At 70.3% G+C, this 56,378-nt stretch carries 54 protein-coding genes and 4 pseudogenes; 32 read left to right on the forward strand and 26 right to left on the reverse strand.

Features of this window, described 5'->3' with window-relative positions:
- Positions 1-110 precede the first annotated feature (110 nt).
- The 7 genes from RB628_RS11385 to amaP all read left to right on the forward strand — a co-directional run bounded on the left by RB628_RS11385 (position 111) and on the right by amaP (position 5,724).
- Complete coding sequence (locus tag RB628_RS11385; RefSeq protein ID WP_318320225.1) at positions 111-2,180, forward strand: multicopper oxidase family protein; 2,070 nt, start codon at positions 111-113, stop codon at positions 2,178-2,180.
- A gap of 28 nt (positions 2,181-2,208) precedes the next feature.
- The gene (locus RB628_RS11390; protein WP_318320226.1) at positions 2,209-3,195 is read left to right on the forward strand and encodes a methyltransferase; all 987 of its coding nucleotides are present in this window, start codon (positions 2,209-2,211) and stop codon (positions 3,193-3,195) included.
- Positions 3,196-3,300: 105 nt separating this feature from the next.
- On the forward strand, positions 3,301-3,801 hold the full coding sequence (locus RB628_RS11395) for an Asp23/Gls24 family envelope stress response protein (protein ID WP_318320227.1): 501 nt from the start codon (positions 3,301-3,303) through the stop codon (positions 3,799-3,801).
- Between the two features lie 42 nt (positions 3,802-3,843).
- The gene (locus tag RB628_RS11400) at positions 3,844-4,029 is read left to right on the forward strand and encodes a hypothetical protein (protein WP_318320228.1); all 186 of its coding nucleotides are present in this window, start codon (positions 3,844-3,846) and stop codon (positions 4,027-4,029) included.
- Between the two features lie 4 nt (positions 4,030-4,033).
- On the forward strand, positions 4,034-4,444 hold the full coding sequence (locus RB628_RS11405; RefSeq protein WP_412180635.1) for a hypothetical protein: 411 nt from the start codon (positions 4,034-4,036) through the stop codon (positions 4,442-4,444).
- Positions 4,441-5,139, forward strand: a complete 699-nt coding sequence (locus tag RB628_RS11410; protein WP_318320229.1) for a DUF6286 domain-containing protein — start codon at positions 4,441-4,443, stop codon at positions 5,137-5,139. The genes RB628_RS11405 and RB628_RS11410 overlap by 4 nt, the downstream gene beginning before the upstream one ends.
- Positions 5,140-5,145: 6 nt before the next feature.
- Complete coding sequence (gene amaP / locus RB628_RS11415; protein ID WP_318320230.1) at positions 5,146-5,724, forward strand: alkaline shock response membrane anchor protein AmaP; 579 nt, start codon at positions 5,146-5,148, stop codon at positions 5,722-5,724.
- A gap of 86 nt (positions 5,725-5,810) precedes the next feature.
- Here the strand turns inward: amaP and RB628_RS11420 are convergent.
- Positions 5,811-6,011 (reverse strand): annotated as a pseudogene (locus RB628_RS11420) (hypothetical protein); the annotation flags it as partial.
- A gap of 275 nt (positions 6,012-6,286) precedes the next feature.
- Between RB628_RS11420 and RB628_RS11430 the strand changes: the two are divergent.
- Entirely contained in the window at positions 6,287-6,784 is a 498-nt protein-coding gene (locus RB628_RS11430; protein WP_318320231.1) for a hypothetical protein, read from the forward strand.
- A gap of 14 nt (positions 6,785-6,798) precedes the next feature.
- On the opposite strand, the gene RB628_RS11435 is transcribed toward RB628_RS11430, so the two are convergent.
- From RB628_RS11435 to RB628_RS11460, 6 genes are all read right to left on the reverse strand, one after another.
- Positions 6,799-7,893, reverse strand: a complete 1,095-nt coding sequence (locus RB628_RS11435) for a helix-turn-helix domain-containing protein (RefSeq protein WP_318320232.1) — start codon at positions 7,891-7,893, stop codon at positions 6,799-6,801.
- Between the two features lie 137 nt (positions 7,894-8,030).
- Positions 8,031-8,786, reverse strand: a complete 756-nt coding sequence (locus RB628_RS11440) for an SDR family oxidoreductase (protein WP_318320233.1) — start codon at positions 8,784-8,786, stop codon at positions 8,031-8,033.
- Between the two features lie 5 nt (positions 8,787-8,791).
- Positions 8,792-10,600 carry a glycoside hydrolase family 15 protein gene (locus tag RB628_RS11445; protein ID WP_318320234.1) on the reverse strand — a complete coding sequence of 603 codons (1,809 nt, stop codon included), beginning with the start codon at positions 10,598-10,600 and terminating at the stop codon, positions 8,792-8,794.
- Positions 10,601-10,693: 93 nt separating this feature from the next.
- Complete coding sequence (locus RB628_RS11450) at positions 10,694-11,500, reverse strand: SURF1 family protein (RefSeq protein ID WP_318320235.1); 807 nt, start codon at positions 11,498-11,500, stop codon at positions 10,694-10,696.
- A 75-nt stretch (positions 11,501-11,575) separates the two neighbouring features.
- Positions 11,576-11,809, reverse strand: coding sequence for a hypothetical protein (locus tag RB628_RS11455; protein WP_318320236.1), 234 nt, complete (start codon positions 11,807-11,809; stop codon positions 11,576-11,578).
- A 79-nt stretch (positions 11,810-11,888) separates the two neighbouring features.
- A complete protein-coding gene (locus RB628_RS11460; protein ID WP_318320237.1) occupies positions 11,889-12,899 on the reverse strand; it encodes a DEDDh family exonuclease in 1,011 nt (336 codons plus the stop codon).
- 142 nt (positions 12,900-13,041) lie between these two features.
- Between RB628_RS11460 and RB628_RS11465 the strand changes: the two genes are divergently transcribed.
- The gene (locus RB628_RS11465; RefSeq protein ID WP_318320238.1) at positions 13,042-13,911 is read left to right on the forward strand and encodes a sterol desaturase family protein; all 870 of its coding nucleotides are present in this window, start codon (positions 13,042-13,044) and stop codon (positions 13,909-13,911) included.
- Positions 13,908-14,606 carry a lysoplasmalogenase gene (locus RB628_RS11470; RefSeq protein WP_318320239.1) on the forward strand — a complete coding sequence of 233 codons (699 nt, stop codon included), beginning with the start codon at positions 13,908-13,910 and terminating at the stop codon, positions 14,604-14,606. Before RB628_RS11465 ends, RB628_RS11470 begins: the two co-directional genes overlap by 4 nt.
- On the opposite strand, the gene RB628_RS11475 is transcribed toward RB628_RS11470, so the two are convergent.
- The 4 genes from RB628_RS11475 to RB628_RS11490 all read right to left on the reverse strand — a co-directional run bounded on the left by RB628_RS11475 (position 14,572) and on the right by RB628_RS11490 (position 20,299).
- Complete coding sequence (locus RB628_RS11475) at positions 14,572-15,600, reverse strand: CopD family protein (protein ID WP_318320240.1); 1,029 nt, start codon at positions 15,598-15,600, stop codon at positions 14,572-14,574. The genes RB628_RS11470 and RB628_RS11475 overlap by 35 nt on opposite strands.
- An 85-nt stretch (positions 15,601-15,685) precedes the next feature.
- Entirely contained in the window at positions 15,686-17,065 is a 1,380-nt protein-coding gene (locus tag RB628_RS11480) for a CoA transferase (protein WP_318320241.1), read from the reverse strand.
- Between the two features lie 103 nt (positions 17,066-17,168).
- Positions 17,169-18,698 carry a S8 family peptidase gene (locus RB628_RS11485; protein ID WP_318320242.1) on the reverse strand — a complete coding sequence of 510 codons (1,530 nt, stop codon included), beginning with the start codon at positions 18,696-18,698 and terminating at the stop codon, positions 17,169-17,171.
- 68 nt (positions 18,699-18,766) lie between these two features.
- Positions 18,767-20,299 (reverse strand): S8 family peptidase, encoded by a 1,533-nt coding sequence (locus tag RB628_RS11490; protein ID WP_318320243.1) that lies wholly within the window; start codon positions 20,297-20,299, stop codon positions 18,767-18,769.
- A 461-nt stretch (positions 20,300-20,760) separates the two neighbouring features.
- Between RB628_RS11490 and RB628_RS11495 the strand changes: the two genes are divergently transcribed.
- The 3 genes from RB628_RS11495 to moaA all read left to right on the forward strand — a co-directional run bounded on the left by RB628_RS11495 (position 20,761) and on the right by moaA (position 23,900).
- Positions 20,761-21,117 carry a DUF485 domain-containing protein gene (locus RB628_RS11495; RefSeq protein ID WP_318320244.1) on the forward strand — a complete coding sequence of 119 codons (357 nt, stop codon included), beginning with the start codon at positions 20,761-20,763 and terminating at the stop codon, positions 21,115-21,117.
- Complete coding sequence (locus RB628_RS11500) at positions 21,114-22,739, forward strand: cation acetate symporter (RefSeq protein WP_318320245.1); 1,626 nt, start codon at positions 21,114-21,116, stop codon at positions 22,737-22,739. The genes RB628_RS11495 and RB628_RS11500 overlap by 4 nt, the downstream gene beginning before the upstream one ends.
- A gap of 171 nt (positions 22,740-22,910) precedes the next feature.
- Positions 22,911-23,900 carry a GTP 3',8-cyclase MoaA gene (moaA, locus tag RB628_RS11505; protein ID WP_318320246.1) on the forward strand — a complete coding sequence of 330 codons (990 nt, stop codon included), beginning with the start codon at positions 22,911-22,913 and terminating at the stop codon, positions 23,898-23,900.
- A 7-nt stretch (positions 23,901-23,907) separates the two neighbouring features.
- Here the strand turns inward: moaA and RB628_RS11510 are convergent, their stop codons facing one another.
- Positions 23,908-24,132, reverse strand: coding sequence for a hypothetical protein (locus RB628_RS11510; RefSeq protein ID WP_318320247.1), 225 nt, complete (start codon positions 24,130-24,132; stop codon positions 23,908-23,910).
- Between the two features lie 208 nt (positions 24,133-24,340).
- Positions 24,341-24,739 (reverse strand): DUF3099 domain-containing protein, encoded by a 399-nt coding sequence (locus RB628_RS11515; RefSeq protein WP_318320248.1) that lies wholly within the window; start codon positions 24,737-24,739, stop codon positions 24,341-24,343.
- A gap of 244 nt (positions 24,740-24,983) precedes the next feature.
- Here RB628_RS11515 and RB628_RS11520 point away from each other — a divergent pair, with 244 nt between their 5' ends.
- Positions 24,984-25,262, forward strand: a complete 279-nt coding sequence (locus RB628_RS11520; RefSeq protein ID WP_318320249.1) for a GlsB/YeaQ/YmgE family stress response membrane protein — start codon at positions 24,984-24,986, stop codon at positions 25,260-25,262.
- A gap of 74 nt (positions 25,263-25,336) precedes the next feature.
- Here the strand turns inward: RB628_RS11520 and tyrS are convergent, their stop codons facing one another.
- The 3 genes from tyrS to RB628_RS11535 all read right to left on the reverse strand — a co-directional run bounded on the left by tyrS (position 25,337) and on the right by RB628_RS11535 (position 29,671).
- A complete protein-coding gene (gene tyrS / locus RB628_RS11525; RefSeq protein ID WP_318320250.1) occupies positions 25,337-26,602 on the reverse strand; it encodes a tyrosine--tRNA ligase in 1,266 nt (421 codons plus the stop codon).
- Between the two features lie 68 nt (positions 26,603-26,670).
- Positions 26,671-28,065: a metallopeptidase TldD-related protein gene (locus tag RB628_RS11530; protein WP_318320251.1), complete on the reverse strand. Its 1,395-nt coding sequence runs from the start codon at positions 28,063-28,065 to the stop codon at positions 26,671-26,673.
- Between the two features lie 82 nt (positions 28,066-28,147).
- Positions 28,148-29,671, reverse strand: coding sequence for a TldD/PmbA family protein (locus RB628_RS11535; protein ID WP_318320252.1), 1,524 nt, complete (start codon positions 29,669-29,671; stop codon positions 28,148-28,150).
- 462 nt (positions 29,672-30,133) lie between these two features.
- Between RB628_RS11535 and RB628_RS11540 the strand changes: the two are divergent.
- The 6 genes and pseudogenes from RB628_RS11540 (at position 30,134) to RB628_RS11565 (ending at position 34,798) form a co-directional block, all read left to right on the forward strand.
- A pseudogene (locus RB628_RS11540) lies at positions 30,134-31,046 on the forward strand (McrC family protein).
- A gap of 77 nt (positions 31,047-31,123) precedes the next feature.
- Positions 31,124-32,287, forward strand: coding sequence for an SEC-C domain-containing protein (locus RB628_RS11545; RefSeq protein WP_318320255.1), 1,164 nt, complete (start codon positions 31,124-31,126; stop codon positions 32,285-32,287).
- 25 nt (positions 32,288-32,312) lie between these two features.
- Entirely contained in the window at positions 32,313-32,609 is a 297-nt protein-coding gene (locus tag RB628_RS11550) for a PIN domain-containing protein (RefSeq protein WP_318320256.1), read from the forward strand.
- Between the two features lie 159 nt (positions 32,610-32,768).
- Complete coding sequence (gene fabG / locus RB628_RS11555; RefSeq protein ID WP_318320257.1) at positions 32,769-33,488, forward strand: 3-oxoacyl-[acyl-carrier-protein] reductase; 720 nt, start codon at positions 32,769-32,771, stop codon at positions 33,486-33,488.
- A 5-nt stretch (positions 33,489-33,493) separates the two neighbouring features.
- A complete protein-coding gene (fabI, locus tag RB628_RS11560) occupies positions 33,494-34,261 on the forward strand; it encodes an enoyl-ACP reductase FabI (protein ID WP_318320258.1) in 768 nt (255 codons plus the stop codon).
- Positions 34,262-34,444: 183 nt separating this feature from the next.
- The gene (locus RB628_RS11565) at positions 34,445-34,798 is read left to right on the forward strand and encodes a hypothetical protein (protein WP_318320259.1); all 354 of its coding nucleotides are present in this window, start codon (positions 34,445-34,447) and stop codon (positions 34,796-34,798) included.
- Here RB628_RS11565 and RB628_RS11570 read toward each other — a convergent pair.
- Positions 34,773-35,462 (reverse strand): FadR/GntR family transcriptional regulator, encoded by a 690-nt coding sequence (locus tag RB628_RS11570; RefSeq protein WP_318320260.1) that lies wholly within the window; start codon positions 35,460-35,462, stop codon positions 34,773-34,775. The two genes, RB628_RS11565 and RB628_RS11570, sit on opposite strands and share 26 nt — an antisense overlap.
- A gap of 46 nt (positions 35,463-35,508) precedes the next feature.
- Between RB628_RS11570 and RB628_RS11575 the strand changes: the two genes are divergently transcribed.
- The 4 genes from RB628_RS11575 (at position 35,509) to RB628_RS11590 (ending at position 37,985) form a co-directional block, all read left to right on the forward strand.
- On the forward strand, positions 35,509-36,834 hold the full coding sequence (locus RB628_RS11575; protein ID WP_412180636.1) for a CynX/NimT family MFS transporter: 1,326 nt from the start codon (positions 35,509-35,511) through the stop codon (positions 36,832-36,834).
- 66 nt (positions 36,835-36,900) lie between these two features.
- The gene (locus tag RB628_RS11580; protein ID WP_318320262.1) at positions 36,901-37,017 is read left to right on the forward strand and encodes an SGM_5486 family transporter-associated protein; all 117 of its coding nucleotides are present in this window, start codon (positions 36,901-36,903) and stop codon (positions 37,015-37,017) included.
- 157 nt (positions 37,018-37,174) lie between these two features.
- Entirely contained in the window at positions 37,175-37,381 is a 207-nt protein-coding gene (locus RB628_RS11585) for a hypothetical protein (protein WP_318320263.1), read from the forward strand.
- Between the two features lie 85 nt (positions 37,382-37,466).
- Positions 37,467-37,985: a histidine phosphatase family protein gene (locus RB628_RS11590; RefSeq protein ID WP_318320264.1), complete on the forward strand. Its 519-nt coding sequence runs from the start codon at positions 37,467-37,469 to the stop codon at positions 37,983-37,985.
- A 148-nt stretch (positions 37,986-38,133) separates the two neighbouring features.
- On the opposite strand, the gene serB is transcribed toward RB628_RS11590, so the two are convergent.
- Together serB and RB628_RS11600 are read right to left on the reverse strand one after the other, a co-directional pair.
- Entirely contained in the window at positions 38,134-39,336 is a 1,203-nt protein-coding gene (gene serB, locus RB628_RS11595; protein WP_318320265.1) for a phosphoserine phosphatase SerB, read from the reverse strand.
- Between the two features lie 105 nt (positions 39,337-39,441).
- The gene (locus RB628_RS11600; RefSeq protein WP_318320266.1) at positions 39,442-41,676 is read right to left on the reverse strand and encodes a streptophobe family protein; all 2,235 of its coding nucleotides are present in this window, start codon (positions 41,674-41,676) and stop codon (positions 39,442-39,444) included.
- Positions 41,677-41,917: 241 nt separating this feature from the next.
- Here RB628_RS11600 and RB628_RS11605 point away from each other — a divergent pair, with 241 nt between their 5' ends.
- The gene (locus RB628_RS11605) at positions 41,918-44,440 is read left to right on the forward strand and encodes an FHA domain-containing protein (RefSeq protein ID WP_318320267.1); all 2,523 of its coding nucleotides are present in this window, start codon (positions 41,918-41,920) and stop codon (positions 44,438-44,440) included.
- Between the two features lie 76 nt (positions 44,441-44,516).
- On the opposite strand, the gene RB628_RS11610 is transcribed toward RB628_RS11605, so the two are convergent.
- From RB628_RS11610 to RB628_RS11620, 3 genes are all read right to left on the reverse strand, one after another.
- Complete coding sequence (locus RB628_RS11610) at positions 44,517-45,299, reverse strand: transglycosylase SLT domain-containing protein (protein WP_318320268.1); 783 nt, start codon at positions 45,297-45,299, stop codon at positions 44,517-44,519.
- Positions 45,300-45,638: 339 nt separating this feature from the next.
- Positions 45,639-46,688 (reverse strand): S-adenosylmethionine:tRNA ribosyltransferase-isomerase, encoded by a 1,050-nt coding sequence (locus RB628_RS11615; RefSeq protein WP_318320269.1) that lies wholly within the window; start codon positions 46,686-46,688, stop codon positions 45,639-45,641.
- Positions 46,685-47,380, reverse strand: coding sequence for an SDR family NAD(P)-dependent oxidoreductase (locus RB628_RS11620; protein WP_318320270.1), 696 nt, complete (start codon positions 47,378-47,380; stop codon positions 46,685-46,687). The genes RB628_RS11615 and RB628_RS11620 overlap by 4 nt, the downstream gene beginning before the upstream one ends.
- Positions 47,381-47,566: 186 nt before the next feature.
- On the opposite strand from RB628_RS11620, the gene RB628_RS11625 reads away from it, so the two are divergent.
- The 3 genes from RB628_RS11625 to chpE all read left to right on the forward strand — a co-directional run bounded on the left by RB628_RS11625 (position 47,567) and on the right by chpE (position 49,739).
- A complete protein-coding gene (locus RB628_RS11625; protein ID WP_318320271.1) occupies positions 47,567-48,712 on the forward strand; it encodes a GAF domain-containing sensor histidine kinase in 1,146 nt (381 codons plus the stop codon).
- Positions 48,705-49,346, forward strand: a complete 642-nt coding sequence (locus tag RB628_RS11630; protein WP_318320272.1) for a response regulator transcription factor — start codon at positions 48,705-48,707, stop codon at positions 49,344-49,346. The genes RB628_RS11625 and RB628_RS11630 overlap by 8 nt, the downstream gene beginning before the upstream one ends.
- A gap of 147 nt (positions 49,347-49,493) precedes the next feature.
- The gene (gene chpE, locus RB628_RS11635; protein ID WP_189150107.1) at positions 49,494-49,739 is read left to right on the forward strand and encodes a chaplin ChpE; all 246 of its coding nucleotides are present in this window, start codon (positions 49,494-49,496) and stop codon (positions 49,737-49,739) included.
- Positions 49,740-49,945: 206 nt separating this feature from the next.
- On the opposite strand, the gene RB628_RS11640 is transcribed toward chpE, so the two are convergent.
- On the reverse strand, positions 49,946-50,728 hold the full coding sequence (locus RB628_RS11640; protein WP_318320273.1) for a hypothetical protein: 783 nt from the start codon (positions 50,726-50,728) through the stop codon (positions 49,946-49,948).
- A gap of 129 nt (positions 50,729-50,857) precedes the next feature.
- On the opposite strand from RB628_RS11640, the pseudogene RB628_RS11645 reads away from it, so the two are divergent.
- From RB628_RS11645 to RB628_RS11655, 3 genes and pseudogenes are all read left to right on the forward strand, one after another.
- Positions 50,858-51,382, forward strand: a pseudogene (locus RB628_RS11645) (ABC transporter ATP-binding protein); the annotation flags it as partial.
- 364 nt (positions 51,383-51,746) lie between these two features.
- Entirely contained in the window at positions 51,747-52,178 is a 432-nt protein-coding gene (locus RB628_RS11650; protein WP_318320275.1) for an NfeD family protein, read from the forward strand.
- 146 nt (positions 52,179-52,324) lie between these two features.
- On the forward strand, positions 52,325-53,275 hold the full coding sequence (locus RB628_RS11655) for an SPFH domain-containing protein (RefSeq protein WP_318320276.1): 951 nt from the start codon (positions 52,325-52,327) through the stop codon (positions 53,273-53,275).
- Between the two features lie 133 nt (positions 53,276-53,408).
- On the opposite strand, the gene RB628_RS11660 is transcribed toward RB628_RS11655, so the two are convergent.
- From RB628_RS11660 to RB628_RS11670, 3 genes and pseudogenes are all read right to left on the reverse strand, one after another.
- On the reverse strand, positions 53,409-53,915 hold the full coding sequence (locus tag RB628_RS11660; protein ID WP_318320277.1) for an HNH endonuclease: 507 nt from the start codon (positions 53,913-53,915) through the stop codon (positions 53,409-53,411).
- A gap of 143 nt (positions 53,916-54,058) precedes the next feature.
- Positions 54,059-54,160 (reverse strand): annotated as a pseudogene (locus RB628_RS11665) (YbhB/YbcL family Raf kinase inhibitor-like protein); the annotation flags it as partial.
- Positions 54,161-54,484: 324 nt separating this feature from the next.
- Positions 54,485-55,267: a sporulation protein gene (locus RB628_RS11670; RefSeq protein WP_318320278.1), complete on the reverse strand. Its 783-nt coding sequence runs from the start codon at positions 55,265-55,267 to the stop codon at positions 54,485-54,487.
- A gap of 146 nt (positions 55,268-55,413) precedes the next feature.
- On the opposite strand from RB628_RS11670, the gene RB628_RS11675 reads away from it, so the two are divergent.
- Complete coding sequence (locus RB628_RS11675) at positions 55,414-56,055, forward strand: DNA-3-methyladenine glycosylase (protein ID WP_318320279.1); 642 nt, start codon at positions 55,414-55,416, stop codon at positions 56,053-56,055.
- Positions 56,056-56,378 lie beyond the last annotated feature (323 nt).

A 56,378-nucleotide genomic window follows, 5' to 3' on the forward strand; every position in this document is an offset into this window, starting at 1 on the left:
CTGGCTGGAGGGCCACACGGTGGCACCGCCGGTGACCTCCGCGGGCCGCCCCTGATCCTCAAGTCGCCCCGGCCTCCGCCCTGTTGCCCCCCTTCACGGAAGGTCCACCCGTGTTCGAGACGCTCCTCAACGCCGATCTCCAGGCCGCCCTGCTCACCTTCATGGTGTGGACGACGGGCGCGGTGCTCATGAGCAGGCGGCCCGTGGAACGGTCCCGGCGGCGCGGCAAGGCCCGGGCCGTGACCCTGCTCGTGCTGGCCGGACTCGGCACCTTGCTCGTCCTCGGCCGGATTCTCACGGTGACGCTCATGGGACGGGTGAGCTGGCTGTTCGCCGTGGACCGGGTAGCCGTCGCACTGCCATTGCTGGCCGTACCGGCCGCCGCCGTACTCGCCGGCTCGGTGCCGAGGCTCGTCGCGTGGGCCCGTACGCCGTCCCTGGACACCCGTACCGCGGCCTTCTCACCCACCGCCGTCGTCCCCTTCCAGACGGCGGCCGCCGGCGCGTTCGTCGGTCTGTGGACGGCGCTCGTCACAGTCCTCGCACCACCCCTCCTCACCCTCGCGCTGCTGATCCACTCGACGGTGGTGCTGCTGGCCGCGTTCTCCTGGCTCGGTCAGACCAGACGCTGGCTGTCGGCCGTACGCACCGGCCCGCGGCCCCGCCGCTCCCGCCCCGTACGGGCCCTGCGCGCCCTGGCGGTCGTGACCACGCTGGCCGTCACCGCGACCGGGCTGGTGAACCTCGCCGCGACGAGCAGCCGGCTCCCGGCCAGCATGAGCATGGCGCCGGGCGACGCGGCACAGGCGCACCAGCACGGCGGAGGCCGCGAATCCGCGGTGATCCCCTCCGGCACCACCTCCGTCACCTCGCTCACCGGCCCCCGCGACGACCGCCCCGACCGCCGCTTCACCCTGGTCGCCAAAGAGAGGACGGTCCGCCTCGCCTCCGGCAAGGCCGTCCGGGCGTGGGCGTTCAACGGACAGGTGCCGGGGCCGGTGCTCCGCGTCCGCCAGGGCGAACTGGTGGAGATCACCGTACGGAACGAGCTGCGCTCGGCGAACGTGGCCGTGCACTGGCACGGCGTCGACGTCCCGAACGCCGAGGACGGTGTCCCCGGCGTCACCCAGAACGCGACCCGCCCCGGCGCCACCCATGTCTACCGGTTCCGCCCGGACGAGTCCGGCACCCACTGGTACCACTCCCACCAGCAGACCTCCGTCCAGGTCGTGAAGGGCCTGTTCGGCGCCCTGATCATCGACCCGCCGAAGCCCGAGCCGGTGGACCACGACTGGTTCCTCGCCATGCACTCCTGGGACGCTGTAGGCGCGGACGACCCGGTACCCGCCCTCGGCCTCGCCGACCGGCTGGAACACCGCCGCGCCGCCCCCGGCAGCCGCATCCGCCTGCGCCTCCTCAACTCCGACCGCCTCACCCACGTCTTCTCGCTCACCGGTACCCCGTTCCGCGTCACCGCCCTGGACGGCAATCCCGTGCGAGATCCGGGGCTCGTCAGCGGCAAGGGGCTGGCCATCGGTGCGGGCGCCCGCTACGACGTCGAGTTCGTCATGCCCGACCGGCCCGTACGGCTGACCGAGACGCAGGACTTCGTCGGCGCCCTCGACCGAGGCCTGATGATCAGCGCGGACGGACGCGGCGAGATCACCCCGGACCGCCCCTCCAAGGACTTCGACCCGACCGCGTACGGCACTCCGGCGCCCACCCCGTTCGGACCGGACAGTCGCTTCAGCCGGACGTACTCGATGGTCTTCGACAACGAACTCGGCTTCTACGACGGCAAGTTCACCTTCGCCTGGACCATCAACGGCAAGGTGTTCCCCGACGGCCCCCACCTCACCGTCCGCGAGGGCGACCTCGTACGGCTGAGGTTCGCCAACCGCAGCCACTTCGACCACCCCATGCATCTGCACGGCCACCACGTCCTCGTGCTCAGCCGCAACGGCCGCAAGGTCAGCGGCAGTCCCGTCTGGCTCGACACCGTGAACGTGCGCGTCGGCGAGGTCTGGGAGGTCGCCTTCCGCGCCGACAACCCCGGCATCTGGATGGACCACTGCCACATCGGCGACCACGCCGTGCTCGGGATGATGACCCATCTGTCGTACGAGAACGTCACCAGCCCGTACCGGATGGGCCGCGACACCGACAACCAGGCCGAATGACGAGCCGCACACGACAGGAGAGCCGACCGTGACGCACACCCCCGCCCCGAGCACCGGCGGTGGGCGGACCTTCTCGCCCGCCGTCCTCCCCGCCATGACCCCCGGCCACCAGCTGATGTTCTTCTCCGTGGCCGGCTCCGTGAGCCGCGCGATCTGGGCGCTGGCCCGGCTCGGCGTCGCCGACCACCTGACCGACGGCCCCCGGACGGCGGCCGAGCTGGCCGAGGCCGTCGGCGCCGACCCGGACGCGCTCGCCCGGGTCCTGCGGGCGGCCGCCGCACTCGGCGTCTTCGCCTGCCTCCCCGACGGCTGCTTCGCCCTCACCCCGTCCGCCGACCTGTTGCGCACCGACGCTCCCGAGTCCCGGCGCGACCTGGTGCTCCTCCACGGCGACGAGCTGACCCGGCTGCCGTACGGAGACATCCTCGACACCCTGCGCACCGGCGAACCGGCCTTCGAGCAGAGTTTCGTCCGCCCGTACCACGAGCACCTGGCCACCGACCCCGACGCGGCCGGCCTGATCGCCCGGTCCGTCGCCGCCGGCCACCGGGGCGACCTCGGCTACCTCACTTCGCTGATCGACCTGACCCCGTTCCCGAGCGTGGCCGAACTCGGCGGCGACGGCCTGTTTCTCAAGGCCCTCCTGGACCGCCACCCGCACTGTGCGGGCAGCACCGTGGACCCGTCCGGCGGCCCCCTCCCCGACGATCCGCACGCCTGGCTGCTCAAACAGGTGCTGCGTGAACTCCCCGACGCGGAGGCAGTCGAAGTCCTGCACGCCGTACGGACAGCCCTCGGCAGGGACCCCGAGCGGCGGCTGTTCGTCGTGGAGCGGGTCGTCGGGGCCGTCATGCCCGACCTGGCGGCCGTGACGGACCTGGACATGCTGCTGATCACCGGCGGCCGTGAACGCACCGCCGACGAGTGGTGCACCCTCTTCGCGGCCGGCGGCTTCACGACGGTCGCCGCCCGGGCCTGCGGCGCCTGGACCGCCTTCGAGTGCCGGCCGGTCTGACCCTGCGCCCCAGACCCCTTCGCCTGCCTGCCACGTCCCCGGCGCGCGTCCGCCCGACCCCGCCTACTGTGGGTGGTGGAGGACGACCGAAAGGGATGTACGGCGATGACCGACATGACCCAGCGGAACCGGCCGGAGCAGCCCGAGAACGAGGGCGACGACCAGCGGGCCGCCCAGCTCAGGAAGACGAACGTCACCAAGCGCGGTGGTGGTGACCCGGCCGACCGGGGGCGCACCACGATCGCCGACGGAGTCGTAGAGAAGATCGCCGGGCTCGCCGCCCGTGACGTCCTCGGTGTGCACGCCATGGGCAGCGGGCTCTCGCGGACCTTCGGAGTGGTACGCGACCGGGTGCCGGGCGGCGCCTCGAAATCCGTCTCACGTGGGGTGAAGGCCGAGGTCGGCGAGGTACAGACCGCCCTCGATCTGGAGATCGTCGTCGAGTACGGCGTCTCGATCGCCGACGTCGCACGGGCCGTGCGCGAGAACGTCGTCGCGGCCGTCGAGCGCATGACCGGCCTGGAGGTCGTCGAGGTCAACATCGCGGTGACGGACGTGAAACTGCCCGAGGAAGAGGAAGACGAGCCCGAACCGCGCCTGCAGTGACGGATTCGGGGCATGGGCTAAGGACCGGGAAGGCAGGGCAGCATGAGCATCGCCGTGATCGGCATGATCGCCGGAATGGCACTGGGATTCGCCGGATACTTCGGCGGCTTCGGCGCGTTTCTGCTGGTGGCGGCTCTGGGCGCCCTCGGCTTTGTCGTCGGCCGCTTCCTGGAGAGCGACCTCGACCTGGGCGACTTCTTCCGCACCCGCGACGACAGACGGCGGTGACGCCGTGACCGAGGAACAGTCCGGCGACGGGCGGCCCGGGGAGATCCGTACGCCCGTGGCGACGACGGCCGTGGCGCCGGGGGAGCGCGGCGCCACCCGGATCGCCGACCGCGTCGTCGCGAAGATCGCCGCGCAGGCGGCCCGCGAGGCGCTGGCCGAGCTGCCCCCGGACGCGGTGCCCCCGCATGCGACGGTCGCCGTGCGCAAGGACCGGGCCCGCGTCCGCGTCAGCCTCGAACTCCCGTACCCCTCCGATATCGGTGGCCAGTGCGCGACGGTGCGTCGTCGGGTCACTTCGCGGGTACAGGCACTGGCGGGGATGCAGGTCCCGGAGGTCGCCGTCGAGATCGAGCGGCTGCACCCGGCACGGACGCACGGCCCGGCACCAGGGAAGGCACAGGGGAGGACGCGATGAGCGAGCCCCAGGGCTCCGACGGCTCCAAGAACACCCAGCGACTGCCAGTACTGGAGAAACCAGGCGACGCGACGGCCGACACCACCGGCACGGGGCGGTCTTCGTCCGCCGCCGCCTACGACCCCCTGCCCACCCTCGGCGATGCCGACGCCGGCAACGGCCGCTTCTGGTCGGCGCGCCGGGTCCCCGCGGCCGTCCTGGCGCTGCTCCTGCTCATCGGCGCGGGCGCGTTCCTCTACGACATCGCCGCCGTACGGGCCGACCGCCCCGCCATGAGCTGGCGCAAGTCGCTGGCAAGACAACTCGCGGAACGCTCCCTCGACGACCTCTGGGTGCTGGCCGGCGCCGGGCTCGCCGTCGCCCTCGGCGTCTGGCTGCTCGTCCTCGCCGCCACGCCCGGCCTGCGTGGCGTCCTGCCGATGCGGCGCACCCACGCGGACGTCCGGGCGGGCCTGCACAGGGCCGCCGCGGCCATGGTGCTGCGCGACCGGGCCGTGGAGGTGTCCGGCGTCCAGTCGGTCCGGGTCCGGATGACCCGTAGGAGGGCCGAGATCCGCGCGGTCTCCCACTTCCGCGAACTCGACGACGTACGGGCCGACCTGGACGGCGTGCTCGCCGACGCGATCAGGAGTCTTGGCCTCTCCCGGACGCCGACCCTGTCGGTGCGTGTCGCCCGCCCCGGCCGGAAGGAGTGACGACGGATGCAGCGGATGGTCAACCGCGTACTGCTGGGCCTCGCGGGCCTGGTGCTGATCGTGGTCGGCGGCTCGGTACTGGGCGTGGGCCTCGGCGCCAGCCCGCCGACGTGGTGGATCCACGACGACAGCAACGACGTACTCCTGAGCAACGCCGAACGCACCCACTGGCGGGACGCCGGCTGGTGGTGGCCGACGGTACTCGCGGTCCTGGCCCTCCTGGTCCTGCTGTCCCTGTGGTGGCTGGCCGCGGCGCTCCGCCGACGCCGTCTCACCGAGGTCCTGGTGGACACGGGCGACGGCGAGGGCGCACTCCTGCGGGGCCGCGCCATGGAAAGCGCGGTCGCAGGAGAGGCGTCCCGCCTGGAGGGCGTGGAGCGGGCCCACGTAACCCTGACGGGCCGGCGCACGGCCCCCGAGGCCCGAGTCGAACTCCTCCTGCAGCCCCATGCGGCCCCGGAGGAGGCGCTACTCCGCCTGACCACGGAGGCTCTGGCAAACGCCCGCGACTCGGCAGGCCTCACGTCCCTCCCGGCAGAGGTGAGTCTGAGAGGCGTCAAGCACTCGGCAGAAAGGGTGAGCTGAGACACTCAGAGGCGCGGGGAACCGCGCGACCAGATCACCACTACCCGCAGACGCACTCCTGGTGGCAGGCGCCTTCAGCCTGTTGGTCAACATCGGATCGCGCAGAGCGACGAGCGTCTCGGGTTGTTTGATTGACGGTCTTGCCCAAAGTCGCAGCGGGTGGCAGGGCGCCGGTTCTTCGATCCGGGTGGCCGTCCTGGACCCGGCCAAGTGGGATTGGGTGCACGGGCTGGACTGCCGAGGTAGGGGCGGACGGATGTTCCCTGAACCCGCGCCGGACGCACTCGGGGGAGATCACCCGTGACTACGTCGGCGCCTTCTGCGACCTCCACCCGCGGCCCCTCCTCGACGGACCGGCAACGGCCAATTCCGAAATGGTCTTCCAGCAGCCCTGGCAATGGGCCGGCACCGGGACACACCGTCCTCGACCGCCTCGTATCCGCCGCCTTGATTGCGTATCCGTCGAATGTTTCGTCCGCCCGGCGCGAACCGCCCCACCATGGGGCGCGAGCGGATGACCGTTCGCTTCGCAGAGCGGAACCAGGACACGGAGGGCAGCGCAATGCAGTTACCCCGGACACATCTGAAACCTCGAAAGCTGGCGGGACTCGTCGCGGGGGCGGGTCTGGTGCTCACCACGCTGTTGGGCGCGGCGCCGGCGCAGGCGGCCGACTCGGCTCCCCAGGCAGTCAGTTCCACTGAGCAGCAGGTGGGCACGCACGCGGATGCGGGTGTGCTGGCGAACTCGCCGGGCATCTCGCCGGCCGCCGAGCGTATTCGGTACGTATCCGGCGACACCTACAGCTGCCCGACCGGACGGCTGTGCGCACGCGTGTGGGATCCGACCCGCAGCACGTACAAGGTGTTCGACCTGTACTACTGCAATACCTACTCGCTGTCCTACTGGGGCGGCCTCGGTGGCTTCTACAACTACCAGACCGAGGGCACGGTGGCCAGGTTCTACAACTCGGGCGGCACAACCGTCCACACCTCGACCGCGCGCAGCACTGCCCCCTCGGGGTGGAACTGGGACCCGATCTGGAAGATCAAGAACTGCTGACCGCACGCCGCATCTCACAGCGCCCGCCTCACGGCCGCACGTCGGCCCGAGGCGGGCGCCCCCGCATGCCCCACCGCACCGTCCCCCAGTTCGTCACACCCCCATGTCCCGTTCAGCAACGCATCCCCCAACCCCGTCCGCCGATGCAGCACCCAGTGCCCGTCCCGGAACGAACCGACCAGCCCCGCCTCCCGCAGCACCGCGGCATGGCGGCTGGCGTTGGCTGGGGAGAGGTGGAGGGCGGCGGCTATGCCGCTGGTGGACATCGGGCGGCCGAGCAGCTCCAGCACTCGGGCCCGGGTGGGGCCCAGCAGCCGCTGCAGACGCTCCACGGAGCCCGAGCCCAAACCGGGTGCGCCGCCAGGCCCGGCCACCGTCAGGCAGCCCGGCGCGAGCGGAAGCGGATACACCAGTACGGGAGAGAGTTCGGAGGCGGCAAGAGCGACAGGCTGCCGGATGCAGAAGAAAGACGGGATCAGGGTCAGCGGGCGGCCGTTCAGCTCCAGGCCCCGGTCGAAGGGGTAGCCGCATTCGAGCCGGCCGTCCCGCCACGACAGCAGCTCCGGCTGATAGCTGTCCAGCAGCCCCTCCGCCCCCGCCGCCAGTGCCAAGTCGGCGCGTTTAGCCAGGTCCGCGCCGACGGCCCGGTCGATGACCGTCCTGTATGGCGCCACAGCCACCGCGTGATAAGCGCGCACCGCCGTCCCCAGCCGGTGCAGCACCTCGCTCCCGCCCTCGGCGAGCCGTCGGGCGCCCGACGGCATCGGTCGGTCCGGGTAGAGCCGGCCAAGTTCGTACCGTAAGCGTCTGCGGGGTGTGGAGAGCACCGCGTCCAGTCCGGTGTCCGGGTCGGGGCTGCCGAGGCCGGGGGTGAGGAAGTCCGGGAAGTAGGAAGCCAACGGGCTCACCTCCATCAGCGCCCGGGTCGTCCGGATCAGCCCCGCTCGCGCGAGCCCCTCGCGCACCTGCCTCCGCCATGGGTCGAAGATCAGGGCCGCGTGCCGGTTCTGGAGCAGCTGCAGGCTGAGGACCACCTCCCACATGAAGTCACTGCCCGCCGCCACCCGCAGCCGGTTGAGATCGTCCGTGCCGAAGCCGATACGCAGCATGTCCCCACGCTCCCCGTGATATGTCCGCCCCGTGACACACCGTTGGATTGGACGGGCAGGCGATGACGGACGGTTCCGGGGAGGGGAGAGTTGTCCGAATAGCGGTGGCATCAGCTCCCCTGAGCCCAAGCTCAAGTTCAGAACCCGTGCCGCATCCCCCCGTCAACGGGCACCATGACCCCCGTCAGATAGCTCGCCGCAGGCGAAAGCAGAAACGCCGCCGTCCGCCCGAACTCCTCCGGCTTCCCGTACCGCCGCAACGGAATCCGCGACTCGTTGGCGACCCGGGTCGCCGCGGGGTCGGCGGACAACCCGTCCAGCTCGCGCACGCGATCCGTGTCGATGCGTGCCGGCAACAACCCCACCACCCGGATTCCGCGCGGCCCCACCTCGTCCGCGAGCGACTTGGCGAACCCGGCCAACCCGGGCCGCAACCCGTTGGAGATGGTCAGCCCCGGAATCGGTTCGTGCACCGAGCCGGACAGCACGAATCCGACGACCCCGCCCGCCTCCAGCTCCGCCACCGCCGTACGGGCCAGCCGTACCGCCCCCAGGAACACCGAGTCGAACGCGGCCCGCCACTGCTCGTCCGTGTTGTCGGCGACGAACCCGGGCGCCGGCCCGCCCACGCTGACGAGGATGCCGTTGAAGCGCCCGAAGTGCTCACGGGCCGCCGCGACGAGCCGCCCCGCGACCTCCGGATCGGAGTTGTCCGCGGCGACGCCCACCGCCCCGGGGCCCAGGTCGGCCGCCGCCTCCGCGACCGTCTCCTCGTCCCGCCCCGTGATGACCACCTTCGCGCCGTCGGCGACGAGCTCGCGCGCGGCGGCGTTGCCCAGTCCACGGGTGGCGCCGGTGACGACGTACACGCGGTCCTTCAGTCCAAGATCCATGGTCCCTATCCTGCCCGGTCCTCGCCGTAGAGGGCGAGGGCCGTGTTGACGAGGCCGATGTGGCTGAACGCCTGGGGGAAGTTGCCGAGCTGGCGGCCGGCGACCGGGTCGTACTCCTCCGCCAGCAGTCCCACGTCGTTGGTGAGGCCGACCAGGCGTTCGAACAGTGCGCGTGCCTCCTTCGTACGGCCGATCATGTGCAGGGCGTCCGCCAGCCAGAACGAGCAGGCCACGAACACGCCCTCGTCACCGGGCAGCCCGTCGACCACGGGACCGTCCGTGCTGTAGCGGCGTACGAATCCGCCGTGCCCCAGCTCGTCCCTGACGGCCTCGATGGTGCCGACGATCCTCGGGTCGTCCGGTGGCAGGAAGCCGACGCGGGGCAGGAGCAGCACGGCGGCGTCGAGTTCACGGGAGCCGTAGAACTGGGTGAACGTGTTGCGCTCCGGGTCGTAGCCGCGTTCGCACACCTCACGGTGCACCTCGTCGCGCATCGCCCGCCAGCCCTCCAGGTTGCCGCCGCTGAGCTTCGGGTTGAGCTCCAGGGCACGCACCGCGCGGTCGGCGGCCACCCAGGTCATCACCTTCGAGTGGACGAAGTGCCGGCGCGGGCCGCGCACCTCCCACAGTCCCTCGTCCGGGCGGCGCCACGCCGTCTCCAGGAACTCCATCAGCGCGCACTGCAGGCGCCACATGTGCGGTTTGGACGGCAGCCCCAAGCGCCGGGCCAGCGCCAGCGAGTCGATCACCTCGCCGTACACGTCGAGCTGGAGCTGCCGTACCGCCGCGTTGCCGATCCGCACCGGGGCCGAGCCGCCGAACCCGGGCAGCCAGTCCAGCTCGAACTCGGGCAGCCGTCGCTCACCGCCGAGCCCGTACATGATCTGGAGGTCCGCCGGGTCGCCCGCGACCGCGCGCAACAGCCAGTCACGCCAGCTCTCGGCCTCCTCGTGGTAGCCCGCCGACAGCAGCGCGTTGAGGGTGAGCGTGGAGTCGCGCAGCCAGCAGTAGCGGTAGTCCCAGTTGCGTACGCCGCCCAGCTCCTCTGGGAGCGACGTGGTGGGGGCGGCCACGATGCCGCCGGTCGGCGCGTACGTCAGCGCCTTCAGCGTGATCAGCGAGCGCACGACGGCGTCCCGGTGCGGTCCGTCGTACGTACAGCGGGCCGACCACGCCTCCCAGTCCGTGACGGCCGTGTCCAGGGCCTCGTACGGGTCGACGAACGGCGGATGCGGCTCGTGCGAGGGATGCCAGGTCAGGACGAACGCGACCCGCTCGCCCTCGGCGACGGTGAACTCCGAGTACGTGGTGAAGTCCCGTCCCCAGGTGCGGACCCCTTCCTCGGTACGCAGCCACACGGCGTCCGGTCCGGCGACGGCCACCCGGTGCCCGTTCGCCCGGCGCATCCAGGGCACGACCGACCCGTAGTCGAACCGCAGCCGCAGCGTGCTGCGGACGATCACCTCTCCGCGTACGCCCTCGACGATGCGTACGAGATCGGGGGCGCGGTCGCGCTGGGGCATCAGGTCGGTGACGCGTACGGCGCCGTCGTCGGTCTCCCACTCGGTGTCGAGGACCAGGGTGCCGGGCCGGTAACCGCGCCGGACGCAGCGGTCGGCGCCCTCGGGGGCGATCCGCCAGTGCCCGTTGCGCTCGTCGCCGAGCAGCGCGGCGAAACAGGCGGCCGAGTCGAAGCGGGGCAGACACAGCCAGTCGACGGAACCGTCCATGCCGACGAGCGCGCCGGTCTGGTGGTCGCCGATGAGGGCGTAGTCCTCGATACGGGGGATGCGGTGACTCTGGTGAGGATGCACGACCAGCGGGTTCCCGGTGTGGGGCCCCGGCATTCGGGCGAGATCGAACTGTCACACGCCGCGGCCCCCCGTTACGTCACACGGCCGGTCGTGTCACACGGCGGCGGGCTCGGCGTCCGGCGAGTCCTGCGCCTCGCGGGCCGCCGCCTCGGCCTCCGCCCGGTCCCGCCGTTCCCGGCGCACCAGGATCACCCAGCCCAGGGGGACACCCGCGGAGAACAGCCACCACTGAATCGCGTAGGCGTAGTTCAGCGCGGCGTTCTCGTCACCGGGCCTGCCGAGCAGCTCGGGAGTGTCCTTCTTCGGCTCGGGCGTCGTCAGCACGATGTAGCCGCCGAGCACCTCGGCGCCGAGCCGCCGGGCCTCCTGCTCGCTGTTGATCAGCATGATCTGCCGGTCCGGCAGCCCCTTGAGGTCCTTGATGCCGCTCGCCGCGGTCGTCTCGGCGGGCATCAGCCGCCCGGTGACGGTGATCTCGCCCTCGGGGGGCGCGGGGATGCTGGGGAACGCGGTCTGGCTCGGGCCGTCCGCGGGGATCCAGCCCCGGTTGACCAGCAGGACCTTGCCGTCGTCGAGGACGAAGGGGGTCAGTACGTGGTAGCCGACCTCGTCGTCGGAGTTGGTACGGCGACGGACGACGACCTCGTCGTCGGTGTCGAAGTGACCCCTGGCGGTCACGGTGTGGTATCGCTCGCCGGTGGTGACGGTGTGTCCGGGCGAGGTCAGCCGCTCCACGGGCACCGGCTCGGCGGAGAGCGCGTCGGCGACCAGCTGGTTGCGGGCGGTGCGCTCGTCGTAGCGGTGCATCTGCCAGATGCCCAGCCTGATCATCGTGGGGATGAGGAGGAGGGCGACCAGCGTGAGGATCACCCACTGCCGGGACAAGAGGAAGCGGTACACCCCACTGACGGTACAACTCGCCCGTGGGGTGCATTCAGGGGGGTACGGACTCGGCTCGGCCCCGCTCGGGCTTCCTCAGACCCTGTCGATGATCCCCACCCTCCCCTCCGCGCGGGCGCAGTGCGCCCCGCAGTACCAGTGGCCCTCGGCCTCGACGCCCTGCCCGATGATCTGGACACGGCAGTGCTCGCAGATGGGTGCCATGCGGTGGATGGCGCAGGCGAAACAGTCGAAGACGTGCACGGCGCCCTGCGCGTGCACCTCGAATGTCATCCCGTAAGTGTTCCCGCAGACTTCACAACTGGCCATGGGCCACAGGGTGGGCCGTCGGTGCCGCGCGAGCGAGAGGGCGCCGGGCGAGTCGTACGGCAATCACCCGTCCGCACGGTCATCCCCGCGCCGCGGGTTCCACGTCCCGCAGCAGCTGTCCGAAGGCCGCCTCGTCGACGACGGGGGTGCCGTACTGCCGGGCCCTGACCACCTTCGAGGTCATGGAGTCCGGGTCGTTGGTGACGAGCAGGCTGGTCAGCCGGGACAGGCTCGTCGCGACATGCAGCCCCGCCTCGACGGCCCGGTCCTCCAGCAGGTCGCGCTCGACCGAGGTGTCCCCGGAGAACGCCACCCGCATGCCCTGCTTGAGTGGTTTGCCGTCTTCGTACCGCCCCGGGTTGGGGTACGGGCACGCGGGCCTCTTGCGGGAGGGCCGCCAGCCGGCCGGCTGGTAGCTTCCGTAACCCCCGGAGGCCTGGCGCCCGATCTGCGGCAGGGCGGAGCCGCTTGTCGCCGGTGACGCCGACCACTCCGTCAGCGGCCGGCACTCCAGCAGCGGCAGCCGTACGCCGCCCAGCGCGGCCGCGTGCAGGCTCGGCCGGAACGCTTCGGCGAGCACCCGCGCGTCGTCCAGCGCGTGGTGGGCCCGCTGCTGGACGACCCCGTAGTGCGCGGCGAGCGTCTCCAGCTTGTGGTTGGACAGCGGCAGCCCCAACTCCTTGGACAGCGCGATGGTGCACAGCCGTTGGCGCACCGGCGCCTCGCGCTCAGCGCGCGCGTACTCCCGCGCGATCATCGACCAGTCGAAGACGGCGTTGTGCGCGACGAGCACGCGTCCGTCGAGCCGGGAGGCGAACTCCTCGGCGATGTCCACGAAGAGCGGGGCGCCCTCCAGGACGTCGCTCGTCAACCCGTGGATCCACACCGGCCCCGGATCCCGCTCCGGGTTGACCGTTGTGTACCAGTGGTCCTCGACCTCGCCGCGCGCGTCGAGCCGGTAGACGGCGGCGGAGATTATCCGGTCCTCCCGGGACAGACCGGTGGTCTCGACGTCAACGACCGCGTATCCCTGGGGATATGCGGTCGGCCACGATGTGGGGGCCGGCGTGGGCGTCAGGTCTTCGAGCATGGTCCCAGAGAATACGGGCCGCGACTGACAGCCCGTGGGGCGCCTGTTGGTGGAGACCGCCAACAAGCAAGCGCGTACTGCCCTGAATACTTGTCAGTAATAACGGCTGTGCGCCACCTGTGGGCCGCCCTAACGTGCAGTCATGCCCAACCTCCCCGATGTTGTCGTCTGGTCGATACCCGCCTTCGTACTGCTCACCGTCATCGAGATGATCAGTGTCCGGATCCACCCCGCCGAGGACGCCGCCGGGTACGAGGCCAAGGACGCCGCCACCAGCGTCGGCATGGGACTCGGGAGCCTGGCCTTCGACTTCCTGTGGAAGATCCCGATCGTCGCCGTGTACACGGCCCTCTACGAACTCACCCCGCTCCGTGTCCCCGTTCTCTGGTGGACCCTCCCGCTCGTGCTGCTCGCGCAGGACTTCTTCTACTACTGGTCCCACCGCGGTCACCACGTCGTCCGCATCCTCTGGGCCTGCCATGTCGTCCACCACTCCAGCCGCAGTTTCAACCTGACGACGGCCCTGCGCCAGCCCTGGACCACACTCACCGTCTGGCCGTTCTACGTCCCCCTCGTCGCCCTCGGTGTGCACCCGGCCGCGCTCGCCTTCTGTTCCTCCGTGAACCTCGTGTACCAGTTCTGGATCCACACCGAGCGGATCGACCGGATGCCCCGGTGGTTCGAGCACCTCCTCAACACGCCCTCCCACCACCGCGTCCACCACGCCTCCCAAGGCGGCTACCTGGACCGCAACTTCGGCGGAATCCTCATCGTCTGGGACCGGCTCTTCGGCTCGTTCGTCGCCGAGACCGAACGGCCTGTCTACGGGTTGACCAAGAACATCAGCACGTTCAACCCGGTCAAGGTCGCCACTCACGAGTACGTCTCGATCGTCAAGGACATCAAGGCGGCGGGCAGTTGGCGTGAGCGCGCCGGGCGGGTGTTCCGCGGGCCCGGCTGGCAGCCCGCGCCCGTGCGGCGGGAGCCGGCCGAGGAAACCGTCGTCGCGTGAGACCGGCCCGCGTTTTCCTGGCCGCCTTCGTCCTCGCCGCGGCCGTCGACCTGTTCTCCCTCGCGGCCGGCTCCGACACCGGACACGCACTCGCCAAACCCCTCCTGATGCCCTTTCTCGCCGCCCACGCCCATCTGCGCGGAGCCCCCCGCCTCCTGACCGTCGCTCTCCTCCTCGGCTGGGCCGGAGACGTCCTGCTGCTCTCCGACGCCGACTTGGCGTTCCTGGCCGGCATGGCGTTCTTCGCGGCCGGCCACGTCTGTTACCTCGCCCTCTTCAGGACGTACGGCGCCCGGTACCGCACGAACCGCACCCCACGCGTGCGTGCCGCACGCGACCGGCTCGCGGCGGCCTACGTCCTGGCCCTGGCCGTCACCCTCGTCGCCCTCTGGCCCGGTCTCCCCGCCGAACTCCGCGTCCCCGTCGTCGGGTACAGCCTCCTGCTGACCGTGACGGCCTACCGGGCCACCGCGCTCGGCCTCCTCGCCGGCGCGGGCGGCGCGCTGTTCCTGCTCTCCGACACCCTCATCGCGACCGGCGTCGCGGACCTGCCCCAGCTCCCCGGCCCCGACTTCTGGATCATGCTCACGTACCTCGCGGCCCAGTGGCTCCTGGCCGGCGGCGTACTCGTGGCGGCGAGGACCGCGACGCACCCACCCGTCACGTCCAGCGGATCGGCACCGGCAGCGCCGTGAGCAGCCCCGACACCGCGATCACCAGCCCCAGCGCCACGACCTCCGCGCGCGCGGGGGAGCAGGCCGTCAGCGGATCGGCCGCCCGGCGCAGCCGCAGCCGCGCCCACAGCGCGAGTACGGCGACGGCGGCCACGACAAGCACCTTGGCGAGCAGGGTGCGGCCGTACGCCGTCGACGTCAGCTGCTCCAGGACCGTGTCCGGGGGCATCCGGCGCAGCGTGCTCCAGATGCCCGTCGCGGTGATCAGGGCGAGCAGAACGGCCGCCACGCGCGCGTAGAGGCCCAGCAACGCCACGCGCGCCTCAAGGGCGGTACCCCAGAGGGGCAACGTCCGCAGGACGTACAGCAGTCCGCCCACCCACAGCGCCGCGCACGTGAGGTGCACGAACGTCAGTGCCGAGCCGGTCAGCGGATCGAGCTCCGGTGCTGGATGGGCCCGCAGCGCCTCCGCCACGGCCACCGCCGTCAGCGGCCAGACCTGCAGGGCCGGGCGGGCCGACAGGGCGCACAGGCCCGCAGCCGCGAACCCGTTGACCTCCAGCAGCGCGAGCTTGCCGTCCCGGGACTCGTACAGGCCTCCGACATCGATCGCGGCCGGGCTGTCCGGTACGAGGTTGCCGGTCGCCACCACCGAGGCGAGCCCCAGCGCGGCGACGAAACCGACGCCGGCCGCGTACGGCGCCCAGCCGCGCGCCCGCTCCGCAGGCGCCCCGGGCAGCCTGACGGCCAGCCGGTGCACGAACAGCTCGCCCACCGGCACGCACAGCGCGGCGAACAGCACCGTCCGCAGCAGCCCGATCCCCCCGACACCGGGCGCGGCGGCCTCCCCGGTGCCGTCCAGCGCGACGGACGGGCCGAGCAGCGGTATCAGCGCGGCCAACGCCACCAGCACGAGCACGGCGACGGCCCGTGCGGTACCAGGGCGTTTGCCATCGGGTGTTCTCGCGGGCCCGCCCTCGTCGGACGCCGCGTCGGTCGGTCGTATCAAGCCCACCCCAAAATCCTCACCAGCCGTGGGTATGTCCGCAGTCGCCCCGGCGACTCACCACGGCACCCCTCTTCACATGCTTGACGTGTGTTTACACCCAGCGCGGCCGATCCGTCCCCCAAACCCCGGGAGGCCGCACCCAGTCGACCGGCCCGCTCGCGAAGGAGACAGGCGGCAGCGCGTACCGCAGCCGCCCCAGCGCGCTGTCCCGCTCGGCGAGCCACGTCTCCGGCCCGTCGTACCCGAAGCTGCGCACAGGCGCCGTCGGCCCCTGCCCCGCCCCGCTCGTCAGCCACCCCGCCGTCCCGGCCAGCGCCAGCCGTACGAACCGGCTGCCGCCCTCCCGCACCTGGTCGCTCAGCGCCCGCAGCACGCCGGCCGCCAGCAGATAGCCCGTGCCGTGGTCGAGCGCCTGAGCGGGCAGCGCGCCGGGCTCCTGCACCGACCCCTCGATCGCCGCGATGCCCGTGGCGACCTGCACCAGGCTGTCGAAGCCCCGCCGCTCACTCCAGGGCCCGTACACGCCCCATGCGGACAACTGCGCCACGACCACCCCTGGCCTGCGCCCGGCCAGCGCCTCCGGGGACAGTCCGAACCGGTCCAGGGCGCCTGGCCGGTACCCGGTGACGACGACGTCCGCGCCGGCGAGGAGTTCCTCGAAGGCGTGCCGGTCGGCCGCCAGATCCAGCACAGCCGACCGCTTCCCGAAGCCCGTGTCGGCGTGCTGGCCGGGGAGTTCGGGCAGTTGAGGCGCGTCAACGCGCAGCACGTCCGCGCCGAGCAGGGCGAGTGTGCGGGTGGCGACGGGACCCGCGACGACCCGGGTCAGGTCCAGGACACGGACTCCGGCGGCGGGCAGCAGGGGATCGTTGCCGCTCGGCGGGAGCACGCGCGCGCGTGCCGAGTCCAGCCGTCCGCGCTCGGCCAGGGGTCGCGCGGACACCGCCGCGCCCTGCTCGTGCGCGGCCCACTCCTCGGACGTGCGCAGCGCGACGGCGAGGCCTCCGGCCGCGTACACGGTCTCCTCGGCCTCGGCGGAGGACCGTTCGGCGAGCGCGGCGCTGACGGACGCCGGATCCTCGGACGTGCCCAGGGCCGCGAGCAGACGGGCCCGGTGGTGCGGGTAGTTCGCGTGCGTGCGCACCCAGCCGTCCGCCGTCCGCCAGAAGCGCGACAGGGGCGCGAAGGTGACCGGTGCGCGTCCGTCGACCAGCAGGTGGCGCTCGCTGACGAAAGCAGTGGCGACCGCGCCGTCGTCCACGCGGACCTCGGGCACCTCCGGCAGCCCGGCCCGGAGGGCGCCCAACTCCGCTGCGGCCAGCGCGCAGCAGCCGACGCAGGCGCGCGCCAACTCCCGTACCGGAAGCCGTGATGCGAGTACTCCGGTGCGTACGACGGCCGAGACCCGGGCGGCGAGGGCGGGATCGCCGCCCAGCGCGGCCCAGGTGTACTCCGTGCTCAACACAGTCATACGGGCACTATGCCGTGTGTATCGGATCAATATATGTACTGGATCAACACGGTGGGCCGGGCAGCGCAACGCCGCCCGGCCCACCGAAGGTGCTGCAGGGGACCTACTTCGTCACCGCGTCCAGTGCGTCCGCGATGCCGTGGCCGTAGAAGCCGTTGTAGTTCTTCGGGCCCTCGCACACCGCGTCGACCTTGCCGTCGCCGTTGATGTCGTACGGGTCCGTGCAGGCCGTGGCGTCCGCCTCGGCGTACAGGAGCGCCTTCACCAGGCCGGCGGGGGCGTGCGGGTGCGTCGACTTGATCAGGGCGGCCACGCCCGCGACATGCGGGGACGCCATCGACGTACCGGCCATGTAGCCCCAGGTGCCGCCGGGCAGCGGGCCGAGGATCAGGCCGCTGGTGGCCGGCGGGGCCGGGGTCTGGTAGCGGGTCGAGTCGCCGCCGGGGGCGGCTATGTCGACGACGCCCAGACCGTGGTTGGAGAAGGACGACTTGATGCCCTTGGCGCCGGTCGAGGCGACCGTCACCACACCCGGCAGCTGGGTCGGGATGTCGTAGCACTCGGACGGGTCGATGACCCGGTCCGACGGTGTCGCGTCGTTCGGCGAGACAGGGTCGGTGATCTCGTCGGCCGCGAGGTCGTAGTTCTCGTTGCCGGCCGCCGCGACATTGACGACACCCTTGCGCTCCGCGTACAGCGACGCGCGCGTGATGGCGTCGACCAGGGCCTTCTGGTCCGGGTCGTTCTTGCAGTTGAAGTACCAGGGGTCCGTGTAATAGCTGTTGTTCGTGACGTCCACGCCGTGCTCGGCCGCCCACACGAAGCCGCAGACCACGGCCTCCGTGTAGAAGTAGCCGGCCGTGGTCGACACCTTGATGCCGGACACCTTCACGCCCGGCGCGACGCCCGTGACCCCGACGCCGTTCTTGGCGGCGGCGATCTCACCGGCCACGTGCGTGCCGTGCGGGCTCTCGCCCGTGGTCGGCCGCCAGGCCCCGTCGGTGGTGTCGGGTTTGCCCGTCACGCAGTTGACGGAGGCGCCGCGGTCGAAGTTCGGCGCGATGTCGGGGTGGGTGTCGTCGACGCCGGTGTCGATCACGGCGACGGTCACCCTGGAGCTGCCGAGAGTCTTCTCGTGCGCCTTGTCCGCCTTGATGGCGGGCAGGTCCCACTGCAACGGCTCCAGCGGGTCCTGGGACGCGGTGGCGTCGGCGGTGGCGCTCGCGACCTCCTCGGCCGAGAGCACCTTCGGGGTGCCCACGTCGGTGGTCGACTGGGCGGGCAGCGGCGCGTTGCGCGTGTTGCCGGCCGACTGCACGCCGGGCACCTTGCGGATCACCTCGGCGAAATCGGGGTTCGCCGAGTGGACGACGATCACCCCGATCCGGTCGTACGACGTCACGACCGTGCCGCCGGCCTTGGCGATGGCCTTCTGCACGTACCGGGACGGGCCGTGCCCGGGGAACACGTTGACGACATAGCTGAGCGACGTCGCGTCGGCCGTGACGGCCGCGCCGGCCTCGGCGTCGGCCGCGACGGCGTGGATGTTCGGCAGGAAGGCGAACGCCGTCGCCATGACCATCCCGACCGGTATCGCCACGGCACGCCGGGTGCGCGGGTGAGGCGCTGTCATAGAGGATCTCCAGTTCGTTCGTTCGTGGGAGGTGCGGACCGTGCGGGAAACTCGGAAAACCGTGCGGGTCACTTGACCGCGCGCAGCGCGTTGACGATCCCGAACCCGAAGAATCCGTTGACCCGCTTGCCGCCCTCGCACACCGCGTCCTGTGTGCCGTCACCGTCCTGGTCGTACGACTCGGGGCAGCCCGGGTTGTCCGCCTGGACCTTGAGCAACGTCTGGAGCTGGGCCGGGGTCGCCCACGGGTGCTTCGACTTCAGCAGCGCGGCGACGCCCGCGGCGTGCGGCGAGGCCATCGAGGTGCCCTGCAGGAAGCCGTACTCACCGTTCGGCATGGTGGACAGGATGCGGCCGTTCTGCGACGGCGTGTCCGGTATCTGGTATTTGCGATCGCCGCCGGGGGCCGCGATGTCGATGACGCCGTTGCCGTAGGTGGAGTAGTACGACTTGACGTTGTCGACACCGGTGGCGCTCACCGTGACGACACCCGGGAGCTGGGTCGGCACGTCGAAGCACTCGTGCGGGTCGATCGTTCGCGTGACCGGCGTCGAGTCGTCGGGGCTGGTGTCGTCGACGATCGCGTCGGAGTCCAGGTCGTGGGCGGAGTTGCCCGCCGACGCCAGGTTGAGGGTGCCCTTCTTCTGCGCGTACAGCTGCGCCCTGTTGACCGCGTCGACAATGGCCCGCTGGTCGGGATCGTCCATGCAGTTGTACAGCCATGGATCGACGTAGTAGCTGTTGTTCGTGATCTCGACGCCGCGGTCGGCGGCGAACACGAAGGCACACACGACGCTCTCCGGGTAGAAGAGCCCGTTGTCGGGGTCGCTCACCTTGATGCTGGAGACCTTCACACCGGGTGCGACCCCGGCCACACCGATGCCGTTGCGGGCGGCGGCGATCTCACCGGCCACATGCGTGCCGTGGTAGTCCTCGGCGGTGTACGGGCGCCACGCGCCCTCGCTGGTGTCCGGGACGCCGCCCACGCAGTTCGCCGACTGGGACGCGGAGAAGTTCGGGGCGAGGTCCGGGTGGGTGTCGTCGACGCCGGTGTCGATCACGGCGACGGTGACCCTGGGGCTGCCCGGGTTGATCTTCGCGGCCTTGTCGGCGCCGATCGCCCGCAGGTCCCACTGGTCGGCTTCGAGGGGTTCGCTCTCGGGGATCGTGGCCGACACGGCCTCGACCCTGGCTGCCTCCGCGGCCGTCAGATAGTCCGCCGCGCCTTCGTCGGTCGTCCCGGCGGAGACCAGCGGCGTGGTCCGCGTGGCACCCGCGGACTTCACCCCGCGCACCGCGCGGATCTCCGCCCCGAAGGAGGGGTTCGCGGAGTGGGCGACGATCACACCGATCTTCTTGTGCGTGACCACGACGGTGCCGCCGGCCGCGGAGATCGCCTTCGTCACCGCCCCGATCGTGTGACGGTCGGTGCTCTTGGTGTTGACGACATACGCGAGGTTCGGACCGTCCGCGGCCTGGGCGGCGGAGGCGGCCGGCTCGGCGGCCGACGCGGCCACGGGCAGGAAGCCGAGGGAGGCGGTCAGGGACAGCACGACCGGCACCGCGAGAGCGAGCCGGCGTCTGGAGCGCAGATGAGCCATGGGTTCTCCACATCATCCGGAAACGAGGCCGGCCCGGACAAGGATGGTTGCCGGGCGGGCGCGTAGCAGGGACGGACAACAAGTGAGTACGCGCGAAAAGGCGGGCACGGGCGTATGGCCCGCGCCGTTCGATTTTGCAGGTACATGACGGGTGGTACAGGGCGAAGCTATCCCGCATCGCCGCTGGCCAGCAATGACTTCCGGAGATCAGTTCGGAAAGAACCGCGGGGAGTTGAACCGGTCCTAGCGTGGCGCCGTGACCTTGGGCAGGGAGCGCGAGGACCATCGAGCCCCCTGTCGGATCACGCGTGGGGGCCCTACCATCGCGAGCCGACCCCCTGTGATCCAGATCACCGCGAGGTCAGAAAAGAGCCATGTCCGTACCCAGTCCGACCCCGTCCCCGGACGACCACTCACCCCCGTCCGCTGTCGTCACCGCACCCGCAACGCGAGGAGACTCCGTGGCTACCGACGCACCGCCCCCCTCGAAGACAGAACCCCACCTCCCCTCCACGGAGGAGTTCGTCGAGGTGCAGCAGAGCGCTGAGTTCGGTGAACTGCGCCGCGCCCACCGCTCCTTCGCCTTCCCGCTGACCCTCGGCTTCATCACCTGGTACCTGATGTACGTCCTGCTGTCGAACTATGCGGGCGGCTTCATGGGCACCAAGCTCTTCGGCAACATCAACGTCGCCTTCGTCCTGGGCATCGCCCAGTTCGTCACCACGTTCCTCATCGCCTGGTGGTACGCGCGGCACGCCGCCGCGAACCTCGACCCGAAGGGTGAGGCGATCAAGTCCCGGATGGAGGGCGGCGCATGAGCCCCGTACAGCAGAGTGTTCTCGCCGCCGGTGAGGCCGGCGAGCACCGGCCGCTGATCATCTCCCTGTTCGCGGTGTTCGTCGTCGCGACCCTCGGCATCACCGTCTGGGCGGGCCGCCAGACCAAGAGCGCCGCCGACTTCTACGCCGGCGGGCGCCAGTTCAGCGCCTTCCAGAACGGCCTCGCGGTCTCCGGCGACTACATGTCCGCCGCGTCCTTCCTCGGCATCGCGGGCGCGATCGCCCTCTTCGGGTACGACGGCTTCCTGTACTCCATCGGCTTCCTCGTCGCCTGGCTGGTCGCCCTGCTCCTGGTGGCCGAGCCGCTGCGCAACTCCGGCCGCTACACCATGGGTGACGTCCTCGCGTACCGCATGCGCCAGCGCCCCGTCCGCACGGCCGCCGGTACGTCGACGATCGTCGTCTCGATCTTCTACCTGCTGGCGCAGATGGCCGGCGCGGGCGTCCTCGTCTCGCTCCTCCTCGGTATCACCTCCGACGCGGGCAAGGTCGCCATCGTCGCCCTCGTCGGCGTCCTGATGATCGTGTACGTCTCCATCGGCGGTATGAAGGGCACCACCTGGGTCCAGATGGTCAAGGCCGTGCTGCTCATCAGCGGCACGATCCTCATTACGTTCCTGGTGCTGCTGAAGTTCAACTTCAACATCTCCGATCTGCTCGGCTCCGCCGCCGAACGCAGCGGCAAGGGCGACGCCTTCCTGGAGCCCGGCCTCCAGTACGGCGCCACGGGCATCTCCAAGCTGGACTTCATCTCCCTGGGTATCGCCCTGGTCCTCGGTACCGCCGGTCTGCCGCACATCCTGATCCGCTTCTACACGGTGCCCACGGCCAAGGCCGCCCGGAAGTCCGTGAACTGGGCGATCGGCATCATCGGCGGCTTCTACCTGATGACGATCGCGCTCGGCTTCGGCGCCGCCGCGCTGATCGACCAGAAAGAGATCACCGACTCCAACCCATCGGGCAACACGGCCGCTCCGCTGCTCGCCCTGCACATCGGCGGCGTCGACTCGGCCTGGGGCGCGGTGCTGCTCGCGACGATCTCGGCGGTCGCCTTCGCGACGATCCTCGCCGTCGTCGCCGGCCTCACGCTGGCCTCGTCGTCGTCCTTCGCGCACGACATCTACGCCAATGTCATCCGCAGGGGGAAGGCCACCGACAAGGAGGAGATGAAGGCCGCCCGCTGGGCAACCGTCTTCATCGGCGTCGTCTCCATCGCCCTGGGCGCCCTCGCCCGCGACCTCAACGTCGCCGGACTGGTCGCGCTGGCGTTCGCGGTCGCCGCGTCCGCCAACCTGCCCACGATCCTCTACAGCCTGTTCTGGAAGAAGTTCACCACGCAGGGCGCGCTGTGGTCGATCTACGGCGGCCTGATCGTGGCGGTCGGCCTGGTGCTGTTCTCGCCGGTCGTCTCCGGCGACCCGAAGGCGATGTTCCCGGGTGTCGACTTCCACTGGTTCCCGCTGAAGAACCCCGGCATCATCTCCATCCCGTTCGGCTTCCTCATGGGCTGGCTCGGCACGGTCCTCTCCAAGGAGGAACCCGACACCGGCAAGTACGCCGAACTGGAAGTGCGGTCCCTCACGGGAACCGGAGCGCACTAGAAACCGTTTTACTGGAAAGGCATCACGCGGGGCTGTCGCAGGGATCTGCGGCGGCCCCGCGCGCCGTCCTGCGGCAGCGGGCCGGTCTCGTTGTCAGCGGGGTCACGTAGGCTCGCAGGTATCGGAGAAGATGTGTCCGCCACGCGTTCCACTACGAGGGAGGGGGCCCACGTGCTCATCGACACCTACGGCCGAGCGGCCACCGACCTGCGCGTCTCGTTGACCGACCGCTGCAACCTGCGGTGCGCGTACTGCATGCCCGAGGAGGGCCTGCAGTGGCTGGCCAAGCCCGACCTCCTCACGGACGACGAGATCGTCCGCCTCATCGACATCGCGGTGCGCACCCTGGGCATCACGGAGGTCCGCTTCACGGGCGGTGAGCCCCTGCTGCGCCCCGGTCTGGTCGGCATAGTGGAGCGGGTCGCGGCCCTGGCCCCCCGCCCCCAGATGTCCCTGACGACGAACGGCATCGGCCTGGTCCGTACGGCGACCGCCCTGAAGGCGGCAGGCCTGGACCGCGTCAACGTCTCGCTGGACACCCTCCGCCCGGACGTGTTCAAGACCCTCACCCGCCGCGACCGACACAGGGACGTCGTCGCGGGCCTGGAAGCCGCCCGCGAGGCCGGACTGACGCCGGTGAAGGTCAACTCGGTCCTGATGCCGGGGTTCAACGAGGACGAGGCTCCGGACCTTCTCGCCTGGGCGGTCGAGCACGGCTACGAGCTGCGCTTCATCGAGCAGATGCCCCTGGACGCCCAGCACGGCTGGAAGCGCGAGGGCATGGTCACCGCCGGTGACATCCTCACCTCCCTCCGCACCCGCTTCGACCTCACCCCCGAGGGCACCGACGAACGCGGCTCGGCGCCGGCCGAGCGCTGGCTGGTGGACGGCGGTCCGCACCGCGTGGGCGTCATAGCCTCCGTCACCCGGCCGTTCTGCGCCGCCTGCGACCGCACCCGGCTGACGGCCGACGGCCAGATCCGCACCTGCCTCTTCGCCCGCGAGGAGACGGACCTCCGGGCAGCCCTCCGCTCCGACGCTCCGGACGAGGAGATAGCTCGCATCTGGCGTCTGGCGATGTGGGGCAAGAAGGCGGGAGCGGGCCTGGACGACCCGTCGTTCGTCCAGCCGGACCGCCCGATGTCGGCCATCGGAGGCTGACCCGGGTTCAGCTGTCCGGAGACTCCCACTCCTCCAGCCTCACCACGTCCTTCAGGAACCCCCGCACCCCGAGAAACTGCGACAAGTGCTCGCGGTGCTCCTCGCACGCCAGCCATGTCTTCCGCCGCTCGGGCGTGTGCAGCTTCGGGTTGTTCCAGGCGAGCACCCACTCGGCGTCCGCCCGGCATGCCTTGGCGGAACAGATGGGGGAGTCAGGGTCAGGGCCGATCATCTGGCGACCCTAACCCGGCTGAAACAGCGCTCAAAAAGGCGACGCCGAGCAGCCACGGGGGGAGCTGCCCGGCGTCGGTCTGTCGCTCCGACGGGGGATGCGGAGCGCGTACGAAGTATGTCATGGGTAAGCGTCCGACCGGCACCGGAACAACATGATTGATCTGAGCTTTTCTTGAGCTTGGTGACGCGTCCGCACTGAGTTCTGGTCAGGCCCGATCGCGCGGATCGCCCCCCACGCCGGCCGCCTGACCGCCGCCGGTGTCCTCCGTTACGGATTCCGCGGAGCCCTCTTCCGGCAGAGGCTGCGTGATCATCGGCCGCACCGGAGCCGTCACGAACGTGGACGGCAGCCCCGGCGCGTTCTCGCGGCCCGCGTTGGCGATCACCACGGAGATGTAGGGCAGGATCATTCCGAGCACCAACGCCACGGACGCGACGTGCCGTTCGACGTTCCAGAGCACCGCCGCGAGGACCACCGCCACCGTGCGCACGGACATGGAGATGATGTACCGGCGCTGTCTGCCGCGGACATCGTCCGCGAGCCCCTGGCGGGCTCCGGTGATCCGGAACACCTGGGCGCCGCCACTGCTGCTCTGCTTCCGCATCACGTTCCACCATCCACCCGAATCGGCCACGCCCCGGCCCGTACCCGCGCCGAACCCGGTCGGGGAACCAGGCCCGGACCCGTTCAACGTTACGCCGCGCCTGCGCCGCCTACGAGACCGGGGCACCTTTCCGCGGGCTGAGCGGCCTGCGCAATACCCCGTACGAGCTCCCCGACATGCGCCGTAGTGCGAACGGGCCGACACTGGGCGTAATGCTGACGTAGAGCCGTACGAGGAGGCATCCATGGGCTGGTTGTGGGCGATCATCGTGGGATTGGTGCTGGGTCTGCTGGCCAAGGCGATCATTCCGGGCAAGCAGCACAGCCCGCTCTGGCTGACGACCATCTTCGGCATCATCGGCGCCGTCGTCGGCAACGCGATCGCACGAGGCTTCGGCATCGAGGAGACGAGCGGCATCGACTGGGGTCGGCATGCGCTCCAGCTCGCGGCGGCCGTCGTGATCGTGTTCCTGGGCGACATGGCGTACTCGAAGATGCGCGGCGGCAGGAGACATCGGGCTTAGCGGTACGTGTGAGGGGGGGCGGCCCGGTCAACAGGGTCGCCCCCCCTCACACTTACTCAGCACGCACGGACCGATCAACCGGTGACCTCCACCGCCGCCAGGTTCTTCTTGCCCCGGCGCAGAACCAGCCACCGCCCGTGCAGCAGCTCCTCCTTCGCGGGAACCGCGTCCTCGGCGGCGACCTTCACGTTGTTCACGTAGGCGCCGCCCTCCTTCACCGTGCGCCGCGCGGCCGACTTGCTGGCCACCAGCCCGACCTCGGCGAACAGATCGACGACCGGCCCCGCCTCGGCGACCTGGATGTGCGGTACCTCGGAGAGAGCCGCGGTCAGCGTCCGCTCGTCCAGCTCACCCAGCTCGCCCTGGCCGAAGAGGGCCCTGGACGCGGCGATCACGGCGGCCGTCTGCTCGGCACCGTGCACCAGAGTCGTCAGCTCCTCGGCGAGCGCGCGCTGCGCGGCCCGCGCCTGCGGACGCTCCGCGGTCTGCGCCTCCAGCGCCTCCAGCGCCTGAGGGGACTGGAAGGACAGGATGCGCATGTACGTCGAGATGTCACGGTCGTCCACGTTCAGCCAGAACTGGTAGAACGCGTACGGTGTCGTCATCTCCGGGTCGAGCCAGATGGCGCCGCCCTCGGTCTTGCCGAACTTGGTGCCGTCCGCCTTCGTCATCAGCGGGGTCGCCAGCGCGTGCGCGGAGGCCTCCGGCTCCAGGCGGTGGATCAGGTCGAGACCGGCGGTGAGGTTGCCCCACTGGTCGCTGCCGCCCTGCTGGAGCGTGCAGCCGTACCTCCGGTACAGCTCCAGGAAGTCCATGCCCTGCAGGAGCTGGTAGCTGAACTCCGTGTAGCTGATGCCCTGGTCGGACTCCAGACGACGGGCGACCGAGTCCTTCGTCAGCATCTTGTTGACGCGGAAGTGCTTGCCGATGTCCCGGAGGAACTCGATGGCGGACATACCGCCGGTCCAGTCCAGGTTGTTGACCATCGTCGCCGCGTTGTCGCCCTCGAAGATCAGGAAGGGCTCGATCTGTGCGCGGACCCGCTCGACCCAGGCGGCGACAGTCTCCGGCGAGTTCAGCGTGCGCTCGGCGGTCGGCTTGGGGTCACCGATCTGACCGGTGGCCCCGCCGACGAGCGCGAGCGGGCGGTGACCGGCGAGCTGGAGCCGGCGCATGGTGAGCACCTGCACGAGATGTCCCACATGCAGCGACGGAGCCGTCGGGTCGAAGCCGCAATAGAACGTGACGGGACCGTCCGCGAGCGCCTTGCGCAAAGCGTCCTCGTCAGTGGACAGGGAGAACAGCCCCCGCCACTTCAGCTCGTCGACGATGTCCGTCACGGTTCTCGTATCTCCTTGAATGGTCTTGGTGCAGTTCTACGGCAGCCGGGGGACTACCGGCTACGAGGTTATACGCCCTGACTGACAGAGCTCATATTGAAATCCGGGATGCGCATGGCGGGCATCGCAGCCCTGGTGAACCAGTCGCTCCACTCCCGGGGCAGCGTCTTCTCCGTGCGCCCGGCCTCGACGGCCCGCCCCAGCAGGTCCACCGGCGACTCGTTGAACCGGAAGTTGTTGACCTCCCCGCTGACCTCGCCGTTCTCGACGAGGTACACCCCGTCGCGGGTCAGGCCGGTCAGCAGCAGGGTGGCCGGGTCGACCTCGCGGATGTACCAGAGGCAGGTCAGCAGCAGCCCGCGTTCGGTGTTCGCGACCATCTCCTCCAGGGACGTGTCCTCGCCCCCGTCCAGGATCAGGTTCCCGATGGCCGGGGACACCGGCAGGCCGGTCAGCCCGGCAGTGTGCCGGGAGGTGATCAGCCGGTGCAGTTCGCCCCCGCGGATCCACTCCGTGGGGCTCAGAGGCAGCCCGTTGTCGAAGACCGACTGGTCGTCGCCGGAGGAGTGGGCGAGCAGGAAGGGGGAGGTTTCCAGACCTGGCTCGTTCGGGTCGCTGCGCAGCGACAGCGGCAGCTCGGTGAGCTTCTCGCCGATCCGTGTCCCGCCGCCCTGCTTGGAGAAGACCGTGCGCCCCTCGGCGGCGTCCCGTGCCGATGCCGACCACATCTGGTAGATCAGCAGGTCGGCGACGGCGGTCGGTGGCAGCAGCGTCTCGTACCGTCCGGCCGGCAGCTCGATCCGCCGCTCCGCCCAGTCAAGTCGTACGGCGAGTTCGGCGTCCAGGGCGGCCGGGTCGACGTCCTTGAAGTCCCGCGTCGACCGCCCGGCCCACGCGGACCGAGTACGGTCCGGGGACTTGGCGTTCAGCTCCAGCGTTCCGTTGGGCTGGTCATGCCGCAGGCGCAGTCCCGTGGACGTACCCACATAGCTCGACACCAGCTCGTGGTTGGCGAAGCCGTACAGCTCCCGGCCGCCCGCACGCGCGCGTGCGAACGCCTCACCGAGTGCCGGCGCGAAGTCGGCGAACACCGCCGACGAGGTCTCGGTGGGCGCGTCCGTGAAGTCGGGGGAGTGCGGTACACCCGCGACCAGCGGCTGGGCGTCCTCCGCGGGACCGGCGCCGCGCGCGGCGGCCTCGGCGGCCCGCACGAGCGGTTCCAGCTCGTCGGCGGTGACCGCCGCACGGGAGACGACCCCGGAGGCCGTGCCCTGCTTGCCGCCCACGGTGGCGACGACGGTGAGCGTGCGCCCGCGCGTGACCCCGTTGGTGGTGAGGGCGTTGCCCGCCCAGCGCAGGTTGGCGGTCGACTGCTCGTCCGCGATGACGACACACCCGTCGGCCCGGGACAGCTCAAGAGCCCGCTCGACGACTTCGTGCGGCTTGTTCGTACGGGTGCTCATCGACCGGCCTCCTGCGTGGTGTTCAGACTGTGCTTTTCCGGGGGACAACCCCCGAACCCCCGGCCGATCCCCGTGCTGGCGCTCATCGACCGGCCTCCTGCGTGGTGTTCAGAATGTTGACGCCCCGGAAGAGGGCCGACGGGCAGCCGTGGGACACCGCCGCGACCTGCCCCGGCTGGGCCTTGCCGCAGTTGAAGGCGCCGCCCAGGACGTATGTCTGAGGGCCGCCGACGGCCGCCATGGAGCCCCAGAAGTCGGTGGTCGTCGCCTGGTAGGCCACGTCCCGCAGCTGCCCGGTGATCCGGCCGTTCTCGATTCTGAAGAACCGCTGCCCGGTGAACTGGAAGTTGTAGCGCTGCATGTCGATGGACCAGGACCGGTCCCCGACGACGTAGATCCCGCGGTCGACGCCGCCGATGAGGTCCTCGGTCGCCAGCCCGCCCGGGTCCGGCTGCAACGACACATTGGCCATGCGCTGCACGGGCACATGCCCGGGCGAGTCGGCGTACGCGCACCCGTTGGACCGCTCGAACCCGGTCAGCTTCGCGATCCGCCGGTCCAGCTGGTACCCGACGAGGGTGCCGTCCTTCACCAGGTCCCACGACTGGCCGGCGACGCCCTCGTCGTCGTACCCGATGGTCGCCAGGCCGTGTTCCGCGGTGCGGTCGCCGGTGACGTTCATCAGCTCGGAGCCGTACCTGAGCTTGCCGAGCTGGTCGAAGGTCGCGAAGGACGTGCCCGCGTACGCCGCCTCGTAGCCCAGCGCCCGGTCCAGCTCGGTCGCGTGGCCGATGGACTCGTGGATGGTCAGCCACAGGTTGGACGGGTCGACGACCAGGTCGTACAGCCCCGCCTCGACACTCGGCGCCCGCATCTTCTCGGCGAGCAGCTCGGGGATCTGCTCCAGCTCGGACTCCCAGTCCCACCCCCTGCCCGTGAGGTACTCCCAGCCGCGCCCGACGGGCGGCGCGATGGTCCGCATCGAGTCGAACTCGCCGCTCGACTCGTCGACGGAGACGGCCGTGAACTGCGGGTGCAACCGCACCCGCTGCTGGGTGGTGACGGTTCCCGCGGTGTCGGCGTAGAACTTGTTCTCGTGCACCGTGAGCAGCGAGGCGTCGACATGGTTGACCCCGTTCGCGGCGAGCAGCCGCGCGCTCCACTCGCCCAGCAGCCCGGCCTTCTCCTCGTCCGGCACGGTGAACGGGTCGATCTCGTACGACGAGATCCACGTCCGGTCCGCGTGCACCGGCTCGTCGGCCAGCTCCACGCGCTCCTCGGACCCCGCCGCCTTGATCACCTGGGCGGAGAGCTTCGCCATGGCCACGGCCTGCGAGGCGACCTTCGCGGCGGCGTCCATGCTCAGATCCACGCCCGACGCGAACCCCCAGGTACCGCCGTGCACCACCCGCACCGCGTACCCCAGGTCCGTGGTGTCCGACGATCCGGACGGCTTGGCGTCTCGCAGCCGCCAGGACGCGCTGCGCACCCGCTCGAACCGGAAGTCCGCGTGCTCGGCACCGAGCGCACGCGCGCGTGCGAGGGCGGCGTCGGCCAGGGCACGTAGGGGCAGTGCCAGGAATGACTGATCGACTTCGTGGGGCACGGATGGGATCCCTTCGGGGCGCTCTCCTGCGATGGCCGTCACGGGCAGTGAATCATGTTGCACCCGTTGGATACTCAGGAAATAGGTACGGTCTCGATCGGAGGCGCAACCTGAGAAAGTCCTGGCAGGAGTGGTCCGCTGGGACAGTAGGCTGGCTCGGTTGCGCGGCACGTCGCCCGATCGGGTGCCACCCTCGCAGCACGGCGCACGAAACAAGTGTGAAGCGGGCCAAAAGGGCCCAGCCGATTCATGGATGTCTTCGGTGTCCACCACGACCTCATCGCCGAGTACGAGGCCTTCACCAGCTCGCTCGTCGCCGTGCGAGATCCGGACACATCGAGAGCCACCTCGCCGACGAGCGGAAGCGCAAGACTCGCCGGTCCGATCCCAAGCTTGCTCTGAACCCCATCTTCCGCGGCCGAGTTCCGCCCAGACCTCCTTCCGGCCCTCGCGCGAGCCTTTGTGTCCGCTGCCGAACGGGCGCTGCTGCACGGCGTCCTCCATGACCACCGGGAGACGTACGACACGCTGCCCGTCGTCCGCGGCCGTATCCGTCACGCGGACCAGCTCCGCCGCAGACCTGGCGTCTCCGTACCCCTGGAGGTCCTCTACGACGACCACACCTCCGACATACCGGAACCGCCTCCTCCTCGCAGCCGCCCGTCGATCGCTGCGGGTACCCGGCCTCGACACCGCCCCACGCTCCGCCCTCCAGCGGATCACCGCCCGACTGGAAGGGGTCCGTCTCCTGCCCGCCGGGGCCCCGACGCCCCACTGGACCCAGGGCCGACGCAACGCCCGCTACGCGCACGCCCTGACCCTCGCGGACCTCGTCCTGCGCGGCGCCTCGTACGAGTTCGGCGACGGCCGGGAGATCGCCGTGGACGGGATGCTGGTGACCATGTGGCGGCTCTTCGAGGCGTACTTGGCCCGAGCGGTGGGCGAGGCGCTGCGCCACCGTGCCGGAGGCAGACCTGAACCGCACGACCGGAACTTCCACCTCGACACCGCGGGCAGACACGTACTCAAGCCGGACCTCGTGCACTACCTTCCGTCGCCGTACGACGGGGTGCTGCGCCAGGCCGTCGTCCTCGACGCCAAGTTCAAGACCAGGTTCCAACGGGACGACCTCTACCAGATGACTGCCTACTGCGTGCGGCTCGGCCTGGCCGAAGGCCACCTCGTGTACGCCTCGGGCCGCCCCGGCGTCGTGGAAGTGCCGGTGGGGAAGGGGGTGCTGAGAATCTGGCGGCATGTCGTGGACCTCTCCCGCCCCTGGAGGGATCTGGCGGCCGACATCGCGGGCCTCGCGGAGTCGATCGACGCCGCGCGAACGGCGGGAGCATCGCAAGAGGCGGGGCAGGACGACAGGTGACCGGGTGCCGATCACCCGTGCGAGTGATCCGCAGGAGTGTCCGGCCGCGTCAACTCCGCCCGCACTACGGTGGATTCATGACCAGCAAGCGCCGCACCGGCGGCAAGAGCAACAAGAACAAGAGCGCGCGCACGAACGGGCACGCCCTCGCAACCCGCCCGAGCGCACCCCCTCCGACCCCGGAGACCCACACCAGGTTCGCGCGGGAGAGCGAGGAACTGGCGGAGCGGTATCCCGAAGACCGCGAGCAGTTGCTGATGGAAGCCGCCGACGCGTGGAGCGACGCGGGCGAGTACGACCGGGCGGTCACCCTGTACGAGCGGCTGCTGGACCCGGCGGGCGAAGGCTGCGCGGAACCGGACCTGGTCGACGCCTTCCGTATCGGCACGCTGTGGGACGCCGGGCGGGAGGAGGAGGCCCGCGCGGCATCCGCCGCCTTCCGCAGGCGGCACCCCCGGGACGCGGGCGCCTGGAACTTCGTCGCCGAGGCCTTCGAGGAGCGGGACGAGACGACCACGGCCGCCGAGTGCTACACGGCCGGTGTCACGCACGCTCTCGGCACGGGTGCACCGGTGACGGTGGACACGGTCGAGGCGGACCCGCACCACTTCGACGTCGAAATGCTCGTCATCGGGCGTCACCGGGTGCGCAGACTGCTCGGCGAGCCGCACGACGACTGGGACGACGTGGCCGACGCGCTGCACGAGCGGCGCGCGTCTCCCTTGCTCGGCCGGGTGAACACGCTGGACGAGATGCACGATCCGGTCCGGCTCAAGCGGCTGAAGGAGGAGGGCTCGGCGTTGCTGGAAGACGAGCTCAGGGGACTGCTGGACAGCCTGCCGGCCGACGACCGTCCCACCCCTGGCCGCCTGCGGAGCGTCTGCGTCCTGTACTGGCCGCCGGAGGAATTCGCCCAGCTCTTGAAGCGCTGGCCGAAGTCAGCGGATGCCTACGGCGACGACCACGCCGGCCACCGGCGCCAGGTCGAGCGGACACTACGAGAACTCTCCGACGAAGGAGCCCCCAGCCTCGCGGTCGGTCACGCCGCGCTGACTGGCTTGACGGCCTACGCGGCTGGAGACGGTGGATCACCCGACTCACCGGCCACCCGTTCCGCGTACGGCGCCGAACTCGCCCGCAGGGGAGAGGCGGCCGACTGGCCACCGCCCCGCAACGGTCCGTGCTGGTGCGGCTCGGAGCGCAAGTACAAGAAGTGCTGCGGAAACCCGGCGCTCGGCTGAAGCGCCGAGGCCGCCCGGTCTCCCCGTGGGCACCAGCACCGTCGGCATGGTCGAGACGGTACGGCAGCTCGACAAGGTCGGGTCGTTCCCGGACGCCTTGGCCGATCTGGACCGTGTGGTCACCGAGATCCTCCTGACCGAGCAGGTGCGAGACCTGGCGACCAGGGTTCCGGCCACGCTCCGGTCCCTCGACGCCATCCACGTGGCGAGTGCCCTGGTCATCGGGGACGCGCTCGACTCGCTCGTCACCTATGACAAACGGATGCTCGACGCCGCCCGGGAGGCCGGACTGGCAGCCCAGGCGCCCGGTATGGCCGGCTGACCCGGACGCCCCGACTGTAGGGACCCGACAGGACCAGGGGTGAGCCACTGTCGGTGCCCGATTGTCCGCGGGCGCCGGCGGACCGATAGGTTTTCGGAGAAGCAGCCTGTCACCCGGGTGTTCGGACAGGCGTTGAACCGCTAACGAAAGGGTGATCTGTTGAGCCGCTCGGTTCTCGTCACCGGAGGAAACCGGGGCATCGGCCTCGCCATCGCCCGCGCGTTCGCCGAAGCCGGCGACAAGGTCGCGATCACATACCGTTCCGGTGAGCCGCCGGCCGCACTCACCGAACTGGGCTGCCTCGCCGTCAAGTGCGACATCACCGACACCGAGCAGGTGGAGCAGGCCTACAAGGAGATCGAGGCCGAGCACGGCCCGGTCGAGGTCCTCGTCGCCAACGCCGGTGTCACCAAGGACCAGCTCCTGATGCGCATGTCCGAGGAGGACTTCACGTCTGTCCTCGACACCAACCTCACCGGCGCCTTCCGCGTCGTCAAGCGTGCCAACCGCGGCATGCTGCGCGCCAGGAAGGGCCGCGTCGTACTGATCTCGTCGGTCGTCGGGCTGTACGGCTCGCCGGGGCAGGCCAACTACGCCGCCTCCAAGGCCGGTCTGGTGGGCTTCGCCCGCTCCCTCGCCCGTGAGCTGGGCTCGCGCAACATCACCTTCAACGTGGTCGCGCCCGGCTTCGTCGACACCGACATGACCAAGGTCCTCACCGACGAGCAGCGCGCGGGCATCGTCTCGCAGGTGCCGCTCGGCCGGTACGCGCGGCCGGAGGAGGTCGCAGCAACGGTGCGGTTCCTCGCCTCGGACGACGCCTCGTACATCACTGGAGCCGTCATCCCTGTTGACGGCGGACTGGGAATGGGTCACTGATCACCATGAGCGGAATTCTCGAGGGCAAGCGCGTCCTGATCTCCGGTGTGCTGATGGAGTCGTCCATCGCCTTCCACACCGCCAAGCTGGCCCAGGAGCAGGGCGCCGAGATCATCCTGACCGCGTTCCCGCGGCCCACCCTGACCGAGCGCATCGCCAGGAAGCTTCCCAAGCCCACCAAGGTCCTGGAGCTCGACGTCACGAACGAGGAGCACCTGGGCCGGCTGGCCGACCTCGTCGGCGAGGAGCTCGGCGGCCTCGACGGCGTCGTGCACTCCATCGGCTTCGCCCCGCAGGACGCACTCGGCGGCAACTTCCTCAACACCCCGTTCGAGTCCGTGGCCACCGCCATGCACGTCTCGGCGTACTCCCTGAAGTCGCTCACCATGGCCTGCCTGCCGCTGATGCAGAACGGCGGCTCGGTCGTCGGCCTCACCTTCGACGCGAAGTTCGCCTGGCCGCAGTACGACTGGATGGGCCCCGCCAAGGCCGCCCTGGAGGCCACCAGCCGTTACATCGCCCGCGACCTGGGCAAGCAGAACATCCGCTGCAACCTCGTCTCCGCTGGCCCCCTCGCCTCCATGGCCGCCAAGTCCATCCCGGGTTTCGGCGAGCTGGCTGCCGTGTGGGACGACCGTTCGCCCCTGGAGTGGGACCTCAAGGACCCCGAGCCGGCCGGCCGCGGTGTCGTCGCCCTGCTCAGCGACTGGTTCCCCAAGACCACCGGCGAGATCATCCACGTCGACGGCGGGCTGCACGCGATCGGAGCGTGACCGCCGCCGGCGCCCCCGAGGCTCGGCCGGCATTTCGAGGGCTCGCGTTCCGTTCCGGCGCGGGCCCTCGGTGCATCACCCGTTCGGCTCATCCGGTCGGGCGGGGGAGAGGGGTAACTGGGCACTCTGGATTACGCGTTCACCTCGCGTTCCCTCCCCAGCACGGCCGAGGAGGTCCTCCTTGTGCGCCTGTTCCGCAGCTTCGCCCCGCTGCTCGTCGCCGTAGCTCTCCTGGCCACCCTTCCGTACGAGGCTGTTCCGCACGCGCGCGTGGAGGGACGGCAACCGGAACGGCCCGAACCCTTCGGCGCCACGTGCCACACGCGGGTCACCGGCTCCCAGGTGACCGCGTACTGCCACAACCCCTACGTGGCCACCGACCGGGTGCGTCTGCACATCGAGTGCGACCGCTGGTGGGACCTCGACAGCGACGGCACCTCGGTCGAGGCCGGGCCCGCGCAGACCGTACGGCTCACCGGACGATGCTGGAAGGAGGTCCGCTCGGTGTGGGTCAGCCACCAGAAGCGGACGCCCTGAGGCGGCACGCGAACGGATAACCCGCCGCCTCCCTGGCGGCGGCCGCCGCGTCGCCCGCGCGGATGGCGTCGACGAGCGGAGCGTGGTCCACGTACGACCGAGAGGTCAGTTCCTCACCCACGTCGTCGCGCAGCCAGTCCCGCAGCACCTCGCCCAGGTCCGCGTACATCGCCGTCATCACGTCGTTGTGGGATGCGGCCACCACCGCCATGTGCAGGCTCGCGTCGGCCGTCACGAACGCCTCCGTGTCCCCGGAGGCCCAGGCATCCTCCCGCCGCGCCAGGAGCGCGTCCAGCTGCCTGAGGTCGCCTTCGGTGCGCCGCAGGGCCGCCAGCTCGGCCGCGCCGGACTCCAGCGTGGACCGCAGCTCGGCGATGTGCCGCGGGTCCGCGCCGGCGAACCGGCGGTGCATCACCCCGGCCAGCTCACTGGTCGCCACGACGTACGTGCCCGAGCCCTGGCGGATGTCCAGCAGCCCGTTGTGCGCGAGGGCCCGGACCGCCTCGCGGACTGTGTTCCGGGCCACTCCGAGCTGCTCGACCAGCTCGGGCTCGGTGGGGATGCGGGAGCCGACGGGCCACTCGCCCGAGGTGATCTGGTTCCGGAGTGCGGCGATGACCTGCTCGGACAGGGCCGATCTACGGGGGTGGCTCAGCGGCGGCACGGCACACCTGCACATGGGGGAGTACAACCAATCATCCTATGATTCTATGCTGGCTGTCATGGTGAGCGAGGAAACCCGGACGACGACGTCCACGGCCATGTCCATACGCGGTGCGGCGGCCGAGCCGGAGAGCGAGACCGGGGTGACAGCCACGCGCGCGTGGCTCACCCGGCTGGTCGTCGTCGGCATCGTGCTGTCCGCCCTCAACCTCCGCCCTGCCATCACCAGCCTCGGCGCCCTCCTCGAAGAGGTGCGCGACGGACTCGGCATGAGCGGCACCGCGGCCGGAGCGCTCACCTCCGTACCCCCGCTCTGCTTCGCCCTCTTCGGCGTCATGGCACCGCGTCTGGCCCGCCGCTTCGGCGTCGGAGCGGTCGTGTGCGCGGGCATGGCCGCCATCGCCGCCGGCCTCGCGATCCGGCCCTACACGGGCACCGCCGCCGGATTCCTGGCCGCCAGCGCGCTCGCCCTCATGGGCATCGCGGTCAGCAACGTCCTGATGCCGGTCGTCGTCAAACGCTGGTTCCCGGACCGGGTCGGTTCCATGACCGGCCTGTACTCGATGGCCCTCGCCCTGGGCACCGCCGCCGCGGCGGCGATCACCGTGCCCGTGACCGGGGCGCTGGGCGGGAACTGGCAGGCGGGACTGACCGTCTGGGCGTTTCTCGCGGCGGCGGCGGTGGTGCCCTGGATTCCGCTGGTACGCGAAGGGGGCGCGGGCGACGGGAGGCAGGAAGTCGCCCCCGCGCGCGGGACGTCCCGCGCCGGGCAGAGGGCCGGCGCGCTGCGCATCACCCGCAGCCGTACGGCCTGGGCGCTCGCCGTGTTCTTCGGGCTCCAGGCCACCGCCGCCTACATCACCATGGGCTGGATGGCGCAGATCTTCCGGGACGCGGGCGTCCCGGCAGGCACCGCCGGCCTGCTGCTCGCCGTCACCATGGCGATGGGTGTGCCGCTCGCCTTCGTCATACCGCGCGTCGCCACACGCCTGTCCCACCAGGGGCCGATCGTGATCGTGCTCGGCTGTTGCGGACTTCTCGGATACGCGGGCCTGTACCTCGCGCCGGCCGGCGGCGCCTGGGCATGGGCGCTACTGCTCGGTGTCGCCAACTGCGCCTTCCCGCTGGCCCTCACGATGGTCGGGATGCGGGCCAGGACGGGCGCGGGCGTCGCCCAGCTGTCGGCCTTCGCGCAGAGCACCGGCTATCTGATCTCCATCCCCGGCCCCCTCCTCGTGGGGGTGCTCTACCAGCACAGCGGCGGCTGGGGGCTGCCGCTCGCGATGATGGCCGGCCTGATGCTGCCGCAGATGGTGGTGGGCGTACTGGCGGGACGTGATCGCACCGTGGAGGACGAGGCGGCGGCCCGCTGACCGCACCCCGGGCGGGGCGTGCACCCCGGGAGGACGGGTGACCGAGCAGGGTGCGAGACTGGCCGTATGCCAGTGCTCGACCCGAACCCCCAGAACGGCCAGAAGAAGATGCTGCTCGTCTTCGGCTCGTTCTTCGCCATCTTCGTGTTCATCGCCATCATCGCGACGATCGCCTCACCGTGAGGACCGTTGGTGGGGGTATCCCCACCAACCCCTAGGGGGTGAGTCTCAGGGTCAAGTGGGTGGATCACCGGATGGGTTGAGGTCCGAAGGTTCCGTAACTTCGAGGTGTGGCCGCGAGAAGCGGGCCACGGACGGCCCGAAGACCCACGGAGGCATCATGTCGGCCCGCACGCACTCCCGGCCCCTTCCGGCGACCACGCGTGGAGTCGACATACGGCTGCCGTGGTGGGCCCTGGCCCTGCCGGTACTCGCGTTCGTCGCGCTGCTCGCGCTGATACTGCACCCGACCGACGCCCAGGCGGCGACGGGTGACCCCTTGATAACCCACTTCCTTGAGCGAGCGCGGGAGCTGGTGACGCGCTGAACGCCGTGAACACCTCATTCCCACCTGCGGAGCCGCCCGTCAACTCCCTGCGCCCCGTGGCGTGTTTCATGCGAAGCTGGGTGCCATGAGCGTCGCAGAACCCCGCAGGATCGTCCTCTTCCGGCATGCGAAAGCCGACTGGCCCCAGGTGACCGATCACGAGCGACCGCTCGCTGATCGGGGCCGCAAGGACGCCGCTGTCGCCGGGCGCAAACTGGCCGACACCGGCATCCCCTTCGGCCTGGCCCTCTGCTCCACCGCCACCCGGACCCGCGAGACCTGGAAACACGCGGTCCAGGAACTCCCGCGACGGCCGAAGACCGTCTACGAGGAGCGGATCTACGAGGCCTCACCCGGCGAGCTCATCGCCCTGCTCAACGAAACCCCGGACGACACCCAGAACGTGGTCCTGGTCGGCCACAACCCAGGAGTACAGGCTCTCACCGACATCCTTGCCGACGAGTCCGAGGGTGACACCCGCACAAGGCTGACCAGCCGGGGCTTCCCGGCAGCGGCCTTCGCGGTGCTCTCCTTCACGGGCTCCTGGAAAGCACTGGAGCCGGCAACGGCAACACTGCTCGACTTCTGGGCACCGACGGAATAGGGCCCCGGGCCGGAGAAAGCGGCGGTACGAGGCAGGCTGTGGGCAGACGTTCCGCAAGGGTGGAACGGGTGGGCACAGCCTGTAACGCGCGGTCCCGGCGACGAAGCCCAAAACCGAACAGTTCCCGCCCCACGAGACTTCCAGAGGGCTACTCCTGGGTGTCCGCCGCCTCGACCTCTTCCCGAGTGACGCCCAGCAGATACAGCACGGTGTCCAGGAAGGGGAAGTTCACCGCGGTGTGCGCGGCTTCCCGCACGACGGGCTTGGCGTTGAAGGCGACGCCGAGCCCCGCCGCGTTCAGCATGTCCAGATCGTTCGCCCCGTCACCGATCGCCACGGTCTGATCCAGCGGCACGCCCGCCTCCGCCGCGAACCGCCGCAACAGCCGGGCCTTGCCGGCCCGGTCCACGATCTCGCCGACGACCTTGCCCGTCAGCTTTCCGTCCACGATCTCCAACGTGTTGGCCTGGGCGAAGTCCAGCCCCAGCCGCTCCTTCAAGTCATCTGTGACCTGGGTGAACCCACCCGAGACGACACCGACCTCGAAGCCGAGCCGCTTCAGCGTACGGATCAGCGTGCGCGCCCCCGGCGTGAGCCGGACCTCGCTGCGCACCTTGTCCACCACCGACGCGTCGAGCCCCTTGAGCAGCGCCACGCGCGCGTGCAGCGACTGCTCGAAGTCCAGCTCCCCGCGCATCGCGGCGGCGGTCACCTGGGCGACCTCGTCCTCGCACCCCGCGTGCGCGGCGAAGAGCTCGATCACCTCGTCCTGGATGAGCGTCGAGTCCACATCCATGACGACCAGCCGCTGCGCCCTTCGGTGCAGCCCCGCCGCGACGACCGCGACGTCGACACCGAGTGCCGCCGCATCGGTGACCAGGGCGGTGCGCAGCGGCTCGGTCGCGACTCCGGAGACGGCGAACTCGACCGCCGTCACGGGGTACTTGGCGAGACGGAAGATACGGTCGATGTTGCCGCCGGTCCTGGTGATCCGCGCGGCGATCGCGGCGGTCGACTCGGCGGTCAGCGGATGCCCGAGCACGGTGACGACGGAACGCCCGAGCCCGCGCGGCCGGTTGTCACCGAGCCCGGAGATGATCTCCGCCTGCATCTTCATGGACTCCGCCCAACTGTGGACGGTGGCCCGCAGATCGCCTTCGAGCCCGGCAGGCGGCTGTGTCACGAGCGCGCACAGCACCATGCGGCCACGCGTGACGACCTGCTCGATGTCGACCACGTCCACGGAGTAGGCGGCAAGCGTGTCGAACAGGCCGGCGGTGATGCCCGGCCTGTCCTTGCCGAAGATTTTTACGAGAAGAGTGGGTACGTCAGCGGTCTGCGTAGCGTTCATGGTGTTTCCACCGTATCCGGCACCCAGTGCCTACCGCGCACGCGGTCCGCCTGACGGACAGAAAACAGTACGTTTCGCGAGGGCGGCGAAGACCTTACGAGCAGGTCAGCGGGGCCCCCTGGGTGTGCGTGGTGGCGGCGGTGGCGGTGGCGGGGGCGGGGGAGGAGTCCGCTTCGCGGGCACGGACTGCGACGAGCCGCCCCCGCGCCCCCCGGTCCGCGGCGGCGGCGACACCGGCCTGGCCATGGTGGGAAGCCCGTACATGTTCTCGGGCGGCTGTTCCCCCTCACCCTCACCCGGGCCACGTCCTGCAGCCGGGCCGCGCCCCTCACCCGGGCCAGGTCCCTCAGTCGGGCCGCTCCCGTCACCCGAACCGGTCCCCTCACCGGAGCCGCCCCTCCCGCCGGGATCGCCGCTGCTGGCTGGCCCGTTCCCCCCGCTGGAACCTGTCCGCCCGGGCGCACTGCTTCCGTCGGGCGACCGTGCCTCCGTGCGCGGGACACCGGGCGTCCACCCGCCCTCGTACGGCCGACGACCGTAGGGGACCGAGCCGCCCTCCTGTGGTGGACCGGCCCCGGGCCCCGCCCCGGCCCCGGGCCCCGCCCCGGCCCCGGGCCCCGCCCCGGCCCCGGGCCCCTGCTCGCGACCGTAGGGCGGACCCGGCTCGGCCGGCCGCGCGTCCTCGGGCTCCACAAGCCCGTCGGGCAGCCGCAGATACGGGTTGGTGTCGCGGTTGGGCGGGCGGTACGGCGAGTTGGGCACGTACGGACCGGGATACCGACCGGGACCGGCGGCCTGTTCCGGGTGAACGCCGTACCGCGCCTCCTCGGCCGCCGTACCCGTCACCCCCGTCATCCCCGTGGCCCCGGGCGCCGCCCCCGCCCCTCCCGGCCCGGCCGTCCTCACCCACGCGTCACCCAGTGCCAGCGGCACCGCCCGCCACCCCGCCGCCCCGCTCGCGTACGCCAGTACCGCGCCCGCGGCCCCCGCGCCCGCGCCCCACACCGCGCCCAGCAACAGAGCAGCGACCAGCTGCCCGTGCAGTTCGATTCCGGCGCCGAACGCGTCGAAGCCCAGGACCGAGATCGAGGCGTCCACGGACACCTCCGCCAGCCGGGCGAGCAGCGGCAGCGCCACCGCGGTCACCACCCCCAGCCGCAACGCGCAGCGGCCGGCGAAACGCAGAGCACCCGGATCCCGCACGGCGAGGGGCACCCGGCCGTTGACGTCGTCCGGGCCGACACCGCGGGCCAGCGGCGTCCGCGCCGCCGCGAGGATGCCCGCCAGCAGCATCATCAAGGCCGCCGCGACTCCCAACAGCCACACACGGCTGTCCAGTTCGGCCAGACTGCGAAGGCTGACCGACTGGTCGGCCTCCGAGCTGAGGAGCCGGTCCAGGGGGTCAGGGAGGACGTTCACCAGCACCCCGGACGCGCTGCCGTCGAACGGGACGAACAAGCCGATCGGAACGCCCAGCCAGACCCCGTTGGGAGCGCCCAGCAGGGCCGCGCCCGCGATGCGCCTGGGGTGGGCGTCGCCGATCGCCGCGTAGCAGGCCGCCGCGAGCCCCGCCGCCACCGCCACCAGCAGTACCGTGACCAGGGCGGACGCAGCCGGACGTACGACGTGGTGGACCGCTTCCCAGCCGCGCGGCAGGGGAGTGCGGCGGGAGGCGAGCAGGGCGATCGCCAGGACCCCGGCCGCCCAGACAAGACCGCCGAGCAGGGTGGGGAGCGTGTCGACGGTGAAGCCGACCGCCGCCTTCGCGTTGACCAGGTCGCCGACCCGGTCGGGCAGCAGACCACTGATGTCACCGAGCCCGGGGACGTCGATCCCGCCGCCCCCGCCGCCCGTGCCCGGCAGATCGTCGAGGCCCAGACCGCCGCCGTCGATCGTGATGACGTCGTGCCCCGCCCAGGCCAGCCCGCCCAGGGTGGTTACGAAGAGGGCGATCACCGCGCCCGCGCGCGCGAGGAGTTCGGACGGGGAGATCACCACTCCCGCCCCGCGCAGGGACCGTAGGAAGAACCACGACAAGAGCACCGCGCCCACCAGGCCGACGCCCAGTGGCGCGATCTCGACGGCTGTGGCCGCCTCCGCTCCTTTCAGGCCGAAGGCCGACACATCACCGGACGGCGTGACCGAACCACCCGCCCCAAGCGCCACAACCGCCGCGGTCATCGGCCCGAGCGAGGCCGTGGAGTCCGCCTCCAGCAGATGCAGGCCGAGAGCCGCGGTGCCCGCCATTCCGATCAACGCCCAGCTCACAGCAGCGATCGCGGAGAGCAGCACATCCCCCCACGGCAGCCTCCGCCCCTGTTCGACTGTCTCGATGCTCATCGTCGGCCCCCCGATCCGCGCGGCGGCGGTGCACCGTGCGTGTCCCCCTCGCGTGGAATTACCACTCTCCGGGCCGGTTTCCACCCCGTCAACGGCGCGTCGCTGTCCGCTTCCACGCCCCGTCCGCAAGACCCGACTTTCGGTCAGGGGGGTGAGCCTGAAATAGTTCCCCACGATGTTCGACATCCCTAGACTCCCCGTGTTGGGGCAAATTTCGGGGGACAACTCAGTGGGGCATGGAGTGCCGGAACTCGTACTGGAATTGAACGGACGGACCTGGACGCTCGATTCGTCCAGGCCCTACACCCTCGGACGTGATCCGCAGGGGGACATCGTGCTCGATGACGCCAGGGTCTCCTGGCGGCACGCCACGATCAGCTGGGGCGGCCGGAGCTGGGGGATCGAGGACCACGGCAGCACCAACGGCACCTTCGTACAGGGGCAGCGCATCCACCAGATGGAGATCGGGCCGGGCTCGGCCGTCCATCTCGGCAACGCGATCGACGGCCCGCGCCTGAACCTCTCCAGCAGCGCCGCCTCGGTCGCGACGCCGCAGGTGGCACAGCCGGCCCAGCAGCAGCCCTTCGCGGCCCAGGGCGCGAGCCCCGGCTGGGCCCAGCAGCAGGTGCCGGAGCAGACCCCGGAACAGAGCTGGCCGCAGTCCCAGCCGCACCAGCAGGCCGCCGCGATCCCGCAGCAACAGGGCCCCGGCCCGGACGCGGGGGCGCCGCCGGTGTACGGCGACCGCAGCCCGACCACCTTTCACCAACTGCTCCTCGGCCGCGTGATGCGCATCGGCCGCGCCCTGGAGAACGACCTGGTCGTCTCCGACCTCCAGGTCTCCCGCAACCACGCCGAGTTCCACGCGACGCCCGACAGCCGATTCGAGATCCGCGACCTGGGCTCGCACAACGGCACGTACGTCAACGGCATGCCGATCGCCAAGGGCGGCACCGCGCTGCTCGGCCCGAACGACATCGTCGGCGTCGGCCACTCCACGTTCCGCCTGGTCGGCGACCGTCTGGAGGAGTTCGTCGACACCGGCGAGATCTCCTTCTCGGCCCGCCATCTGACGGTCACGGTGGACGGAGGCAAGCAGATCCTCAAGGACGTCTCCTTCGGCGTCCCGGAGAAGTCGCTGATCGCGGTCATCGGCCCGTCCGGCTCCGGCAAGTCGACGCTCCTGAAGGCGCTCACGGGCTACCGGCCCGCCAACGAGGGCGACGTCCTCTACGACAACCGCAACCTGTACAAGCAGTTCGCCGAGCTGCGCCAGCGCATCGGTCTCGTCCCGCAGGACGACATCCTGCACAAGGAACTGACCGTCAAGAAGGCCCTCAAGTACGCGGCCAAGCTGCGCTTCCCCGCCGACACCACGACGCAGGAGCGCGAGGCCCGTATAGACGAGGTGCTCCGCGAGCTGAAACTGGACATCCACAAGGAAAAGAAGGTCACCTCTCTCTCCGGCGGCCAGCGCAAGCGCGTCTCGGTGGCCCTGGAGCTGCTCACCAAGCCGTCGCTGATCTTCCTGGACGAGCCGACCTCCGGTCTCGATCCGGGCATGGACCGCGACGTCATGCAGCTGCTGCGCGGCCTTGCCGACGACGGCCGTACGGTCCTCGTCGTCACGCACTCCGTGGCCGAGCTGGCGATCTGCGACAAGCTCCTCGTGATGGCGCCAGGCGGCTCGGTCGCCTACTTCGGTCCCCCGGAGGAGGCGCTGAACTTCTTCGGCTACGACACGTGGGCCGATGTCTTCTCCGCCTTCGAGAACTACCGCGACTACGACTGGGCGGGACGCTGGAAGGGATCGCAGCACTACCAGATGTACGCCGCGGACATCGACGCCGTCGCCCCGCAGTCCGTACACATGCCGTCCGCGCAGTCCATGCGCCCGCCCAAGCCGCAGGGCTGGGGCTCCCAGCTGATGACCCTGATCCGGCGGTACACGGCGGTCATCGCCTCCGACAAGGGCTTCCTGGCGCTGACGGTGATCCTGCCCGCGGTGCTCGGCGCGGTGAGCCTGCTCATCGACCCCGACAAGACCCTGCTGCCCGGCAAGGTGGGCCGGAGCGGCCTCAACGTCCCGAACGGCACGGCCACCACCGTCCTCCTCATCCTCGCGGTCGGCGCCTGCTTCGCCGGCGCCGCGAACTCGGTCCGCGAGCTGATCAAGGAACGGGTCATCTACGAGCGGGAGCGCGCGACCGGCCTGTCGCGCTCCGCGTATCTGATGTCCAAGGTGATCGTCCTCGGCTTCATCACGGTCCTGCAGGGCTTCATGGTCGGCGCGATCGGCTTCGCCAGCCGGACGATCCCCGACGAGGGCCTGATCTTCGGCAAGTTCGTGCTGCTCGAACTCTCCATCCCGATCATGGCGCTCGGCTTCTCGTCGATGATGTTCGGTCTGGTCATCTCCTCCCTGGTGAAGACCTCGGAGAAGACCATGCCGCTGCTCGTCATGTTCGCGATCATCCAGGTCGTGTTCACCGGCTGTCTGTTCATCCTGCACGGCAACATCGGCGTCAACGAGTTCTCGTATCTGATGCCGTCCCGCTGGGCGGTCGCAGCCGCCGGTGCCACGCTGGACTTCAACAAGATCAGTCCGAACGTCGACGACCCCGGCAGCACGGACCCGCTCTGGGACCACACGGCCACCGCCTGGGGCATCGACATGGCCGCCCTGATCGCCCTCGGCGTGATCTGCGGGTTCTTCGTGGCCCGCTTCCTGCGCCGCCACGAGCCCGAGGTCATGCGCAAGTGACCACGGCCGTACGACGGCGAAGGGCGGCACCCCGGTGGGGGTGCCGCCCTTCGGCGTACGAGAGGTCCGCGCGACCTCAGTACGCGCCGTTGACGTTGTCGATCGAGCCGTACTTGTCGGCCGCGTAGTTGGCGGCGGCGGTGATGTTGGCGACCGGGTCGTACTGGCTGTGGACGGTGCCCGAGACGTGGTACGCGTCGAAGGTCGGCTTGATGACCTGCAGCAGACCGATCGACGGGGTGCCGTTGACGGCGTTGATGTCCCAGTTGTTGATCGCGTTCGGGTTGCCGGAGGACTCCCGCATGATGTTGCGGTACAGACCGTTGTACGAACCCGGGATGCCCTTGGACTTCATGATGTCCAGGGACTCCCTGATCCAGCCGTCGAGGTTGTTGGCGTACGTCTTCGCGGCTGCCTTCTTGATCGCGGCGCGCTTGGCGGACCGGCTCGCGGCCTCCCTCGCCTTGCGCTCCTTCGCCGCCTTCTCCGCGGCCTTCTTCTTCGCGGCGGCCTTCTTCTTCGCGGCGGCCTTCTTCTTCGCGGCAGCAGCCTTCTCCGCGGCGGCCTTCTTCTTCGCGGCAGCGGCGTCGGCGGCCTTCATCTTCGCCGCGGCGGCCTCGGCCTTCACGGTCGCGCCGGCCAGCTGGTCGGTGACGCTCGCCTTCACTTCCTTGACCTGCCCTTGGCTGAACACCACGGGAGCGGCGACGGAGACGGTCTCGGAGGTGGCCTGTGCGTCTCCCGGCACGAGGGTGAACGCGAGGGCGGCGGCGCTGAGCGTGGCGGCACCGGCGATCGCGAGCTTGCGGGTCCTGGCCGACAGACGGCCATGATCAGGAGTGGCGGTGTTCTTCGGCATTGCGGATGGACCTCTTCGAATAGCGCGGAGGTCGCTCGGCGTCCGGGGGGACAGGGTGCTTCCGGCACAAACGCCGCGGGCGGACCCGCGGCGTTGAGCGACGGCTGCCATTCTTAGCGGCCGCAAAATTGTGTGGCAAAGGTGTGACGTACTACGGGGGGTAGTGGATCCGGGAAGGGCAAAATAGGACAGATCGGAGCGTCTTTCCCGCTCACCGAGTGAGTGTTTGTCTCCTATGGCCCCTAGTAAGTGATGTGGGTCCTATGTGCGGGGTCACATGACCTCCATGCCTGTCTCACCACTAGTTGCGAGAGCAATGCTCAGCGTGAGGTATCTGTTTCACCCCTCCGCCGGAAGGAGGAGATGCACGTCCCCGAACTCGTGCCAGAGGTACCGCAGGCGCAGCGCCTCCCCGTACCCCCGGTCGACCGCCGCCCGCCCCGCGACCGCTTCCAGCATCAGCAGATGCGACGCCTCCGGCTCGTGCAGCCCCGTCAGCAGCCCGTCGACGACCCGCACCCCGCGCTCGGGCGTCACCACCAGGTCGGTCCACCCCTCGGCCGCCCGGACCACACCGTCCGGCCCGGCCACGGACTCCACGGCCCGCACGGCCGTCGTACCTACCGCCACGACCCGCCCGCAGCCCGCTCGCACGGCGTTGATGAGCCGCGCCGAGGCCTCCGGCACCGCGAACCTCTCCGGATACGGCTGCTCGTGCGCCTCCGCCGACGCGACCCCTGTGTGCAGCCTGACGGGCGCGAACTGCACCCCCCGGCTCACCAGCTCCGCCACCAGCCGCGCGGTGAAGGGCCGCGCGGCACTCGGCATCTCCGCGCTGCCCGCCCCGTCACAGGACGGCAGCGCGAACACCGTCTGATAAACGGACAACGGCTGATCCCGTTCCGTATAGGAGTAACGAATGGGCCGTCCGTGCTCCCGCAGAAGAGACAGCACCTGCCCCTCCACCCGTGCCCACCACAACCGGGAACCGCGCCCGGTCAGCGGCTCCTCAAGAACCAGCCCGCCACCCCCGGGAAGCCGCACCTCCGTCCCCGAGGGCCCGCCCGTACGCGCGCGCGTGGTGCCCGTCCCATCGGGATCCCGCAGCTCGACGGCCCACCGTCCGTCGTCCCCACGCGTCGAGAAATGCACCACCACGCGCGCGTACCCGATCCACCCGTCCATCGCGGCGGCCAGCGTCGACGACGTGTTGACGACAAGCAGATCCCCGGCCCGCAGCTGCCCGGGCAGCCCGCCGAACGCGTGATGCGACACCGCTGTCCCACGCGACACGAGCAGTCGTACGTCGTCCCGGTCCAGCCCCGCCCCACGCTGCTCGGCCGGCACCCGCGCCGACAACTCCTCCGGCACCTGTACGGCCAGCGTCATCGCCCCTCCAGCAGGGACGGTGCCGAGTGCCGCCCACTCGCCGGCCGCTCGTCCAGCAACCGCAGAAACGCGGGCACGACACTGCCGGGCTCCGGACGCGGATCGGCATCGTCCGGTACGGCCGCCGCGTACAGGTCCGTCGCCATGTCACCGGGATCGACCGCCCAGACCCGCATCCCGGGCTCCTCCGCCCCGAGCACCGCCGCCAGCTGATCGAGGGCCGCCTTGGACGCCCCGTAGCCGCCCCACGTCCCGTACGCCTCCACCGCCGCGTCCGAACTCACGGTGACCACCGTCCCGGCCGCCGACTCCCGCAGCAGCGGCAGCGCCTCCTGGACCAGGCCCAGCGCGGCCACCACGTTCACCTCCAGCGCCTGCCGCAGCCCCTCCAGGGACAGCCCCTCCAGGCGTACGAGCGGTATGGCGCCCAGCGCGCTCGCGTTGCTCACCAGCAGATCGACGCCGCCCAGCTGCCGCGCCGCCGAGACCAGTCCGGCCCGGTGACCGGCGTCCGTGACATCACCGGGGAGGGCCTCCACCCGTACTCCGTACGCGGAGAGCACCTCGGCGGTGGCGTGCAGGACCTCCGGGGTCCTGGCGTCCAGTACGAGATCCCAGCCGCGTCGCGCGAGCGCCGAGGCCAGCGCCCGACCCAGTCCCTTGGAAGCCCCTGTGATGATCGCTACCGGCATGACATGCGTCCCCTCGTCCTCGGCTGCCGGTGATCGGCAGTGCACCCAACGTAGGAACGCGACCGTCCCGGCCGCCTCGTCCGGGGGCCGCAATACGGTGGGGCCCTTCGGTCTAGGTCCCTGGCCCCGGGCCGGCCCGCCACAGGACGGATACGCACTGTCACCCCCCGCCGGTACCGTGAGGGCATGAGTCCAGGCCCCACGTCCGGTCTGTCCGCGGTGAGCGCCGCGCTGCTGGCAATGAGCAGGCACCTGGAGGTACGCGACGTCCTCAAGACGATCGTCGCCTCCGCCAGAGAGCTGCTCGACGCGCAGTACGCGGCGCTGGGCGTTCCCGACGACCACGGAGGCTTCGCCCAGTTCGTGGTCGACGGCGTGAGCGACGCCCAGTGGAAGGCCATCGGCCCGCTCCCGCGCCAGCACGGCATCCTCGCCGCGATGCTGCACGAGGCCCGGCCCGAGCGCCTGGCCGACGTCCGCGAGGACCCGCGCTTCGAGGGCTGGCCGTCCGCCCACCCCGACATGTCCGACTTCCTGGGCCTGCCGATCCGCGACGGCGACGAGGTACTGGGCGCGCTGTTCCTGGCGAACAAGAGGTGCGCGAAACCGGCCGGCGGCTGTGGCTTCACCGAGGACGACGAGGGCCTCCTCGCCATCCTGGCCCAGCACGCGGCGATCGCCCTGACCAACGCCCGCCTCTACGAACGCAGCCGCGAACTGACCATCGCCGAGGAACGCTCCCGCCTCGCCCACGAACTGCACGACGCGGTCAGCCAGAAGCTGTTCTCCCTGCGCCTGACGGCCCAGGCAGCCGCCACCCTGGTGGACCGCGACCCCGCCCGCGCCAAGGGCGAACTGCAGCAGGTGGCCGCACTCGCCGCGGAGGCCGCCGACGAACTGCGCGCGGCGGTCGTGGAACTGCGCCCGACGGCCCTGGACGAGGACGGCCTGATCGCCACGCTCCGCACTCACGTCCAGGTTCTCGACCGCGCGCACTCCGCGCGCGTGACCTTCGACAGCCGCGGGGTCCGCGCCCTGCCGGCCGCCCAGGAGGAAGCCCTGCTGCGGGTCGCCCAGGAGGCCCTGCACAACGCGCTGCGGCACTCCGGGGCAGCCCGGGTGGAAGTGACCCTGGCGAAGCGCGGCCAGGGCGCCGCCCTGCGCGTCACCGACGACGGCAGCGGCTTCGACCCGAAAGCCGTACGCAGCGCCGGACGCCACCTCGGCCTGGTCTCCATGCGGGACCGGGCGAGCGGGGTCGGCGGCCGGCTGGACGTGGAATCGGCGCCCGGAAAGGGCACCACGATCGAGATGGAGGTCCCCGGTGGCTGACGCAATCAAGGTGCTGCTCGTCGACGACCACCAGGTGGTCCGCCGGGGCCTGCGCACGTTCCTCGAAGTACAGGACGACATCGAGGTCGTGGGCGAGGCGTCGGACGGCGCAGAGGGAGTCGACCGCGCGCAGGAACTGAAACCCGACGTCGTCCTCATGGACGTCAAGATGCCGGGAATGGACGGCGTCGAGGCGCTGCGCAGACTCCGCGAACTCGACAACCCCGCGCGCGTGCTGATCGTCACGAGCTTCACCGAGCAGCGCACGGTGGTCCCGGCCCTGCGCGCCGGCGCCGCGGGGTACGTCTACAAGGACATCGACCCGGACGCCCTCGCCGGCGCCATCCGCTCCGTGCACGCCGGACACATCCTGCTCCAGCCCGAGGTCGCGGGCGCGCTGCTGAGCCAGGAGGAGACGCACTCGGGCCAGGGGAGGGGCGGTTCGCTCACCGAGCGGGAGCGGGAGGTGCTGACCCTGATCGCGGACGGCCGCTCGAACCGGGAGATAGCGCGTGCCCTGGTGCTGTCCGAGAAGACGGTCAAGACGCATGTCTCGAACATCCTTATGAAACTCGACCTGGCGGACCGTACACAAGCGGCGTTGTGGGCGGTACGTCATGGTGTGACCGGATGACCGGCAATCCGGAACGTTCCCTTCCGGGCTGAGATTCATACCGTCGTGGGAATGTCCCCCGGATGGCGCATCCTTCCCGGATCTCCGGCGTTCTTCAGTGCGTGCCGCGGCGACCTGCCGCGGTGAACGCAAAGGGAGGGATCAGAAGTGAAGAACCTGAAGAAGGCCGCCGCTGTGACGATGATGGCGGGTGGCCTGGTCGCCGCCGGCGCCGGTTTCGCCTCCGCCACGGACGGTGCGCACGCCAACGGCCAGGCCGTCGGCTCCCCGGGTGTCGCCTCGGGCAACCTCATCCAGGCCCCGGTGCACATCCCGGTGAACGCGGTGGGCAACAGCGTCAACGTCATCGGTGTGCTGAACCCCGCCTTCGGCAACCTCGGCCTCAACCACTGAGGAACCGCGACACCGAAGGGCCGAGGTCCTGACCTCCCGCCTCCTGGGTACGCCCGGGAGGCCGGTCGGGGCTCTGGTCCTCAGCGCCGGTCCAGGCGCTCCAGCCCGTCCGGCGATTGAGGACGAGGCCGTCCAGGCCGAAAGCGGGGGTCTGGGGGCGCAGCCCCTGGTGACGCCCCCCAACGGCCAGCACCGCGCAACAAACCTCACCGAACCCCCCGCTCCTCCACAACGGAGTTGTACGCCGCGACCTGCGCCCGCCGGGCCGTCCGCTCCACCGGCCGCAACGCCTCCGACCGCGCCGCGATCTCCGACGCGCTCACCGCCCCGCCGTGCCCGTTCTCGGACGCAACCGAGATCAGCATCCCGACCCGCTGCGCCAGCTCAAGCACCCGTACCGCCCGCGGCGGATACCCTGGCGCCAACACCTCGCGCCCCCGCTCCGCCCGCGCCCGGTACGCGTCGATCGCAGCCTCCGCGACCGGCCCCGACCCGGCGACGTCCAACCGGGCCAACACCGCCGTCGCGTCCCGCAGTGCCTCCGCCAACTCCCGCTCGGCCTCCCCCAGGGACGGCACGTCGGCGGGCGGAGCCTCTCGCACCGGCAGGCAGTGCCAGACGACCTCGACGTGCACATCCCCGGCCGGCCCGGCCTCGTGGACCTCCGGCACCAGCCCCAGCGCGGCGTTCAGGCAGATCACGGCCTCCTCCGCCTCCAGCGCCCGCGCGTTGAACTCGGGAGGGCCGCTCAGTCCGAGGGGATGCCCGGGCGCGGGCAGCGCGATCCGCAGCCCGGACGCACCGAGCGCCCGCAGACGCCCCAGCGCGAGGGTGAGACCGACGGGCGCCGATTCGCCGGGCAGCCCCTCGACCCGGTGCACCGCGTCCTCCCCGACGATGGCCAGTACCGCGTCATCCGGCGAAACAAGTCCGGCCAAAAGGGCATTTCCCCATGCGGCCAGGCGTCCTGAGCGTGGTTCCGAAAACATGCCCCCACCCTAAGGACCGACCGAGGGGAGGGACCGGCCGACCGGTGGCGTAGATTTCGTGGGGGGCTGCGCCCACAGGCGCACACGAACGCGAGACTGGCCGACACTGCAAGGGGAGACAACCCGCTCATGAGCGATGTTCTGGAGCTGGAGGACGTATCCGTGGTCCGCGAGGGCCGGGCTCTGGTGGACCAGGTCTCCTGGTCGGTCAAGGAGGGCGAGCGCTGGGTCATCCTCGGCCCGAACGGCGCCGGGAAGACAACCCTCCTGAACCTCGCTTCCAGCTATCTCTTCCCCAGCCAGGGCACCGCCACCATCCTCGGCGAGACCCTCGGCAAGGTCGACGTCTTCGATCTGCGCCCGCGCATCGGCATGGCCGGCATCGCCATGGCCGACAAGCTGCCCAAGCGCCAGACCGTGCTGCAGACGGTGCTGACCGCCGCGTACGGCATGACGGCCGGCTGGCAGGAGGAGTACGAGGACATCGACGAACAGCGCGCCCGCGCCTTCCTCGACCGCCTCGGCATGAGCGACTACCTCGACCGCCGCTTCGGCACCCTCTCCGAGGGTGAGCGCAAGCGCACCCTCATCGCCCGCGCCCTGATGACCGACCCCGAGCTGCTGCTCCTCGACGAGCCAGCCGCCGGCCTCGACCTCGGCGGCCGCGAGGACCTCGTACGCCGCCTCGGCCGCCTCGCCCGCGATCCGATCGCACCCTCCATGATCATGGTCACGCACCATGTCGAGGAGATCGCCCCGGGCTTCACCCACGTCCTGATGATCCGTCAGGGAAAGGTGCTCGCGGCCGGTCCCCTGGAGCTCGAACTCACCTCCCGCAACCTGTCGATGTGCTTCGGCCTCCCCCTGGTGGTCGAGCAGGTCGGTGAACGCTGGACCGCACAGGGCCTGCCGATGTCCTGACGGCGCATGAAGCACCTTGTGGAACAACTGGAAGAAGCCTGTGCCAAGTTGATCGGCGCCCTGTCGGTGACCAGGCCTGCGGACCTACCATGACGGTGTGAACGACATCGACGCGTGGGTGTGGTGGCTTGTCGGCGCTGTGGCGCTGGGTATCCCTCTCGTGGTGACCGCGATGCCGGAACTCGGCATGCTCGCCGTGGGCGCGCTGGCGGCATCCGGCGCGGCCGGACTCGGTGGCGGAATCGTCGTCCAGGTGCTCGTGTTCGCCGTCGTGTCGACCGCGCTCATCGCGGTCGTACGGCCCATCGCGACCCGGCAGCGCGCCGACCGGCCCCAACTCCGCTCCGGAATCGACGCGTTGAAGGGCAAACAGGCCGTTGTCCTGGAACGCGTCGACGGCTCGGGTGGCCGGATCAAGCTCGCCGGAGAGGTCTGGTCGGCGCGCTCCCTCGACTCCCAACTCGTCTACGAGGTAGGCCAGGCGGTGGACGTCGTCGAGATCGAGGGGGCCACGGCGATCGTCATGTGACCTCGCACGACGTAAGTGAACGGAACGTCCACGGGGCAGCCGACGGTCTGTCACACTCGACCAGCAAGATCTTCAACAAGCAAGATCTTCAACAGGCATACGATCTTTCCGTAGCGCCAAAGCGGAGAAGGGTACGGGGATCCACGATGGAACCCATCATCATCGTCCTGATCATTCTGGTGGTGTTGGTCTTCATCGCCCTGATCAAGACCATCCAGGTCATTCCACAGGCGAGCGCCGCCATCGTGGAACGATTCGGGCGCTACACGCGGACACTCAACGCGGGCCTGAACATCGTCGTGCCGTTCATCGACACCATCCGCAACCGCATCGACCTCCGTGAGCAGGTCGTGCCGTTCCCGCCGCAGCCGGTGATCACCCAGGACAACCTGGTCGTCAACATCGACACCGTCATCTACTACCAGGTGACGGACGCGCGGGCGGCGACGTACGAGGTCGCCAGCTACATCCAGGCCATCGAACAGCTCACCGTCACCACGCTCCGCAACATCATCGGTGGCATGGACCTGGAGCGGACCCTGACCTCCCGCGAGGAGATCAACGCGGCCCTGCGCGGAGTCCTCGACGAGGCAACCGGCAAGTGGGGCATCCGCGTCAACCGCGTCGAGCTGAAGGCGATCGAACCGCCCACCTCCATCCAGGACTCGATGGAGAAGCAGATGCGCGCCGACCGCGACAAGCGCGCAGCGATCCTCACCGCCGAAGGTATCCGCCAGTCCCAGATCCTGACGGCGGAAGGAGAGAAGCAGTCCGCGATCCTGCGCGCCGAAGGTGAGGCCAAGGCCGCCGCCCTGCGCGCCGAGGGCGAGGCCCAGGCCGTCCGTACGGTCTTCGAGGCCATCCACGCCGGAGACCCGGACCAGAAGCTCCTCTCCTACCAGTACCTCCAGATGCTCCCGAAGATCGCTGAGGGCGACGCCAACAAGCTCTGGATCGTGCCCAGCGAAATCGGCGACGCGCTCAAGGGTCTCTCCGGCGCCATGGGCAACTTCGGCAACCTGGGCGGCAATTCGGGCGGCGGAGGCAACTCGGGCGGCGGCTCGGAGCGCCGGGAAAAGCCGTCGATCACAGACTGACGTGGTGCCCGCGCCCCTTCAGGGGCGCGGGCAGTGTCCATTCGCGGCTCCGCCGCGTGGGCGCGACAAGCCATGTTCGACCCGCGGCCGACGGACCACCAGTGGACCCCGGACAAGTCCCACCGGTACAGAACTACGCCGCAGGCTGCGCCAACCACTCCGGCAGCGCCTCCAACTCGTGCTGCCCCAAAGCCAGGAGCATCGCGTCTGCGGGCGTCGGCTCGAACGGCAGCCGCAACAGCGGCATCCCCGCCTGCTCCGGAGTCCGCGCCGCCTTGCGGTGGTTGTCCTCCGCGCACGAAGCGACGGTGTTCAACCACGAGTCCTGCCCGCCCTGCGCCCGCGGCACCACGTGGTCCACGGTCGTCGCCCGCCGACCGCAGTACGCGCACCTGTGCCGGTCACGGACCAGCACACCGCGCCTGGACCACGGTGCTTGTCTTCGGAACGGCACCCGGACATAGCGGCAGAGCCTGATAACCCGCGGCGCGGGTATGTCGACCGCGGCTCCGCGCATACGGATCTCGGGGTGGGCCTGCTCGACAACAGCCTTGTCCTGCAGCACCAGAACGACGGCCCGGTTCAACGTCACCGTCGACAGCGGCTCGAAGCTCGCGTTCAGTACCAGCGTGTCCCGCATCCAGCCCACCTCCTATGCTCGCCGGCCCACCGCGCGGCGGGCTTGGATCAACTCTGGCCGGGCACGCCGAGATGGACAACGCAATAAAAATGCCCGCCTCTGATCACTTCCAAGACCAGAGGCGGGCAAACGTTCAATGAACGTCAGTCTGCGGCGGGAACCTCGTACTCACCCACGAGTTGGGCACGCGCGATCGCGTGGAACCGCAGATTGAATCCGACGAACGCCGGTGACGCGTCCGCGTCCGCGCATCCCGTACGTGCAGAAGAGCACCGACGACGGCCTCAGCCTGGCACCACCTGACCCTGGTCCGCTCCGGCGACCGGATCAGCCGCGCAATGCTTCACGGGCTCCCTTGACGAGTGCCGGCTCGTCCGCCGCGCTCTGACCAGCACCGAACTCACCACCCTGCGCGAACAGAACACCGCCCCGACGGACCGAGAGAAGGTCATAACACAGGGCTACGCCCGCATGTGACGAAGTGAGGGAGGGGCCTGGAACACCGAACGGCGTTCCAGGCCCCTCCCTCACTTGTCCTTCAGTTGTCCTTTGGAGCGCCCTACCGGCTGTCAGAACCAGCTGCGCTTGCTGCCGACCTCGGCCAGCCACTGGTTCAGGTACGCCGCCCAGTCCGTGCTCTGGTAGTCCTGCAGCCCCACCTGGAACGACCGGAAGGTGTCACTGCCCTCGCTGAACAGCCCCGGCTTCTTGTCCATCTCCAGCACGACGTCCATCGCGTTCTCGTCGGCGACGAAGCTCAACTCGACCTGGTTCAGGCCCCGGTACTGCGCCGGCGGGAAGAACTCGACCTCCTGGTAGAAGGGAAGCTTCTGCCGCGTACCGCGGATGTGGCCGCGCTCCAGGTCCGCGTTCTTGAAACGGAAGCCCAGTTGAACGAAGGCGTCCAGGATCGCCTTCTGCGCGGGCAACGGGTGCACGTTGATGGGGTCCAGATCACCGGAGTCGACGGCACGCGCGATGGCAAGCTCGGTGGTCACCCCGATGTGCATCCCGCGCAGCGGCTGACCGTCGATCATCGTGACCGGCGTCTCCCAGGGGATCTCCAGCCCGAACGGCACGACGTGCACGGCACCGGCCTGCACTTCGAAGGCACCGCCGAGCCGCACCTTCGTGAACTCGATGTCCTGCTTGTACTCCTGGTCACCGCCCTCGACCTCGACCTTGGCCTGGAGCCCGACGGACAGTCCTTCGATCTGCTGGTTGACGGAACCGCCCTGGATCCGCACCTCGCCCTGGACGACGCCGCCCGGAACGACGTTGATCTCGGTCAACACCGTCTCGACCGAAGCCCCACCGGCACCCAGGCTCGCGAGCAGCTTCTTGAACGCCATGTCTCTCCTTCTCCAGCGATCCTTAGCGATCCCTTGATCCTTAGAAACGCGATCCGGCCGTGGTCGGTTCCGTCCTCACCCTGGCAAGGCGGACGCTTCCTGGCCACCCCGCTCGCCGGAACACGACTCCACTACGCTCGGACGGCATGATCGCGCCCGCTGACCGTACGCCCTTCCCCAGGGAGTTCTTCGACCGGCCGGTACTGGAGGTCGCCCCCGACCTGCTGGGCCGCGTCCTCGTACGCTCCACCCCGGACGGTCCGATCGAACTGCGCCTCACAGAGGTGGAGGCGTACGACGGCCCCAACGACCCCGGCTCCCACGCCTATCGCGGCCCCACACCCCGCAACAGCGTGATGTTCGGCCCGCCCGGTCATGTGTACGTCTACTTCACTTACGGCATGTGGCACTGCATAAACCTGGTGTGCGGCCCCGAGGGAACGGCGAGCGCAGTCCTGCTCCGGGCCGGCGAGATCATCGAGGGTGCCGCACTCGCCCGCAAACGTCGACTTTCAGCCCGAAATGACAGGGAACTGGCCAAAGGCCCGGCCCGTCTGGCCACAGCCCTGGGCGTGGACAGGGCCTTCGACGGTACGGACGCCTGCGCCGCCGGCGCCGCACCAATCACGGTCCTGACGGGCACCCCTGTCAGCTCCGACCAGGTGAGCAGTGGTCCGCGCACCGGCGTGGCCGGCGACGGGGGCGTCCACCCCTGGCGCTTCTGGATCACCAACGACCCTACGGTGAGCCCATATCGGGCCCATGCGCCCCGTGGCCGCTCAACTTGACGAGCCCTAGAGGGGTCCGTAATGTAGCCCGAGCCGCTTGAACCGGGTACGGCGATCGCCTGCAGCCGGAAGTGGCCAACCCACTACCTACGACTCCCTCTCAGCGGGGGCAATTTCGGCGTGCCTGCACACTGAATTGTGAACGCGCGGAACTCGATTATGAGTTGCTGAGGGAATCGGCTAACGTAGTGAATGTCGAAAGGCCGACGAGCGAAAGCCAGAAAGCCTGAGACGATCCCACCGACAGGGAATCGGATCAGATAAATGATCTGGTAGAGTCGGAATCGCAAGACAGCAGGACCGAAGGGAAAGTGCCCGGAGGA

The organism is Streptomyces sp. ADMS (assembly GCF_033441795.1).
Taxonomy (GTDB): Bacteria; Actinomycetota; Actinomycetes; order Streptomycetales; family Streptomycetaceae; genus Streptomyces.

Coding starts and splice junctions, on each gene's coding strand:
- RB628_RS11460 (WP_318320237.1), bottom strand. CDS start 12,899: ATGCTCGAAGACCTGACGCCCACGCCGGCCCCCACATCGTGGCCGACC.
- RB628_RS11400 (WP_318320228.1), top strand. CDS start 3,844: ATGAGCATCGCCGTGATCGGCATGATCGCCGGAATGGCACTGGGATTC.
- RB628_RS11585 (WP_318320263.1), top strand. CDS start 37,175: ATGTCGGCCCGCACGCACTCCCGGCCCCTTCCGGCGACCACGCGTGGA.
- RB628_RS11410 (WP_318320229.1), top strand. CDS start 4,441: ATGAGCGAGCCCCAGGGCTCCGACGGCTCCAAGAACACCCAGCGACTG.
- RB628_RS11430 (WP_318320231.1), top strand. CDS start 6,287: ATGCAGTTACCCCGGACACATCTGAAACCTCGAAAGCTGGCGGGACTC.
- RB628_RS11590 (WP_318320264.1), top strand. CDS start 37,467: ATGAGCGTCGCAGAACCCCGCAGGATCGTCCTCTTCCGGCATGCGAAA.
- RB628_RS11455 (WP_318320236.1), bottom strand. CDS start 11,809: ATGGCCAGTTGTGAAGTCTGCGGGAACACTTACGGGATGACATTCGAG.
- serB (WP_318320265.1), bottom strand. CDS start 39,336: ATGAACGCTACGCAGACCGCTGACGTACCCACTCTTCTCGTAAAAATC.
- RB628_RS11615 (WP_318320269.1), bottom strand. CDS start 46,688: ATGACGCTGGCCGTACAGGTGCCGGAGGAGTTGTCGGCGCGGGTGCCG.
- RB628_RS11620 (WP_318320270.1), bottom strand. CDS start 47,380: ATGCCGGTAGCGATCATCACAGGGGCTTCCAAGGGACTGGGTCGGGCG.
- RB628_RS11545 (WP_318320255.1), top strand. CDS start 31,124: ATGACCAGCAAGCGCCGCACCGGCGGCAAGAGCAACAAGAACAAGAGC.
- RB628_RS11440 (WP_318320233.1), bottom strand. CDS start 8,786: ATGGATCTTGGACTGAAGGACCGCGTGTACGTCGTCACCGGCGCCACC.
- RB628_RS11580 (WP_318320262.1), top strand. CDS start 36,901: ATGCCAGTGCTCGACCCGAACCCCCAGAACGGCCAGAAGAAGATGCTG.
- RB628_RS11670 (WP_318320278.1), bottom strand. CDS start 55,267: ATGGCGTTCAAGAAGCTGCTCGCGAGCCTGGGTGCCGGTGGGGCTTCG.
- RB628_RS11640 (WP_318320273.1), bottom strand. CDS start 50,728: ATGTTTTCGGAACCACGCTCAGGACGCCTGGCCGCATGGGGAAATGCC.
- RB628_RS11520 (WP_318320249.1), top strand. CDS start 24,984: ATGGGCTGGTTGTGGGCGATCATCGTGGGATTGGTGCTGGGTCTGCTG.
- amaP (WP_318320230.1), top strand. CDS start 5,146: ATGCAGCGGATGGTCAACCGCGTACTGCTGGGCCTCGCGGGCCTGGTG.
- RB628_RS11480 (WP_318320241.1), bottom strand. CDS start 17,065: ATGACTGTGTTGAGCACGGAGTACACCTGGGCCGCGCTGGGCGGCGAT.
- RB628_RS11575 (WP_412180636.1), top strand. CDS start 35,509: ATGCTGGCTGTCATGGTGAGCGAGGAAACCCGGACGACGACGTCCACG.
- RB628_RS11675 (WP_318320279.1), top strand. CDS start 55,414: ATGATCGCGCCCGCTGACCGTACGCCCTTCCCCAGGGAGTTCTTCGAC.
- RB628_RS11600 (WP_318320266.1), bottom strand. CDS start 41,676: ATGAGCATCGAGACAGTCGAACAGGGGCGGAGGCTGCCGTGGGGGGAT.
- RB628_RS11655 (WP_318320276.1), top strand. CDS start 52,325: ATGGAACCCATCATCATCGTCCTGATCATTCTGGTGGTGTTGGTCTTC.
- RB628_RS11395 (WP_318320227.1), top strand. CDS start 3,301: ATGACCGACATGACCCAGCGGAACCGGCCGGAGCAGCCCGAGAACGAG.
- RB628_RS11530 (WP_318320251.1), bottom strand. CDS start 28,065: ATGAGCACCCGTACGAACAAGCCGCACGAAGTCGTCGAGCGGGCTCTT.
- RB628_RS11625 (WP_318320271.1), top strand. CDS start 47,567: ATGAGTCCAGGCCCCACGTCCGGTCTGTCCGCGGTGAGCGCCGCGCTG.
- RB628_RS11610 (WP_318320268.1), bottom strand. CDS start 45,299: ATGCCGAAGAACACCGCCACTCCTGATCATGGCCGTCTGTCGGCCAGG.
- RB628_RS11435 (WP_318320232.1), bottom strand. CDS start 7,893: ATGCTGCGTATCGGCTTCGGCACGGACGATCTCAACCGGCTGCGGGTG.
- RB628_RS11500 (WP_318320245.1), top strand. CDS start 21,114: ATGAGCCCCGTACAGCAGAGTGTTCTCGCCGCCGGTGAGGCCGGCGAG.
- RB628_RS11660 (WP_318320277.1), bottom strand. CDS start 53,915: ATGCGGGACACGCTGGTACTGAACGCGAGCTTCGAGCCGCTGTCGACG.
- fabI (WP_318320258.1), top strand. CDS start 33,494: ATGAGCGGAATTCTCGAGGGCAAGCGCGTCCTGATCTCCGGTGTGCTG.
- RB628_RS11510 (WP_318320247.1), bottom strand. CDS start 24,132: ATGATCGGCCCTGACCCTGACTCCCCCATCTGTTCCGCCAAGGCATGC.
- RB628_RS11490 (WP_318320243.1), bottom strand. CDS start 20,299: ATGGCTCATCTGCGCTCCAGACGCCGGCTCGCTCTCGCGGTGCCGGTC.
- RB628_RS11485 (WP_318320242.1), bottom strand. CDS start 18,698: ATGACAGCGCCTCACCCGCGCACCCGGCGTGCCGTGGCGATACCGGTC.
- RB628_RS11515 (WP_318320248.1), bottom strand. CDS start 24,739: ATGCGGAAGCAGAGCAGCAGTGGCGGCGCCCAGGTGTTCCGGATCACC.
- RB628_RS11465 (WP_318320238.1), top strand. CDS start 13,042: ATGCCCAACCTCCCCGATGTTGTCGTCTGGTCGATACCCGCCTTCGTA.